51 protein-coding genes and 4 tRNA genes (2 of these 55 cut by a window edge) are annotated in these 56448 nt (G+C 63.9%); 22 read left to right on the plus strand and 33 right to left on the minus strand.

The genetic code is table 11. The annotated features are described in order from the left end of the window. The 10 genes from B5F90_RS04780 to B5F90_RS04825 form a co-directional block, all read right to left on the minus strand. Positions 1 to 827 carry the 5' portion of a (Fe-S)-binding protein gene (locus B5F90_RS04780; protein WP_087361661.1) on the minus strand. It extends 955 nt beyond the left edge of the window, so 827 of the gene's 1782 nt are visible here — the first part of the coding sequence; its start codon is at positions 825 to 827; its stop codon lies beyond the left edge, outside the window. A 58-nt stretch (positions 828 to 885) separates the two neighbouring features. After that, positions 886 to 1221 carry a 4Fe-4S dicluster domain-containing protein gene (locus tag B5F90_RS04785; protein ID WP_087361662.1) on the minus strand — a complete coding sequence of 112 codons (336 nt, stop codon included), beginning with the start codon at positions 1219 to 1221 and terminating at the stop codon, positions 886 to 888. Positions 1222 to 1226: 5 nt separating this feature from the next. Further along, positions 1227 to 2234 carry an FAD-dependent oxidoreductase gene (locus tag B5F90_RS04790; protein ID WP_087361663.1) on the minus strand — a complete coding sequence of 336 codons (1008 nt, stop codon included), beginning with the start codon at positions 2232 to 2234 and terminating at the stop codon, positions 1227 to 1229. Between the two features lie 189 nt (positions 2235 to 2423). Continuing rightward, positions 2424 to 3518 carry a heterodisulfide reductase-related iron-sulfur binding cluster gene (locus B5F90_RS04795; RefSeq protein ID WP_087361664.1) on the minus strand — a complete coding sequence of 365 codons (1095 nt, stop codon included), beginning with the start codon at positions 3516 to 3518 and terminating at the stop codon, positions 2424 to 2426. Positions 3519 to 3520: 2 nt separating this feature from the next. Next, a complete protein-coding gene (locus tag B5F90_RS04800; protein ID WP_087361665.1) occupies positions 3521 to 4219 on the minus strand; it encodes a 4Fe-4S dicluster domain-containing protein in 699 nt (232 codons plus the stop codon). A gap of 583 nt (positions 4220 to 4802) precedes the next feature. After that, positions 4803 to 5297: a dihydrofolate reductase gene (locus B5F90_RS04805; protein ID WP_087361666.1), complete on the minus strand. Its 495-nt coding sequence runs from the start codon at positions 5295 to 5297 to the stop codon at positions 4803 to 4805. A 106-nt stretch (positions 5298 to 5403) separates the two neighbouring features. After that, entirely contained in the window at positions 5404 to 6297 is an 894-nt protein-coding gene (gene thyA / locus B5F90_RS04810) for a thymidylate synthase (RefSeq protein WP_087361667.1), read from the minus strand. Further along, positions 6294 to 7046 (minus strand): UDP-2,3-diacylglucosamine diphosphatase, encoded by a 753-nt coding sequence (locus tag B5F90_RS04815; protein WP_087361668.1) that lies wholly within the window; start codon positions 7044 to 7046, stop codon positions 6294 to 6296. The genes thyA and B5F90_RS04815 overlap by 4 nt, the downstream gene beginning before the upstream one ends. Before the next feature lie 71 nt (positions 7047 to 7117). Next, entirely contained in the window at positions 7118 to 8257 is a 1140-nt protein-coding gene (locus B5F90_RS04820) for a TlpA disulfide reductase family protein (protein ID WP_087361669.1), read from the minus strand. A 125-nt stretch (positions 8258 to 8382) separates the two neighbouring features. Further along, positions 8383 to 9060 carry a DUF4290 domain-containing protein gene (locus B5F90_RS04825; protein WP_087361720.1) on the minus strand — a complete coding sequence of 226 codons (678 nt, stop codon included), beginning with the start codon at positions 9058 to 9060 and terminating at the stop codon, positions 8383 to 8385. A gap of 191 nt (positions 9061 to 9251) precedes the next feature. Between B5F90_RS04825 and B5F90_RS04830 the strand changes: the two genes are divergently transcribed. After that, positions 9252 to 10409, plus strand: coding sequence for a sigma-54 dependent transcriptional regulator (locus B5F90_RS04830; RefSeq protein WP_087361670.1), 1158 nt, complete (start codon positions 9252 to 9254; stop codon positions 10407 to 10409). A gap of 150 nt (positions 10410 to 10559) precedes the next feature. On the opposite strand, the gene B5F90_RS04835 is transcribed toward B5F90_RS04830, so the two are convergent. Beyond that, positions 10560 to 11216 carry an HAD-IA family hydrolase gene (locus B5F90_RS04835; protein WP_087361671.1) on the minus strand — a complete coding sequence of 219 codons (657 nt, stop codon included), beginning with the start codon at positions 11214 to 11216 and terminating at the stop codon, positions 10560 to 10562. Further along, entirely contained in the window at positions 11213 to 12652 is a 1440-nt protein-coding gene (locus tag B5F90_RS04840) for a Na+/H+ antiporter NhaC family protein (protein ID WP_087361672.1), read from the minus strand. Before B5F90_RS04840 ends, B5F90_RS04835 begins: the two co-directional genes overlap by 4 nt. Before the next feature lie 573 nt (positions 12653 to 13225). Between B5F90_RS04840 and B5F90_RS04845 the strand changes: the two genes are divergently transcribed. The 3 genes from B5F90_RS04845 (at position 13226) to cydB (ending at position 16277) form a co-directional block, all read left to right on the plus strand. After that, positions 13226 to 13435, plus strand: a complete 210-nt coding sequence (locus B5F90_RS04845; RefSeq protein WP_087361721.1) for a DUF4492 domain-containing protein — start codon at positions 13226 to 13228, stop codon at positions 13433 to 13435. Positions 13436 to 13450: 15 nt separating this feature from the next. Beyond that, positions 13451 to 15013 (plus strand): cytochrome ubiquinol oxidase subunit I, encoded by a 1563-nt coding sequence (locus B5F90_RS04850; RefSeq protein ID WP_087361673.1) that lies wholly within the window; start codon positions 13451 to 13453, stop codon positions 15011 to 15013. A gap of 121 nt (positions 15014 to 15134) precedes the next feature. After that, entirely contained in the window at positions 15135 to 16277 is a 1143-nt protein-coding gene (gene cydB / locus B5F90_RS04855) for a cytochrome d ubiquinol oxidase subunit II (protein ID WP_087361674.1), read from the plus strand. A 271-nt stretch (positions 16278 to 16548) separates the two neighbouring features. Here cydB and B5F90_RS04860 read toward each other — a convergent pair whose 3' ends face one another. After that, entirely contained in the window at positions 16549 to 17418 is an 870-nt protein-coding gene (locus B5F90_RS04860; RefSeq protein ID WP_087361675.1) for an SDR family oxidoreductase, read from the minus strand. A 312-nt stretch (positions 17419 to 17730) separates the two neighbouring features. On the opposite strand from B5F90_RS04860, the gene B5F90_RS04865 reads away from it, so the two are divergent. Next, entirely contained in the window at positions 17731 to 20094 is a 2364-nt protein-coding gene (locus B5F90_RS04865; RefSeq protein WP_087361676.1) for a GH92 family glycosyl hydrolase, read from the plus strand. An 84-nt stretch (positions 20095 to 20178) separates the two neighbouring features. Here B5F90_RS04865 and B5F90_RS04870 read toward each other — a convergent pair whose 3' ends face one another. Next, positions 20179 to 21162: an AraC family transcriptional regulator gene (locus B5F90_RS04870; RefSeq protein ID WP_087361677.1), complete on the minus strand. Its 984-nt coding sequence runs from the start codon at positions 21160 to 21162 to the stop codon at positions 20179 to 20181. A gap of 164 nt (positions 21163 to 21326) precedes the next feature. Between B5F90_RS04870 and B5F90_RS04875 the strand changes: the two genes are divergently transcribed. The 5 genes from B5F90_RS04875 to B5F90_RS04895 all read left to right on the plus strand — a co-directional run bounded on the left by B5F90_RS04875 (position 21327) and on the right by B5F90_RS04895 (position 28148). Beyond that, complete coding sequence (locus B5F90_RS04875) at positions 21327 to 22340, plus strand: efflux RND transporter periplasmic adaptor subunit (protein WP_087361678.1); 1014 nt, start codon at positions 21327 to 21329, stop codon at positions 22338 to 22340. Next, entirely contained in the window at positions 22337 to 25387 is a 3051-nt protein-coding gene (locus tag B5F90_RS04880; RefSeq protein WP_087361679.1) for an efflux RND transporter permease subunit, read from the plus strand. The genes B5F90_RS04875 and B5F90_RS04880 overlap by 4 nt, the downstream gene beginning before the upstream one ends. Positions 25388 to 25389: 2 nt before the next feature. Further along, positions 25390 to 26682: a TolC family protein gene (locus B5F90_RS04885; RefSeq protein ID WP_087361722.1), complete on the plus strand. Its 1293-nt coding sequence runs from the start codon at positions 25390 to 25392 to the stop codon at positions 26680 to 26682. A 392-nt stretch (positions 26683 to 27074) separates the two neighbouring features. Beyond that, a complete protein-coding gene (locus B5F90_RS04890; RefSeq protein WP_204229526.1) occupies positions 27075 to 27551 on the plus strand; it encodes a sigma-70 family RNA polymerase sigma factor in 477 nt (158 codons plus the stop codon). An 18-nt stretch (positions 27552 to 27569) separates the two neighbouring features. Beyond that, the gene (locus B5F90_RS04895) at positions 27570 to 28148 is read left to right on the plus strand and encodes a hypothetical protein (protein WP_087361681.1); all 579 of its coding nucleotides are present in this window, start codon (positions 27570 to 27572) and stop codon (positions 28146 to 28148) included. 268 nt (positions 28149 to 28416) lie between these two features. Here B5F90_RS04895 and B5F90_RS04900 read toward each other — a convergent pair. Next, positions 28417 to 28504: transfer RNA gene (locus B5F90_RS04900), tRNA-Ser, on the minus strand. A gap of 190 nt (positions 28505 to 28694) precedes the next feature. Between B5F90_RS04900 and B5F90_RS04905 the strand changes: the two genes are divergently transcribed. Continuing rightward, positions 28695 to 30098, plus strand: a complete 1404-nt coding sequence (locus tag B5F90_RS04905) for a hypothetical protein (RefSeq protein ID WP_087361682.1) — start codon at positions 28695 to 28697, stop codon at positions 30096 to 30098. 32 nt (positions 30099 to 30130) lie between these two features. Next, positions 30131 to 30541 (plus strand): secondary thiamine-phosphate synthase enzyme YjbQ, encoded by a 411-nt coding sequence (locus B5F90_RS04910; protein WP_087361683.1) that lies wholly within the window; start codon positions 30131 to 30133, stop codon positions 30539 to 30541. A 104-nt stretch (positions 30542 to 30645) separates the two neighbouring features. On the opposite strand, the gene trxA is transcribed toward B5F90_RS04910, so the two are convergent. After that, positions 30646 to 31011 carry a thioredoxin gene (gene trxA / locus B5F90_RS04915; protein WP_343213193.1) on the minus strand — a complete coding sequence of 122 codons (366 nt, stop codon included), beginning with the start codon at positions 31009 to 31011 and terminating at the stop codon, positions 30646 to 30648. A gap of 498 nt (positions 31012 to 31509) precedes the next feature. Between trxA and B5F90_RS04920 the strand changes: the two genes are divergently transcribed. Next, positions 31510 to 31980 carry a YqaA family protein gene (locus B5F90_RS04920; protein WP_199792082.1) on the plus strand — a complete coding sequence of 157 codons (471 nt, stop codon included), beginning with the start codon at positions 31510 to 31512 and terminating at the stop codon, positions 31978 to 31980. 156 nt (positions 31981 to 32136) lie between these two features. Here B5F90_RS04920 and B5F90_RS04925 read toward each other — a convergent pair whose 3' ends face one another. The 8 genes from B5F90_RS04925 to B5F90_RS04960 all read right to left on the minus strand — a co-directional run bounded on the left by B5F90_RS04925 (position 32137) and on the right by B5F90_RS04960 (position 38848). Further along, positions 32137 to 32967 (minus strand): PepSY-like domain-containing protein, encoded by an 831-nt coding sequence (locus B5F90_RS04925; protein ID WP_239307743.1) that lies wholly within the window; start codon positions 32965 to 32967, stop codon positions 32137 to 32139. A gap of 62 nt (positions 32968 to 33029) precedes the next feature. Continuing rightward, positions 33030 to 33473 (minus strand): PepSY-like domain-containing protein, encoded by a 444-nt coding sequence (locus B5F90_RS04930; protein ID WP_087361686.1) that lies wholly within the window; start codon positions 33471 to 33473, stop codon positions 33030 to 33032. 195 nt (positions 33474 to 33668) lie between these two features. Next, complete coding sequence (locus B5F90_RS04935) at positions 33669 to 34946, minus strand: HAMP domain-containing sensor histidine kinase (RefSeq protein ID WP_087361687.1); 1278 nt, start codon at positions 34944 to 34946, stop codon at positions 33669 to 33671. Further along, positions 34943 to 35620, minus strand: coding sequence for a response regulator transcription factor (locus B5F90_RS04940; protein WP_087361688.1), 678 nt, complete (start codon positions 35618 to 35620; stop codon positions 34943 to 34945). Before B5F90_RS04940 ends, B5F90_RS04935 begins: the two co-directional genes overlap by 4 nt. A 127-nt stretch (positions 35621 to 35747) precedes the next feature. Beyond that, complete coding sequence (locus B5F90_RS04945) at positions 35748 to 36752, minus strand: beta-ketoacyl-ACP synthase III (RefSeq protein ID WP_087361689.1); 1005 nt, start codon at positions 36750 to 36752, stop codon at positions 35748 to 35750. A 19-nt stretch (positions 36753 to 36771) separates the two neighbouring features. Beyond that, entirely contained in the window at positions 36772 to 37728 is a 957-nt protein-coding gene (locus tag B5F90_RS04950) for a phosphate acyltransferase (RefSeq protein ID WP_087361690.1), read from the minus strand. Positions 37729 to 37948: 220 nt separating this feature from the next. Continuing rightward, on the minus strand, positions 37949 to 38134 hold the full coding sequence (gene rpmF, locus B5F90_RS04955; protein ID WP_019131261.1) for a 50S ribosomal protein L32: 186 nt from the start codon (positions 38132 to 38134) through the stop codon (positions 37949 to 37951). 51 nt (positions 38135 to 38185) lie between these two features. After that, complete coding sequence (locus tag B5F90_RS04960) at positions 38186 to 38848, minus strand: DUF177 domain-containing protein (RefSeq protein WP_343213194.1); 663 nt, start codon at positions 38846 to 38848, stop codon at positions 38186 to 38188. Positions 38849 to 39262: 414 nt separating this feature from the next. On the opposite strand from B5F90_RS04960, the gene B5F90_RS04965 reads away from it, so the two are divergent. Continuing rightward, positions 39263 to 39676 (plus strand): hypothetical protein, encoded by a 414-nt coding sequence (locus B5F90_RS04965; protein WP_087361692.1) that lies wholly within the window; start codon positions 39263 to 39265, stop codon positions 39674 to 39676. A gap of 560 nt (positions 39677 to 40236) precedes the next feature. Here the strand turns inward: B5F90_RS04965 and gap are convergent. From gap to B5F90_RS04985, 4 genes are all read right to left on the minus strand, one after another. After that, positions 40237 to 41253: a type I glyceraldehyde-3-phosphate dehydrogenase gene (gene gap, locus B5F90_RS04970; RefSeq protein ID WP_087361693.1), complete on the minus strand. Its 1017-nt coding sequence runs from the start codon at positions 41251 to 41253 to the stop codon at positions 40237 to 40239. 373 nt (positions 41254 to 41626) lie between these two features. Then, entirely contained in the window at positions 41627 to 42382 is a 756-nt protein-coding gene (locus B5F90_RS04975) for an ATP-binding cassette domain-containing protein (RefSeq protein ID WP_087361694.1), read from the minus strand. After that, positions 42379 to 43122 carry an ABC transporter permease gene (locus B5F90_RS04980; protein ID WP_087361695.1) on the minus strand — a complete coding sequence of 248 codons (744 nt, stop codon included), beginning with the start codon at positions 43120 to 43122 and terminating at the stop codon, positions 42379 to 42381. Before B5F90_RS04980 ends, B5F90_RS04975 begins: the two co-directional genes overlap by 4 nt. 225 nt (positions 43123 to 43347) lie before the next feature. Then, complete coding sequence (locus B5F90_RS04985) at positions 43348 to 43755, minus strand: DUF4834 family protein (RefSeq protein WP_087361724.1); 408 nt, start codon at positions 43753 to 43755, stop codon at positions 43348 to 43350. Positions 43756 to 43975: 220 nt separating this feature from the next. Between B5F90_RS04985 and purB the strand changes: the two genes are divergently transcribed. The 3 genes from purB (at position 43976) to B5F90_RS05000 (ending at position 48768) form a co-directional block, all read left to right on the plus strand. Next, positions 43976 to 45322: an adenylosuccinate lyase gene (purB, locus tag B5F90_RS04990; RefSeq protein ID WP_087361696.1), complete on the plus strand. Its 1347-nt coding sequence runs from the start codon at positions 43976 to 43978 to the stop codon at positions 45320 to 45322. A gap of 872 nt (positions 45323 to 46194) precedes the next feature. Further along, positions 46195 to 47814, plus strand: coding sequence for a hypothetical protein (locus B5F90_RS04995; protein ID WP_087361697.1), 1620 nt, complete (start codon positions 46195 to 46197; stop codon positions 47812 to 47814). Between the two features lie 276 nt (positions 47815 to 48090). Then, on the plus strand, positions 48091 to 48768 hold the full coding sequence (locus B5F90_RS05000) for a nitroreductase family protein (protein ID WP_087361698.1): 678 nt from the start codon (positions 48091 to 48093) through the stop codon (positions 48766 to 48768). 635 nt (positions 48769 to 49403) lie between these two features. On the opposite strand, the gene B5F90_RS05005 is transcribed toward B5F90_RS05000, so the two are convergent. From B5F90_RS05005 to B5F90_RS05015, 3 genes are all read right to left on the minus strand, one after another. Beyond that, positions 49404 to 49481, minus strand: a tRNA-Val gene (locus B5F90_RS05005). A gap of 98 nt (positions 49482 to 49579) precedes the next feature. Further along, positions 49580 to 49654: transfer RNA gene (locus B5F90_RS05010), tRNA-Val, on the minus strand. 119 nt (positions 49655 to 49773) lie between these two features. Further along, a tRNA-Asn gene (locus B5F90_RS05015) sits at positions 49774 to 49850 on the minus strand. Positions 49851 to 49973: 123 nt separating this feature from the next. On the opposite strand from B5F90_RS05015, the gene B5F90_RS05020 reads away from it, so the two are divergent. The 4 genes from B5F90_RS05020 to B5F90_RS11120 are packed head-to-tail and all read left to right on the plus strand — an operon-like array spanning position 49974 to position 53993. Next, complete coding sequence (locus B5F90_RS05020; protein WP_087361699.1) at positions 49974 to 51056, plus strand: DUF1573 domain-containing protein; 1083 nt, start codon at positions 49974 to 49976, stop codon at positions 51054 to 51056. Between the two features lie 23 nt (positions 51057 to 51079). Further along, positions 51080 to 51964, plus strand: a complete 885-nt coding sequence (locus B5F90_RS05025; protein WP_087361700.1) for a sulfide/dihydroorotate dehydrogenase-like FAD/NAD-binding protein — start codon at positions 51080 to 51082, stop codon at positions 51962 to 51964. Between the two features lie 29 nt (positions 51965 to 51993). Next, positions 51994 to 53424 (plus strand): NADPH-dependent glutamate synthase, encoded by a 1431-nt coding sequence (gene gltA / locus B5F90_RS05030; protein ID WP_087361701.1) that lies wholly within the window; start codon positions 51994 to 51996, stop codon positions 53422 to 53424. Then, positions 53421 to 53993, plus strand: coding sequence for a lipocalin family protein (locus B5F90_RS11120; protein WP_087361702.1), 573 nt, complete (start codon positions 53421 to 53423; stop codon positions 53991 to 53993). The genes gltA and B5F90_RS11120 overlap by 4 nt, the downstream gene beginning before the upstream one ends. 173 nt (positions 53994 to 54166) lie before the next feature. Here B5F90_RS11120 and B5F90_RS05040 read toward each other — a convergent pair whose 3' ends face one another. Then, the gene (locus B5F90_RS05040) at positions 54167 to 55198 is read right to left on the minus strand and encodes a glycosyltransferase family 9 protein (RefSeq protein ID WP_087361703.1); all 1032 of its coding nucleotides are present in this window, start codon (positions 55196 to 55198) and stop codon (positions 54167 to 54169) included. Then, entirely contained in the window at positions 55185 to 55787 is a 603-nt protein-coding gene (locus B5F90_RS05045; protein ID WP_087361704.1) for a DUF4254 domain-containing protein, read from the minus strand. The genes B5F90_RS05040 and B5F90_RS05045 overlap by 14 nt, the downstream gene beginning before the upstream one ends. 83 nt (positions 55788 to 55870) lie before the next feature. Between B5F90_RS05045 and B5F90_RS05050 the strand changes: the two genes are divergently transcribed. Beyond that, on the plus strand, positions 55871 to 56448 hold the 5' portion of the coding sequence (locus tag B5F90_RS05050) for a glucosaminidase domain-containing protein (protein ID WP_087361705.1). It continues 433 nt past the right edge of the window; only the first 578 of its 1011 coding nucleotides appear in the window; its start codon is at positions 55871 to 55873; the stop codon falls past the right edge of the window.

Raw genomic sequence — 56448 nt, forward strand, 5'->3', positions numbered from 1 at the left:
GAGCAGGCCTCGACCTGGAAGTGGTCGTAGGAGGACTCCTTCTCGGTCGAACGGAGGCGGTAGCGGCGCAGGAAGATGAGCGGAATCTCGGTAAAGATGTGCATGTAGCGCGAGAAGGGGAGCGCCACGAAGAAGATGCCGAGGCACGAGGAGTAGAACCACCAGGCCACCGATTCGAGCGTCATGAGCGTGAGCATCTCGACGTGGGCGGCCAGCCAGCTGCCCAGACCGCCCGTGAGGAAGCCACCGCCGCCGTAGATGGCGCAGGTGACGCTCTCGGCCACCAGCCGGGCCGGGAAGATGAACCACAGCGCCGAGAGGGCCACGCGGTCACCCAGAACATGGTGCGTCGTGCGGCGCATGCCCATGGCCTTCGAGTAGAAGCGCTTGCCCCAGGCCAGCGCCACACCCGAGAGGACGAAGAGCAGCAGCAGGTCCATCACGAAGTCGAAGAAGGGCTTGTGCTCGAGCCCCGTGGCGAAGTACTTGAAAAAGACGTGGCCCTGCAGCGGCACCCAGCGCAGCCCGAGGTACGAGAGTGTCTCAAGCCACCCGACCGCAATGAGGAGGAACCACCCGAAGGCGAGCGACATGTGCATGTAGCCCAGCAGGGGGTTCACCCGGAAGATGCGCCGGTGGAGCAGCGACTCGCTCACCACCTCGCCCAGAGCTTCCAGCGTCCGGCGTGTGGGGATTCCCTTCAGAATGAGCATCTTGTCGGCACGCGGCAGTCGGTAGAGCCACGTACCCCACTTCCAGAGCAGCACGGCGAACATCAGCGCCGCGCCCACGATGAAGGGGATGCAGAATGGTGCGTAGAATGTCATATCCAAAAACTCTCCATGCCGCCCCCGCGCCGGGGTGCGGCTCCGTAGGGCGCTCCGCTCAGAAGTCGCCCAGTTTGCGTTTAATCAGCAGGACCACGCCCCGCGTATTGATGCCGCGCGGGCAGACCAGCCGGCATTTGCCGCAGAGCATGCACTTGTTCATCTCCTCGTAGGCGCCCTGGTACTCGCCGCGCCGCACGAGGGTGTGGACCTTGCGGAAATTGAACTGCGTCAGGTTGCCGGCCGTGCAGATGGCCGTGCAGGCCCCGCAGCCGATGCAGGTCTGCAGCTCGGGCATCTCGCGCAGAATCTCGTCGCTCTTGCGCAGGTTGTTGCGGTCGAGGTCGATGGCGCGGGGCTTCGAAATCGTATATCCGAAATTGATGGTTGCCATAAGCGTCAGGCTCTGAGGTATTCCATGGCGGCATCGGCTGCCACCGTGCCTTCGTTGAGGGTCTCGCCGATGTTCTTGGGGGCCGTGATGCAGCCCGCATAGAAGATGCCCTCGACGTTGCTGCGGGCGTTGCCCAGGAACATGTCGCGGGGCTCCATGAAGCCGCTCGGGGCGCGCTTCAGACCGGCCTGCTCGGCGAAGGGGGCGTTCGAGTCGTTGGCCCGCATGCCGATGAGCAGCACCAGCATGTCGACGCTCATGCGCAGCGGACGCCCCGTGAGCGTATCCTCGGCCTTGATTTGAATCCGGTTGTCGATGGTCGGGCTCGCCTCCGAGATGCGGCCGCGCACGAAGTGGATGTTGTAGCGCTGCTGCGCCTCGCGGTACATCTCCTCGTAGCCGGGGCCGAACATGCGGATATCCATGTAGAAGTTGAAGACGTCGGCCTCGGGGAAGAGGCGCTTCATCTCGATGGCCTGCTTGACGCCCGTGATGCAGCAGACGCGCGAGCAGTGCTGCTGGCACACCTTCTCGTCGCGCGAACCGACGCAGTGCAGGAAGGCAATCCGCTTCGGGCGCGAACCGTCGGCGCAGGCCACGCGCCCCTCGGCGAACATCCGCTCGAGGTCGGCCGAGGTGATGACGTTGTCGTAGATGCCGTAGCCGTACTCCTCCTTGACCGTGGCGTCAAAGAGCGTGAAGCCCGAGGCGACCACCACCGAGTCGCACGGCAGCGTGCGGCCGTCGGCGAGCGTGACGCTCTGCCGCGTAAAGCCGCTCACCTCGGTCGAGGTCATCACCTCGATGCCGCGCTCCTGAACGCGGCGGCGCAGCTCGGAGAGCACCTCCGAGGCGGGGGTGAAGGTGGGGAAAAGAACATACCAGCCGCGCAGCTTGCCGCCCAGCTCGGCCTCCTTCTCGATGATGAGGGGCTCGGCGCCCTGCTCCGAAAGACGGAGCGCCGCCTGCATGCCGGCCACGCCTCCTCCTATGACGATTACTCTTCTGTTCATGTATTGCGTTGTCGTGTCTTGTCTCTCTGTTCGTCTGCCGCCGACCGCCGGGGCAGCTCCCGCGGCAGTTGCGGTGGCAGTTGCGGCAGTCGCTCATTCCTTGCCTGAGCCCCGGAATCCGCCCGGCGGCCGAGGGTGCGCCCCGCTGTGCCCCGTTCGGCACGGAAAGGGCCCGGTCCGCGGCGCGGATTACTCGCGGATGTCGTAGACCGTGTCGCTCGGGCGGCAGTTGACCACCGCCGATTCGGGCTTGCCGATGAACTTGCCGTTGCGGCCCAGATACTTCGCCGCAGGGTCGTACTCGACCCCCATCTTGTCGAGCAGCGGCTCGACGTCGACCTGGTGCATCTGCATGCCCAGCTCCCAGGGGTCGTATCCCAGCACCAGACCGGCCATCTCCTCGTAGGTCAGCACAGGGATGCCGTGGCCGTTCTCGCCGTAGGTCGTGCCCTCCATCTCGGCAATGGCATACTGCCACTTGTCGAGGAACATGGCGCAGCCCGGACAGTTGGCCACAATGAAGTCGGGCTTGTAGGGGGCCATGCTCTCGAGCTTCTTGTGCGAGTTGGCAATCGAGTAACCGCGGTTGGCCTGCACCAGGTAGTTGCGGAAGCCGAAGCCGCAGCAGTGGCGCCGCTCGGGGTAGTCGACGCACTCGCCGCCCCACGCCTCGACCATGCCGGCCAGCACGTAGGGGAACTCCGAACCGCCGATGCCCGACTTGGGGAAAATCTTGGCGTAGTGGCAGCCGATGTGCTCAACCACGCGCAGCGGCTCGCCCGTCACGGCGTTGACGAGCCGACGCTTGGCACGGGCGGCAATCTCGTTGCGGAAGTGGAAGACGATGTCCGACGTGTGGGCCAGGCTCTTCGGCTTGCGGAACTCGCGCCCCGTGGCCTTGAGCAGATACTCGCGCGTGCGCTCCTCGGTTTCGGGAAACTCGTTCCAGGTGGCCAGCACCTCGGTGTAGACGCCGAAGGAGGTGATGCACGACGAAATGAAGTTCTCGTAGCCCGCCTCGGTCATCAGCGCGAACTGCCGCGCCACCACCGTCATGATGGTCTCCAGCGGCACGATGTCCGAGTGGTAGCCGATGCCCGTGCACGAGGAGTGCAGCGGGTCGTCGAGCACGTCGCGTCCCAAATCGTTGTGCAGGATGTCGAGAAAGGCCTTCTCGCTGCCCGGGAAGAAGTTCTGCCGGATGCAGCTGCGGGCGTAGTAGTAGCGGTCGTCCGCGATTTCCTTCTGGTACTCGTTCCAGCTTTTGCGTCGTATCGTCGTCATTGTCAGTCGTGTTCGTTGCTGTTGTAGCGGAAAACATCCATCATGTAGTTCTGGTCGGCACCCTCCTCATAGCCCATCTCTCGGGCCTTGCGGTCCGAGAAGCGCTCGATGCGGTCGAAGAACTCGCTGCCGCCGCTCACCTCGAAGATGCGGTGCAGCTCGTCGAGCGAGCCGGCGTCGAGGCGGCGCAGCGCACCGGCGCCGTGGCGCATGTAGACGGGCGTGAAGCGGCCGAAGACCTCCTTGTCGTTGTCGAAAATCCACTTCCAGACGGTACCCTGCTCGGGGTGCAGCTCGGGCTTGACCATCCGCGGCACGATGCAGTAGCCCGTGCGGAGGATGTTGTCGCCGATGATGCGCTTGAGGGCCAGCTGCTGGCGCCCCTTCTCGCTCTCGACGAAGAAGCCCAGCTTCTGCGAGAGGCTCCGCAGCGCCTGGATGACATAGCCCGGCGTATTGCCGCGCGGGCAGCGGGGGCGGCACGACATGCACTCGCCGCAGTACCAGATGGTATCGCTCTTGAGCAGCGCCTCGATGGCCTCGTCGTCGCGCGACTGGACGGTGGCGACAATCTGGCGCGGGTCGTAGTTGTAGAACTCGGCCGCCGGGCAGACACCCGTGCAGACGCCGCAGTTCATGCAGGCGTTGAGCCCCTCGCGGAAGCGCACGTCCTCGCAGAGCATATCGAAGTATTTTCCCATAATCGCGTCGGTTCGACTCCCTGCACCGCCCGACTGGCCGGGATTTCCGGCGCCGCACCGTCCGGGGGAGCGCCATGCACGGCGTTGACCGGAGCGGAAAGGGGGATGCAGGGGGAGATGTTTTCGAATGCAAAGGTAGGGATTCGCCCCCGGACGTGCGGTAGTATAAATACCTAATTTCGAAGCGGGGCGCGGGCCGTTCCGGAGGGACGCAGCCGGAGTTGTTCCGGAAGGGGCGCAGCTGCGGTCGGGACAAAAGAAGGCGGAGGGAGAGGCGGAAGGCAGAGGACGGGAGACGGGAAACGGGAAACGAGAAACGGGGAAGCAGGAGACGGGGAGCGGGAAAACAGGAAAACGGTTCCGGAGAGTCGGGCCGGAACGGATGGGACCGTCGGAGCCGGAACAACAAACCCCGAAGCGAAGAGCTTCGGGGAGAAAGTTGGATGGAGTGCCGCAGAGGGCCGCTGCACCCCTTGGAACGGATGCACCAGAGGCGGTCGGGAGAGCGGGTCGGGGAAGTCGGTCGGAAGAGTTGGCCGGGAGAGCCACCTCAGCCTCTACCGCCCTGCTGAACATACCCCCCCTACTGCCGTCCGGGGCGGCGGCGCTCCCAGCGTTCGAAGACGAAGGGATGGGGATACTCCCGCCCCGAGGGGTGGGCCTCCGACGAGGCGAGGTGCCACTCCGACGCATCCCACTCCGGGAAGGAGGTGTCGCCCTCGTAGGGGTGGCAGACCCGCGTCAGGTAGAGGCGGTCGGCCAGCGGCAGGGCCTGCTCGTAAATCTGGGCGCCGCCGATGATGAAGAGCTCCTCGTCGTCGGGAAAGAGGGCCAGCGCCTCGTCGAGCGAGCGGGCGACGCGGCAGCCGGGGAACTCCCCGCCGCTGCGCGAAAGCACCACGTTGGTGCGGTTGGGCAGCGGACGCCCGAGCGACTCGTAGGTCTTGCGTCCCATGATGACGGGGTGTCCCGTCGTGAGGGCCTTGAAGCGCTTCAGGTCCTCGGATATGTGCCACAGCAGGGCGTTGCGGTCGCCGATGGTGCCGTTTTCGGCCACAGCCACGATGATTGATACCATTTTTTCTTCGAATTGGGTTTCTGTTCCGCATTTCGGGTCCGGCACCGGGCCGGACCGCCTCCTTCGCCGGGGGTGCGCCGCGGAATGCGCCCCGGGGCCACTCCGCTCAGAACGACATCGGCGCCTTGATGGCGGGCCAGGGGTCGTAGCCCTCGAGCATGAAGTCCTCGTAGCGGAAGTCAAAGAGCGACTTCACGTCGGGGTTGAGCCGCATGGTCGGCAGCGGCCGCGGCGTGCGCGAGAGCTGCTCCTCGACCTGCTCCATGTGGTTCAGATAGAGGTGCGTGTCGCCCAGCGTATGGATGAACTCGCCGGGCTGCAGGCCGCACACCTGCGCCGTCATCATCGTCAGCAGGGCATACGAGGCGATGTTGAAGGGGACGCCGAGGAAGGTATCGGCGCTGCGCTGGTAGAGCTGGCACGAAAGCCGTCCCTCGGCCACGTAGAACTGGAAGAGAACGTGGCAGGGCGGCAGGGCCATCTGCTCGACCTCGGCCACGTTCCAGGCCGAGACCACGATGCGCCGCGATTCGGGATTGCGGCGTATCAGCTCCACGGCGCCGGCAATCTGGTCAATCACCCCGCCGTCGGGCCGGGGCCAGCTGCGCCACTGGTAGCCGTAGACGTGGTTCAGGTCGCCGTAGCAGTACCCTTCGAGGGGCGACGGCTCGCCCGCCGCCGCAAGGAACTCCTCGCGGCCGAGCGGCTCGGCACCCTGCCGGGCGCACAGCTCGCCGTAGTAGCGGTAGGCGTCGTTGTCCCAGATATGGACGCCGTTGCGGACCAGATAGCGGATGTTCGTGTCGCCCGAGAGAAACCAGAGCAGTTCGTGGATGACCCCCTTGAGGAAGACCCTCTTGGTGGTCAGCAGCGGAAAGTCCTCCGCAAGGTCGAAACGCATCTGGTGCCCGAAGACGCTCTGCGTCCCCGTGCCCGTACGGTCGCCCCGCACGACACCCTCCGTGCGGATGCGGCGCAGCAAATCGAGGTATTGTTTCATAGGTCGGGTGTGAAGTGTTCCAATCGAAGGTTGCCCGCCTCGTCGAGCCGGGCGTAGACCGGGCCGCGCTCCCAGCACCCCAGGTGCACCGTATGGAGCGACCCTTCGCGGTAGTCGCGCGCCACGTGCATGTGGCCGAAGACGAAGTGGTCGACCGCGTCCCGATTGCGGGCGGCGTAGCGGCGGGCGTACTCCACCAGCGGGTCGGTCAGCGAGACGGGGGGCGGTCCCTGACGGATGTGCTTGCGGCGCGAATGGGCGCTCCAGGCGTGGCCGAAGCGCATCGCCCAGTCGGGATGCACGCCCCACGAGAAGAGCCACCGCAGCAGACGCGAGCGGAAGACGGCGTTGAGCAGCCGGAGTGCGGGACGCTCGCCGATGTTCATGTTGTCGCCGTGGGCCAGGAAGAGGCGCTGCCCGCAGAGCGTCACGACGCGGGGCGCGGTGTAGACCTCCACGCCGCATTCGCGCGCAAGGTAGTCGCGCATCCACTGGTCGTGGTTGCCCGTGAAGAAGAGGACCCGGATGCCGCGGTCGGTCATCGCCGCCAACCGTCCGAGCGTACGGACGAAGCCCCGGGGCACCACCTCGCGGTACTCGAACCAGAAGTCGAAGATGTCGCCCAGCAGCACCACCGCCTCGGCATCGGCCGAAACGGCGTCAAGCCAGGCGACGAACTGCCGCTCGACCCGGCGGGCGACCTCGGGGCCGCCTCCGCCCAGATGGACATCGGATGTGAAGTAGACCATGCGAAGAGGTAGGTGTTGCGGCCTGACTGCGGCCGGAGCGGCAGCGCCCCGGCTGACCGGGGCGCAGGCTCTTACTGGAGAAGCTCGTCGATTTTCCGGGCCAGCGCCTCGCCGTCGAGGTCGCGGGCCACGATTTCGCCTTCACGGCTGATGAGGTAGCTCGACGGCAGACGCTGCACGTTGTAGAGCTTGAGCGCCGACGAGGCGCCGCCCTGCAGGTCGCTCACCGAAATCCACGGGAGCTGCTGCTCCTGCACGGCCGTAATCCAGAGCGGCTTCGAGGTGTCGATGGCCACCTGGTAGATTTCAAACGGAGCCTTCTGCCGGGCATACTTCGCGTAGAGCTCCTTCAGTTCGGCATTGCGCGCATTGGCGTTGCCCAGTTCGGCCGACCAGAAGTCGACGAGCACCACCTTGCCCTCGAGCGACGAGAGGCGCACCTTCTTGCCGTAGATGTCGCTCAGCTCCAGGTCGGGATAGCCCGTGACGGTAATCTGCGAGGCGAGATTGAGCCGCGCATCCATCCGGCCGATTTCGGCCAGCAGCACCGGCAGGTAGGGCGAATCGGGATAGCTCTTCTCGAGCGCCTCGGCCACCGTGCGGTAGTAGACCACGTCGCTGTCGCCGTTGAAGAGGTTGGCGTCGCCCGGCAGACGCTGGTAGAGCGCAAAGAGGGCCGCCAGCGACGACTTGTGCTCGATGATGAAGCGCAGCTGCTCGCGGCGGATGCGGTAATACTCCTCGGTGTAGGCCTTCACCAGCTCGTCGTGGCGCTCGCCCGCGGGCTGCTGGGCCACCTGCTGGGCAATGTCGTCGAGCCGCTGCACGCCGGCCACGTAGCTCTGGTAGAACTGGCGCAGCAGCTCCGATTCGGCCGAGCCCTCGACCGTATAGTTGCGGGCCACGCTGCCCACCGAGCTGAGCGTCAGGCGGTCGCCTGCGGCCAGCAGCAGCGGGATGCGCACGCCGTCGTAGACCACGTTGTAGAGCGACGGCGTGGCGGTCGCCTCGCGGACCTCGAAACGGTAGTTGCCCTCCTTGTCGAGCTGGGCCGAGTCGATGATGCGCTCCGAAAGCGGCGTCACCTGTTCGAGGTAGATGTTGCGGGCTTCGTTGCCCACGATGCGTCCCGAAATCCGCACCTTCGACGACTGGCAGGCGCAGAGCGTCGATGCTGCGGCCAGCGCCGCGAAAATAACTTTTCCGTTCATCTATTTTTTGCTTCTTGTTTACGAACCGTACCGCACGCCCGACGTACGACCGCAGCGGGTCGTCCGACGCGGACGCAGTCGGATATGTTTACAAAGATAGGCAATTCCGGATAAAAAACGACGAATCACTTCTGGAAATTGTGCCGCGCGCCGTTGTTTTTCGAGAAATTGCGCGCATGCTGCTGATTGCGGTTTTTCTGCTGCCGCTGCTGCGGACCGCCCTTCTGGGGACGTGCCGTAAAGTGCTGTTTGTAGTCGCTTCGGAGATTGTTCAGTGCAACTTCGTCGATTTCGATGCCACCACCGGACATCTGCTTGATGTCCTTTACAATCACCTCGTTGTTGGGGTGCTCCTGGTTGTATTCGAAGCTCTTGGCACGCATGTAGCGGGCCAGGTTGTCCACCGTGCGGGCCACGCTCTGACGGTCCTCGACCCCCTCCAGGCTCTGCAGCATCCGCTCGACATACTTGCCGTAGTGCTTGTAGGCGATGCGGCTCTGCGTGTAGGGCATGCGGTGCGGCATGACCGTGAGCTCCTGGCGCGAGGGACGCGGATAGGGAGAGTCCACATCCAGCTGAAAATCAGACATGATGAACAGGTGGTCCCAGAGCTTGTGCGTGAAATCGGCCGTATCGCGCAGCAGCGGGTTCAGATTGCCCATCACGGCGATGACGGCCCGCGCCTGGCGGTTGCGCTCGTAGCGGTCCTCAATCTCCATCAGGGAGTCTATCATTTCGTGGATGTGGCGGCCGTACTCGGGCAGAAAGAGCTTGCGCCGCATGTAGTTGTAATTCTTTTTCATAACGTAATGGTCGCCCGTGCGCTGTTCCGTTCGGTCCCCCGGCTGCACCGGAAGGTCCCGCGCAATGGTCTCGTTCAGAATGCTTTCACCCGCTCCGGCGTTCATCCGGACACAGAGCCCGAACTTGCTCAAACACCGCGGAAAGCAATAACTTTGCGACAAAAATAACAAAAAATCAATAAAAACAAGAGATGGTAAAGGTTTTAATTTTGGACCATTCAAAAAGCGTGCGAAACATCCTGCGCGAGCGGCTCGAATACGAGGGCTACTCGGCCGAGGCGGTCGACGACGAGGCGGCCGCCTCGCGTCTTTGCGAGCGAATACCCTTCGATGTCATCCTCTCCGACACCGGCTGCCGGGTTCCCGATGCGGGCATCCCCTTCATCGCCCTCTCGGGCGACGCCTCCATCGACTCGGCCGTCAAGGCCGTCCGCAGCGGCGCGCGCGACTTCGTGACCAAACCCATCGACATGAACCGCCTGCTGGAGTCCATCCGCCGCACGGTCGCCGAGCCCGATGCGGCCGGGAGTGCGCCGGCGACGGAGAGCCCGGCCGCCGCTCCGGCCCGCACGGCGGCACGGGCGCGCCGCGCACAGACGGCACAGCCCGAAATCATCGGGCAGTCGTCGCAAATCCGCCGGGTGCGGGAGCTGATTGAGAAGGTGGCCCCCTGCGAGGCACGCGTGCTGGTCACGGGCGAGAACGGCACGGGCAAGGAGCTCGTCGCCCGCTGGCTCCACGCACGGAGCCGCCGCGCGACGGCCCCCTTCGTCGAGGTGAACTGCGCGGCCATCCCCTCCGAACTGATTGAGAGCGAGCTCTTCGGCCACGAGCGGGGAGCCTTCACCTCGGCCGTCAAGCAGCGCAAGGGGAAGTTCGAGCTGGCCAACGGCGGCACGCTCTTCATGGACGAAATCGGCGACATGTCGCTCGCAGCGCAGGCCAAGGTGCTGCGGGCGCTGCAGGAGAACAAAATCTGCCGCATCGGCGGCGACAAGGATGTGGCGGTCGACGTGCGCGTCATCGCGGCGACGAACAAGGACCTGCGCGAGGAGATTCGCAAGGGGAACTTCCGCGAGGACCTCTACCACCGCATCGGGGTCATCGTCATCCGGGTTCCGCCGCTGCGCGAACACCCCGAAGACATCCCGGCGCTGGTCGACCACTTCATCCACACGGTCTGCGCCGAGGACGGCACCGCCCCCAAAGAGGTGACCCCCGAGGCGATGCAGTTGCTGCAGGAGATGCCCTGGACGGGCAACATCCGCGAGCTGCGCAACGTGGTCGAGCGGCTGCTGATTCTCTCGGGCGACCGCATCACACCGGCCGACGTCCATCTCTACTGCTGACGGCGCGTCCCGAGGGCGGCGGCAGCGGGAAGCGAACGCAGGAAGCGGAACACAGAGCGTAGAATGCGGCAACGAAATAAAAGAGGCGGCGGGAGAGAGGGTTTCGGCACCTCTCCCCCGCCGCTTCTCAAAGGCGGAACGTCGGGTCGGCTATGCGTCGAGCAGCGCGAGCAGCTCCTCCGGGCGGTCGATGATGCGCCAGGGGTTGCAGGCCTCCAGCTCGGCACGTCCGCGGAAGCCCCACGTCACCCCCACCGAACGGAGGCGGGCCGCAGCGGCGGTCTGCATGTCGACGGCCGAGTCGCCGACGTAGAGCACCCGCTCGCGGGCGACGCCCGTTGCCGCGAGAATCTCATCGACCACCGCCGGGTCGGGCTTCAGCGGCACGTCGGGGCGCTGTCCGAAGACGGGCGCGAAGGGGTGCTCGGGGAAGAAGAGGCGGATGAGCTTCTCGGTCCCCTCCTGGAACTTGTTCGAGGCGACGGCCATCCGGATGCCCCGGCGCGTCAGCTCGGCCACCACGGCGGGGATGCCGTCGTAGGGCTTGGTGTAGGTGTCGATGTGCTCCGTGTAGTAGCGCACGAAGTCGGCGCGTGCGAGCGCCACGTTCTCGGGCGTGCGCAGCTCTTCGGGCAGGGCGCGCTCCACCAGACGCAGGATGCCGTTGCCCACGAAGTGGCAGTACTCTTCGTAGGAGTGCTGCGGCAGCCCGCGCAGGGCCAGCATGGCATTGCAGCTGACGGCCAGGTCGCCGATTGTGTTGAGCAGCGTGCCGTCAAGGTCGAAAATCACCAGTTCGGTCTTCATTTCACGTGTTTGATTTTCCACCCCAGGGCCGCCACCAGGAGCGACATGAGGGGTGATGCGATGTTGAATATGCAATAGGGCAGATAGGCGAAGGTCGAGACGCCCAACACGGTGGCCTGCGTCATGCCGCACGAGTTCCACGGCACGAGCACCGAGCAGACCGTCGCCGAGTCCTCCACCGAGCGGCTCAGCAACCGCTCCTCGAGCCCCCGTTCGGCGTAGAGGTCGCGGAAGAGGCGCCCCGAGAGGATAATCGAGATGTACTGGTCGGCCGTGCAGAGGTTGAAGAAGAGCCCCGCGCCGACGGTCGAGGCGACGGCCGAGAAGGGGCGCCGCACCACGCGCAGGAAGAGCTGCGTCAGCGAGCGCAGCATGCCGCTGCCGGTCATCACGCCGCCGAAGCACATGGCGCAGATAATCAGCCACACGGTGTTGAGCATGCCGGCCATGCCGCGCGTGGCCACCAGCGCGTTGAGCTGCGCGTTGCCCGTGTCGATGGCCGTCGGACCGAAGCAGGTCATCAGCACCCCCTTGAAGCCCGAGAGGAAGTCCAGCGAGCCGACACCCGCCACCGAGGCCACCAGTCCGCGCTGTGTGAGCAGCATCGCCACGCAGGCGAAGACCACCGAGGCGAAGAGCGTCACGATGGCCGGCAGCTTGCGGACGATGAGCAGCCCCGTTGCCAGCGGCACCAGCAGCAGCCAGGGCGTGATGCGGAACGTCGAGCGGAGCGTCTCCGAATAGAGCTCGGCGTGGGTCGCGTCGCCGTGCGTGAGGGTCAGTCCTGCCACCGTGAAGACCGCAAGCGCCACGACGAACGAGGGCATGGTCGTATAGAGCATGTAGCGGATGTGGGTGAAAATCGGCACGCCGACCGTCGACGAGGCGAGCACCGTGGTGTCGGAGAGCAGCGAAATCTTGTCGCCGAAGTAGGCGCCCGAGATGATGGTGCCGGCCACCCATCCGTCGGGAAAGCCCATCGCCCGGCCGATGCCCATCAGCGCCACGCCGATGGTGGCAATCGTGGTCCACGAGCTGCCGGTCATCAGCGAGACGCCCGCGCAGATGAGGCACGAGGCGACCAGGAAGAACGACGGGTGGAGAATCTCCAGACCGTAATATATAAGGGTGGGGACCACGCCGCTGACCATCCACGTGCCGGCAATCGCACCGATGAGCAGCAGGATGATGATGGCCGAGGCCGAAGCCCGGATGTTGTCGATGATGGCCTCCTCGAGCACGCTCCAGCGGCAGCGGTAGACCCCGATGGAGAGCATCACGCAGACCGACGTGGCCGAGAACAGGGCAATCTGGCTGCCGCCGTTGATGGAGTCGCCGCCGAAGCAGCGGATGACCACGTAGAGCAGCACGGCGAGCACCGCAAGCGGCAGCGCCGAGAGCCAGGCCGAGGGCATTTTGGGGGTGGAATCGTTCATTTCGTCTCTTTCTCGTTAACCTGATTGAATCTCTGTAACCTTTAACCGGGCACAAAAGTAGTAAAAAAGCGGCAAAAGTCGGCGCATCGGCCCCGTCGAAGTCCCCCGTGCGTGCAGCCGCCCGGGGCCTTCCCATTACCGGGACGGACAACCGGGACAGATGACCAGAGCAGATGACCGGGGCGAACGACCGGGGCAAATGACCGGGGCAGACGACCGGAACGGATGACCGGAGCGAATGACCGGGGCGGATGACCGGGGCGGACGACCGAGGCGGACGACCGAGGCGGACGACCGAGGCAGATGCCGGAACGGACGACCGGGGCGCAGCCGGCGGTACCGAAATTTTTTACCGCCCCTCCGCCCCGCCCCGCGCAAGGTGCACAAGCGGCCGCAGCGGGCCTCTGCGGCCGTTTCCGGGGCCGGAGGCACCGGCTGCCGAGGGTGTCGATTCGCCCCGTCGGCGCGATTTTTTCGGCCGGATGCTTCCGTATTTCGTTTTTTCTGCTTAGTTTTGGAAAACAAACCTCCGGACAGCGCCCCGTGCGGACGCCCCGGGAACGCTGCAAAACGATGGTCGCCACGCTCCGCAAAATATTCCGCTTCTACTACGACGGATTCCGCGCCATGACGCTCGGACGCACCCTCTGGGCCATCATCCTCATCAAGCTCTTCATCATGTTCGCCATCCTGAAGGTCTTCTTCTTTCCCGACCTGCTGGCCGGCAAGAGCCCCGAGGAGCGCAGCAGCTACGTACTCGAACAACTCACACCCGAAAACTGAAACACTCTGCACACCATGTCGGACATTCTGCAAACAGTCGATTGGTCGCGCGCGCAATTCGCCCTGACGGCCATCTACCACTGGCTCTTCGTTCCGCTCACGCTCGGACTCGGCGTCATCATCGCCATCATGGAGAGCATCTACTACCGTACCGGCGACGACTTCTGGAAACGGACGACCCGTTTCTGGATGCGTCTGTTCGGCGTCAACTTCGCCATCGGCGTGGCCACGGGACTCATCCTCGAGTTCGAGTTCGGCACCAACTGGTCGAACTACTCCCACTTCGTGGGCGACATCTTCGGCGCCCCGCTGGCCATCGAGGGCATCATGGCCTTCTTCCTCGAGAGCACCTTCATCGCCGTGATGTACTTCGGCTGGGGGAAGGTCAGCCGCGGATTCCACCTCACGGCCACGTGGCTCACGGCCATCGGCGCCAACCTCTCGGCGTGGTGGATTCTGGTGGCCAACTCGTGGATGCAGTACCCCACGGGCTGCACCTTCAACCCCGAGACCGTGCGCAACGAGATGACCTCGTTCTGGGAGGTCGCCTTCTCGCCCGTGGCGGTCAACAAGTTCTCGCACACGGTCACCTCCTCCTTCACGCTGGCGGCCCTCTTCGTGGTGGGCGTAAGCGCCTGGTACCTGCTCAAGCGGCGTGAACGCCAGATGGCAACCCGGAGCATCGCCGTCGCCTCGCTCTTCGGCCTCGTCGCCTCGCTGGTGACCGCCTACTCGGGCGACCGCTCGGGCGCCATCGTCGCACGGCTGCAGCCGATGAAACTGGCCGCCATGGAGGCGCTCTACGACGGATGCGAGGGGGCCCCGCTGACGGCCGTCGGCATCCTGCGCCCCGAATCGCAGCGCACGTCGGACGACGATGCCTTCTACTTCAAGGTCGACATCCCGAAGATGCTCTCCATCATGAGCTTCCGCGATGCCGAGGCCTACGTGGCGGGCATCAACGACCTGCTCCGGGGCAATCCCGAGCAGGGAATCCTCCCGGCCGAGGAGAAAATCGCCCGCGGACGGGTGGCCATCGACGAACTGGCCCGCTTCCGCGACGCCCGCCAGAGCGGCGACCAGGAGACCGTGGACCAAATCACCCGCAAGTTCGACCCCTCGACGCCCGAGGGCCGCGAGTTCCTCGGCGAATACTTCGCCTACTTCGGCTACGGCTACCTCCAGTCGCCCGAGCAGCTCGTGCCCAACATTCCGCTGCTCTTCTACTCGTTCCGCGTGATGGTGGGCGCCGGATGCCTCTTCATCCTGATGCTGGCCCTCGTGTGGTGGTACAACCGCCGCGACAAGCTGGCCGAGAAGCGCTGGCTGCTCCGTCTGGCAATTCTCTGCATACCGCTCGCCTACCTCGCCTCGCAGGCCGGCTGGGTGGTTGCCGAGGTGGGACGCCAGCCCTGGGTCATCCAGGACCTGATGCCCGTGGGCGTCGGCGTATCGAAGCTCCCGGGAGAGTCGGTGGCCACCACCTTCTTCATCTTCCTGGCGCTCTTCACGGCGCTGCTCATCGCCGAGCTGAGCATCCTCTTCCGTCAAATCAAGGCGGGACCCGGCAAGGAGTAACCCTCCGCACACCCGCCCGACAGGCGCAGCGGCCGGACAACCACGCCTGCACGCTGCACCCCGGAGGGCGGAACCGAACAAACCAAACAACGACCCCGAAACATGTCATAAGGACAACACTATGGACACGCTGACCTTTCTGCAACACTACTGGTGGTTTATCATCTCCCTGCTGGGCGCCCTGCTGGTCTTCCTGCTCTTCGTGCAGGGCGGACAGGCGCTGCTCTACCGCCTCGGCCGCACCGAGGAGGAGCGCACGCTGCTGGTCAATACACTCGGACGCAAGTGGGAGTTCACCTTCACGACGCTCGTCACCTTCGGCGGCGCCTTCTTCGCCTCCTTCCCGCTCTTCTACTCCACGTCGTTCGGCGGAGCGACCTACGTATGGATGGCCATCCTGCTCGTCTTCGTCATCCAGGCCGTAGCCTACGAGTACCGCCGCAAGCCGGGCAACGTCTTCGGCGAGCGGACCTTCGAGGCCTTCCTGGTCATCAACGGCATCGCCGGCCCCTTCCTGCTGGGCGCCGCCGTCGGCACCCTCTTCACGGGAGCCGACTTCACGGTCGACCGCTTCAACATGGCCAATGCAAGCGGCGATGCCATCATCTCGCAGTGGGCCACCCCCTGGCACGGCCTCGAGGCGCTGGGCGACCACCGCAACATCCTGCTGGGTGTGGCCGTCGTCTTCCTCGCCGGCACGCTCGCCTGCCAGTACCTGCTCAATGCCGTCGGCGAGCAGCGCATCACCGAGCGGGCGCGCCGCATGATGCGGCCGCTGTCGCTGCTCTTCCTGGCGGCATTCCTCTCCTTCCTCGGGGCGCTGCTCGTCTCGACGGGCTGGAGCTACGATGCGTCGGGAGTCGTTGCGGCGGAGCCCTACAAGTACCTGCACAACCTCCTGCAGATGCCGCTGGTCAGCGTCGTGATGCTCATCGGCGTGGTGCTCGTGCTGGCAAGCATCCTGCTCGGCTGGCGCGGCTCGCGCAAGGCCATCTGGCTGGGAGGTAGCGGCACGGTGCTCACCGTGCTGGCGCTGCTGCTCTGCGCCGGGTGGAACAACACGGCCTACTACCCCTCGCTGGTCGACATGCAGTCGTCGCTGACGATTGCCAACTCGTCGTCGAGCGAGTTCACGCTGCGCGTGATGGCCTACGTCTCGCTGCTCATCCCCTTCGTGCTGGCCTATATCTGGTACGCATGGCGTTCGCTGAACCGACGTCCGGTCACCAGCGAGGAGCTGCGCGACGAGGAGCACTCCTACTGATACGTCTGGATACGTCGCCCCGAGAGGCGGCCATCTCCTCCCTTCGGCGGGCCCTTGCGGGTCCGCCGTTTTTTTGCGGCGCAGACACGGAACGGACACGGTGCGGACATGGTGCGCCGCGGCACGGGTGCGGCACGGGCGCGGCATGGTACAGGCGTGCGGCGCGGTACGGGCGCGCGGCACGGGGAGGAGAGACACGCACAAAAAAAGCCGGAATCCCGAACAGGGGATTCCGGCCTTTTTCATCCTCCGGCGGAGGTCCTCAGAAGGGCTACTCCTCCTTGTGACCGAAGGGGTACTGGTTGTCGTGCACGTCGTCGAAACGCATGCCCTTTTCGTAGGTCTTCATCGCACGGCGGCTCATACCCATCGACGAGAAACCGCCGTCGTGGTAGAGGTTCTGCATCGTCACCTTGCGCGTGAGGTCCGAGAAGAGCGTCAGCACGTAGTTGGCGCAATCCTCCGCCGTGGCGTTGCCCAGCGGCGACATGCTCTCGGCAAACGACATCAGGTCGCCCAGACCCAGCACGCCGCTGCCGGCCGTGGTCTGCGTGGGCGACTGCGAGACGGTGTTGATGCGCACGTGTTTCTCACGGCCGTAGATGTAGCCGAAGCTGCGGGCAATCGACTCGAGCAGCGCCTTGGCGTCGGCCATGTCGTTGTAGCCGTAGAGCGTACGCTGCGCAGCGATGTAGGAGAGGGCCACAATCGAACCCCACTCGTTGATGGCGTCCTTCTTGCGGGCCACCTGGATGGCCTTGTGGAACGAGATGGCCGAGATGTCGAGCGTCTTGGCCAGATAGTCGTAGTCCAGGTCGTCGTACGTGCGTCCCTTGCGGACGTTGGGCGACATGCCGATGGAGTGGAGCATGAAGTCGAACTTGCCGCCGAAGTGCTCCATGGTCTTGTCGATGAGATTCTCCAGGTCGGCCACGCTCGTCGCGTCGGCGGGAACCACAATCGTATTGCATTTCTCGGCCAGCTTGCCGATAGTACCCATGCGAATCGATACGGCAGTATTCGTAAGAACGATTTCGGCGCCCTCCTCCACGGCGCGTTCAGCCACTTTCCAAGCAATCGACTGCTCGTTGAGCGCGCCGAAAATCAAGCCTTTCTTACCTTTGAGTAATTGATATGCCATTGTTGTTTCGGTTAAGATTTCGGGGGCAAAGGTAACAAAATTTTCCGAACTCCTCCAAATGAACACTTTTAGGGGCTTCGGGGAGAGCGAACCGCGGCCGCAGAGGCGCTGAAGGGGCTCAGCGAGGCTGAAACGGAGGGCGGATTTTTCCGTGCCGGAATATTTTCGTACCTTTACGCCCCGGCCGGCCGAACGGTCCGTCCGCAGGGGGCACACGCAGGGCCGGAGGGCCTCCCGTTCGGAGGATGCGGAGCGTCGCCGGCCGCCCCCGAAACAAGCCGAAACAAAAACCAAAAAACGAACGAATACCCCATGAAAAGACTGCTGCTCCTTGCCGCGCTCGCGCTGACGGCGGCATCGTGCGGAGGGGAGAAACCCCGACCTGCCGACTACGTGAACCCCAACCTGGGTTCGGTCCACAGCCGCTGGTTCTTCTACACGCCGGCGGCCGAGCCCTTCGGACTGGCCAAGCTCGGCCCCACGACCAACGGCTCCTACACCAGCCCCAGCGGCTGGGAGGCCAACGGATACGAAGACATCCACACCTCGATTGAGGGCTTCCCCTGCCTGCACGAGTTCCAGGTGGCCGGCGTGCTGCTGATGCCCACCGTGGGCGAAATCCAAACTCTGCCGGGCACGCTCGAGCAGCCCGACAGCGGCTACCGCTCGCGCTTCGACAAGGCCGACGAGCTGGCCCGCCCGGGCTACTACCGCGTCCGGCTGAAGGATTACGGCGTGGAGGCCGAGCTGACGGCCACCACGCGCGTGGGCTTCCAGCGCTACACCTTCCCCGAGTCGGAGGCGTCGAACATCCTCTTCGACATCGGCAGCTGGCTGGGCGAGAGCGGCCCGGTGCGCGACGCCTGGCTGCGGATTGTCGACCCGCAGACGGTCGAGGGATACACCATCGCCGAGCCCACCTATGCCCAGAAATACCAGCCCGGCGCCACCATCGGCACCTACTTCCACGCCCGGCTGAGCAAGCCGGCCGCCTCGTGGAAGACCTTCTTCCGGGGCGGTGAGCCCGTCGAGGGCGACGAGGTGCGCGGTCCCGGCGCCGGAGCGGCCCTCACCTTCCGAACCGGCGAGGGCGAACGCATCGAGGTGAAGGTCGGCCTCTCGTACACCTCCGTCGAGAATGCCCGCCTCAACCTCGAGAGCGAGGCCTCGACGCTCGACTTCGACGGCGCGCGCCGCTCGGCCGAAGCCAAGTGGGACGAATACCTGGGCCGCATCGAGGTCGAGGGTGGCAGCGAGGAGGACCGCGTGAAGTTCTACACGGGGCTCTACCACGCGCTGCTGGGCCGCGGCTGCGCCAGCGACGTGAACGGCGCCTATCCGCGCAACGACGGCACGGTGGGTCAGATTCCGCTGGACGCCGAGGGGCGCCCGCTCCACAAGCTCTACAACACCGACGCCGTATGGGGCGCCTACTGGAACCTCGAACAGCTCTGGGCGCTCGCCTACCCCGAATACTACAGCGACTACATCCGCAGCCACCTGCGCGTCTACGAAGATGCCGGCTGGCTGGGCGACGGTCTGGCCTGCAGCAAGTATGTCTCGGGCGTGGGGACCAACATGGTGAGCATCCTCATGGCCGGAGCCTACCAGTGCGGCATCCGCGACTTCGACATCGAGAAGGGCTACGAGGCGGCGCTGAAGAACGAACTGCAGTGGGAGGGCCGCGTCGAAGGGGCCGGCAAGACCGACGTGGGTGCCTTCGTCCGCCGGGGCTACTCGCCCTACGTGCCGAGCAACAACGGCATCAACGACGAACTGCAGCTCGACGGCTCGCCCTTCGGCGCCTCGCACACGCTCGAATACAGCTTCAGCGCCTACGCCGTGGCACAGTGGGCCAAGGCGCTCGGCCGCGAGGAGGACTACCGCAAGCTGATGTGGCTCTCGCGCGGATGGGAGCGGCTCTACGACCCCTCGACGGGGCTGATTCGCCCCCGCACGACCGACGGCGAGTTCATCGACAACTTCAACCCGCTCGAATCGTGGCGCGGCTTCCAGGAGGGCAACGCCGTGCAGTACACCTTCTTCGTGCCGCACGACCCCGAGGGGCTCATCGCCAAGGTGGGCAGCGAAGCCTTCTGCAACCGGCTCGACTCGATTTTCACCGAGGCGCGCAAGAGCGTCTTCGGCGGCGGCAAGGTGGTCAACGCCTTCTCGGGACTCGAGAGCCCCTACAACCACGGCAACCAGCCGAGCCTCCACATCTCGTGGCTCTTCAACTTCGCCGGCAAACCCTACCTCACGCAGAAGTGGACGCGTCTGATTTGCGACGAGTTCTACGGCACGACGGGCGAGCACGGCTACGGCTACGGCCAGGACGAGGACCAGGGGCAGTTAGGCGCCTGGTACGTGATGGCCGCCATGGGCCTCTTCGACGTACAGGGAGGCACCTGCACCCGCCCCACCTTCCAGCTGGGCAGCCCGCAATTCGACCGCATCGTCATCCGCAGCGGCTCGGGCAAGCGCTTCACCATCAAGACCGAGGGCAACACCCCCGAGGCCTACTACATCCAGTCGGCCGAGCTCAACGGAGAGCCGCTCGACGCATGCTGGTTCTACCGCGACCGGATGACCGACGGCGGCACGCTGCGCCTGCACATGGGCACCGAGCCCAACCCGCAGTGGGGCGCCGCAACCGCACCCGCCTGCACGAAATAGCGGGGTGCGCCGTCGGTGAGCGCACCTCATGAGAAAGCCCCGGGACCTCTGTCCCGGGGCTTTCTCGTATCCGTCTGACGCCGCTCACCGGCGGCCGCGCGGCGAACGGCGGCGTGCCGCAGTCGCAGGCGCAGGCGCGGCATCCGCCGCCCCGCCGCCCATGCGGTAGGCCGAGGGGGTCTGCCCCGTATGGTTCTTGAAGTACTTGCCGAAGAAGGACTGGTTGGAGAAATTGAGGCAGTAGGCAATCTCCTGGATGCTCATCGTCGAGTAGCGCAGCATGTTCTTCGCCTCGAGAATCACGTAGTCGTCAATCCAGTTGATGGCCGTATGGCCGGTCGTCTGGCGGATGAGCGTGGTGAGGTACTTGGGCGAGAGGTTGAGCTGCGCGGCATAGAAGCCGACGCTCCGCTCGCGCATGTAGTGCTGGCGGAGCAGCGTCATGAAGCGCTGGAAGTACTCCTCGCGGCGGCTGCGCGGCGAGGGCGACAGCTCGCGCACCTGCTCCAGATGACGCGCAATGAGGCGGCACATCTTGTAGATGAGCACCCGAATCGCCGAACGGATAATCTCCGTCGAATAGAGGTCTCCCGCCTCGGGAACCCCCTCGTCCGATATCTCGGAGATGCTGCGCGCTACGCACTCCCACTCGCCCGGCTCGAGCTGCAGCAGCGGATAGCGCTCCAGCTGGAGAAAGAGGTTCGAAAGGAGCTTGATGTCGACATCGATGCGGCGGATGAACTCCTCCTCGCAGGCCGCCACGTAAATCTCGGCGTCGGGGGTCGATTCGACGTGGAGAATCGAACCCGGGAGATGAACGAAGAAGGAGTTCTCGCCCAGCTCGTAGCGGGTCAGGTTCGAGAGGAGCGAAATCGAACCTTTGGAACAGAAGACCACGGCAAAGGCGTCGATACGCACCGGATAGCGGAAGAGGTCCATCGGAACCTCGTCCCCCGTATTCACGCGCGACGTAATCAGGCAACCATCGTAATAGAAGTCACCGGGCCGTCGCCCGCACATCTCGAGCAGCGGCTCAAGCGAGAAGCTGCGGATTTCCTTTTCGTTCATTGCTATCTCCCTTTTTCCGGCAAATATAAGAATTTTGACGGTAATTTTTCGCCAAAAGGTACGAAATCGAACCTTTCGACGAATTACAACAACGCAAAGAACTTTCCGATTCGCCGGCAAAGAGGCAATTTTGCAGCAGGAAACCGAAGAAAACAGACAATACGATGAAACGAATCTACATGTTGGCCGCCCTGCTGCTTGCGACGGGGTGTGCATCGAAACAGGAGCGCCGCACCGTCGCCCCGATGCGGGTCGAGACGCTCGTCGTGGCGCCCTCGTCCGAGACGGAGAGCTCCCGCTACGTGGGCACCATCGAGGAGGAGCGCTCCGTGGCGCTGAGCTTCCCGCTTGCCGGGACGCTTGCCCGCATCGAGGTCGACGAAGGGGAATACGTCACGCGCGGCGCCGTGGTGGCCGAGCTGGACCCGACGTCGGCCCGTCAGAGCTACGCCGCCGCCGAGGCGACGTTCGAACAGGCGCGCGACGCCTGCGAACGTCTGCGGAAGCTCCACGAGGCCAACAGCCTGCCCGAAATCCAGTGGGTCGAGGCTCAGACCCGGCTGCAGCAGGCATCGTCGACCTTTGAGCTGGCCCGCAAGAATCTGGAGGACTGCACCCTCCGCGCACCCTTTGCGGGGGTGGTCGGCAAGCGGCAGGCCGAGGCGGGCGAGACCCTTCTGCCGGGTGTTCCCGTAGTGACGCTGCTGGATATCGCCTCCGTCAAGGTCCGCTTCGCCGTTCCCGAGCAGGAGATTGCCTCGCTCGACGCACGGCGGCGCATCGACGTGAGCGTTGCGGCACTCGGCGACCAGACGTTCCGGGCCGGCGCGCCGAGGCGCAGCATCGAGGCCAACCCCGCCGCCCACACCTACGAGGTGACAGCGCCGCTCGGCAACGCCGACCGCCGGCTGCTGCCCGGCATGGTCTGCCGCGTCACCACTTCGCCGGCCGATGCCGCCGAGGAGCTCGTCGTGCCGCTGCAGGCGGTCCGCGAGGCGGGCGACGGCAGCCGCTTCGTATGGAAGGTGGCCGGCGATTCGGTGCTCCGCACACCGGTCCGCACAGGCCGCTTTGCGGGCAACGCCGTGGTCATCGAGGAGGGGCTCTCGGCCGGTGACCGCATCGTGACCGAGGGGATGCAGAAGATAGGTGAAGGCAGCAAAATCGTATGGGAATGAAAGGTTCAAACAACTTCGTGGCATGGGCGATGCGCAACTTCCGCATCACCTTCCTGCTCGTCGGGTGCCTCTTCCTGTTCGGCATCTTCGGGCTTGTCCACATTCCGAAACAGGAGTTTCCGGAGTACACCATCCGCCAGGGTGTAGTGGTGGGCCTCTATCCGGGCGCCACCAGCGAAGAGGTCGAGGAGCAGCTGGCCCGCCCGCTCGAGCAGTTCCTGATGACCTACAAGGAGGTCAAGCGGGCGAAGACCACCTCCACCTCGCAGAACGGCATGTGCTACGTCATGGTCGAGCTGGAGGATGACGTCCACGACAAGGACGAGGTCTGGTCGAAAATCAAGCACGGCCTCAACACCCTCAAGGCACAACTGCCGCGGGGCGTGGTGGCGCTCGTGGCCAACGACGACTTCGGCGACACCTCGGCGCTGCTCATCACGCTCGAATCCGACACGCGCAGCTACCGCGAACTGAAGGAGTACCTCGACAAGCTGAGCGACCGGCTGCGCCGCATCGAGTCGGTCTCGAACCTCCGCCCCTACGGCCTCCAGTCGGAGCAGATATCCATCTACGTCGACCACGACCGGCTGGCCGCCTACGGCATCGGCGAGCAGGTGCTCACGGCGGCGCTCGCCTCGCAGGGGCTGACCCCCATGGGCGGCAGCGTCAGCAACCCGACGACCGAGACCCCTATCCACCTCGCCCCGACGCTGCGCAGCGAGGAGGAGATTGCCAACCAGGTCATCTGGAGCGACCCCCAGGGCAACGTGCTCCGCGTACGCGATGTGGCGCGCGTCGAGCGTGGATACGACGACCCCGACAGCTACATCCTCAACAACGGCCACCGCTGCGTGCTGCTCTCGATGGAGATGCGCGACGGGTTCAATATCGTGGAGTACGGGCGCGAGGTCGACCAGGTGCTCCACGCGTTCACCGAGGAGGTGCTTCCGTCGGACGTCCACGTGGCGCGCATCGCCGACCAGGCGAAGGTCGTCGGCGACTCCGTCTCGTCGTTCCTGCGCGACCTGTTCGTCGCCATGGCCATCATCATCGTGGTGATGATGTTCCTCTTCCCGTGGCGCTCGGCCGTCGTGGCAGCCATCACTATCCCCCTCTCGACCTTCATCTCCGTGGGGCTGATGTACGCCTGCGGCATCCCGCTCAACACGGTGACGCTCGCCGCGCTGATTGTCGTGCTGGGCATGATTGTCGACAACTCGATTGTGGTCATCGACGGCTACCTCGACTACCTCGGACGGGGCTATTCGCGCTGGTATTCGGCCGTCGAGAGCGCCCGCGAGTTCTTCCCCTCGCTGCTGCTGGCCACCCTCTGCATCTGCGTCATCTTCTACCCCATCCTCTTCACCATGAAGGGCATCATGGGCGACTTCATCACCTACTTCCCGTGGACGATTACCATCAACCTGATGGTATCGCTGCTGCTGGCCATGGTGGTGATTCCCTTCCTCGAGGTGCTCATCATCCCCCGTGCGCCCCGGCAAGACCCCTCGCACCGCAGCTTCACCGACCGCGTGCAGCGCTTCTACCGGCGCATTCTGGTGGGGACCTTCCGCCACGGATGGCTCACCATCTCGCTCGGCATCGCCTCGGTGGCGGTCGCCCTGCTGCTCGCCACCAAGCTGCGGCTGAGGATGTTCCCCTATGCCGACCGTGACCAGTTCGCCGTGGAAATCTACCTGCGCGACGGAACCCCGCTCGAACGGACGGCCGCCGTGGCCGACTCGGTCTACGAGGCGCTCCGCGTCGACCCGCGCGTACGCTCCGTCACCTCGTTCATCGGCTGCTCGTCGCCCCGCTTCCAGATGAGCTACGCGCCGCAGATTGCCGGCAAGAACTACGCCCAGTTTATCGTCAACACCACCTCCGTCGAGGATACCGAGGCGCTGCTCGACCAGTATGCCGATACCTGGGCCGACCGCTTCCCCGACGCCTACGTCAAGTTCAAGCAGCTGGACTACCAGAACGTCCCCTCGCTCGAGTTCCGCTTCTACGGCGACGACCTCGACTCGCTGCGCACGGCCGCCGACCGGCTGATGGCCCGCATGCGGGAGATGCCCGAGCTGGTTTGGGTCCACTCCGACTACGAGGAGCCCCGCGCTGTGGTCGACGTGCGGCTCGACCCCGTCACAGCGTCGCAGCTCGGCATCACGCGCACCACGGCGGCGCTCAACCTGGCGCTCGCTTCGGGCGACGTGACCGTCGGCTCGGTCTGGGAGGGCGACTACCAACTGCCCGTCGTGCTCAAGAACGACGAACGACAGGGCGAACGCTCGCTCTCCGACGTGGAGAACACATACATCAACTCGGCCGTCCCCTCGCTGAGCGTGCCGCTGCGCCAGATTGCCCAGGTCGAGCCCGCATGGAGCCAGAGCCGCATCGTACACCGTAACGGCATGCGCTGCATGTCGGTGGTGGCCGACGTGCGGCGCGGAGCCAATGCGCTGCAGATGCGCGCCGAGATTGACCGCACACTGCAGCAGGAAATCACCCTGCCGCAGGGGGTTACGACCGAGACGGGCGGCGAATACGAGTTCGACGCGGAGACGCTGCCCGACATCTTCTCGGGACTGGCCATCTCGCTGGTGATTATCTTCTTCTTCATCCTCATCAACTTCCGCAAGTTCGGCATCACGCTGGTGGTCATGCTCTCGATGAGTCTCTGCCTGTTCGGTGCGATGGTCGGACTCTGGCTCTCGAACTTCACCATCGGCCTGACCTCGGTGCTGGGCTTCATCACCCTGCTGGGCATGATTGTCCGCAACGTGATTCTGATGTACCAGCACGCCGAGGAGAAGCGCCTCTGCTGCCACTGGACGGGACGTCTTGCCGCCTACGACGCCGGCAAGCGCCGCATGGTGCCGATTTTCCTCACCACCGCCACCACAGCCGTGGGCGTGGTGCCGATGATGCTGGGCGGCAGCACCTTCTGGGCACCCGTCGGGGTGACGATTTTCGCCGGAGGCATCGGCTCGCTCATACTGGTGGTGACGATTCTGCCGGTTCTCTACTCCAAAATCTACAAATGACGATGAGACGCACACTTGCAACACTGCTTCTGCTGCTCTTCGGCGGAAGCCTTGCGGCCGGAGCCCAGACCCTCACGCTCGAGGAGTGCCGGGCCGCCGCCGTGGAACATAACCGCACGCTGGCCAACGCGCGGCTCGACCTCGAGGCCGCCACACAGAGCCGGCGCGAGGCCTTCACCAACTACTTCCCGCAGATTTCGGCTTCGGGCGGAGTCTTCCAGGCCCAGCACGGGCTCATCCAGGCCAGCCTCGACGTGACCATCCCCCAGATGGGAAGCATCCCGATGCCCCTGTCGCTGGTCAAGCGCGGCATCGTGGGGGGCATCTCGGCCGTACAGCCCCTCTTCGCCGGTCTGAAGATTGTCAACGGCAACCGCCTGGCCCGTCTGGGCGAGGAGGTGGGCGCCCTGCAGCTGCAGATGAGCGAGGCGGAGGTGCGCGAACGCACCGACACCTACTTCTGGCAGATTGTCTCGCTGCGCGAAAACCTCTCGACGCTCGATGCCGTCGAGCGGCAGCTCGACGAGATTCACCGCCAGGTCGAACTCTCGGTCGAGGCGGGGCTCGTCACCTCGAACGACCTGCTGCGCGTCGAATTGCGGCAGCAGGAGGTCGCCTCGAACCGGCTGAAGGTCGAAAACGGGCTGAAGGTCTCGAAGATGCTGCTGGCGCAGTACGTGGGTGCCGACTGGCGGCAGTTCGACATCGCCTGCACCGACACGGAGCCGGAGGCCCCGGCGGCGTGGTACGTCGACGTGGAGGAGGCGCTTGACCGGCGGGCCGAGTACCAGCTGGCCGAGAAGAATGTCGAGGCGCGGCGCTACGAGAAGCGCATGGAGCGCGGCAAGCGACTGCCGACCGTAGGCGTGGGGGCCGGGTACCTCTATTATAACGTCATGGACCAGAACGTCGACGACGGCGTGGTCTTCGCCCAGGTTTCGGTGCCGATTTCGGAGTGGTGGGGCGGTGCCCACGCCCTGAAGCGGGCCCGGCTGCGCGAGCAGCAGGCCGAGAACGACCGCATGGAGGCACGCGAGCTGCTCGCCGTCGAAATCGAGAAGACGTGGAGCGACCTGCAGGAGGCCTACGCCCAGATTGCGCTGGCCGAGCGCTCCATCGCCTCGGCCACCGAGAACCTGCGGCAGAACCGCGAGTTCTACCGTGCGGGCACCTCGTCGCTCACCGAGCTGCTCGACGCCGAGACGCTCTACACCCAGAGCCGCGACAAGCTGACCGAGGCCCGCGCCTCCTACCGCACGGCCGTCGCCCGCTATCTGCGTGTCACGGGACGCTGACCGTGGCGGCACATGCCTTCAGACGTCCCGCCGGAGACGATACCGGTCGGCACGACATACAAACGCCCCGGAGGAGTGAACCCCTCCGGGGCGTTTCCGTAGATGGAGGCGAGCGGCCTGTTGCGAAGCGAGTTTACGGCCCGCGGCTGGCGGCCGTCCGACAAGGAGCGGTTGGCGCCGTGGTTTTTGCCGCCGCAGCCCGCTCGGTCCCTATTATGAATTATGAAAAGTCGGCCCCCGATTTGATTCACCGGAGTTATCCGCTAACTTTCACCCCCGAATGCGGCACCGCGCCCGAATTTCGGACGGCAACAAATCTTTTTTTCAAAAAAATCGCACCTGCCGTATAGTTTTTCGGGCGGTTGTTTGTCTAACAGGTAAACGAAATGAAGATGGAGACAAAAGAACAACGATTCTCCCAACTGGTCAAGGAGCATGAACAGACCATCTATGCGGTCTGCTACATGTTCTCCCGCGATGCCGAAGATGTGGACGACCTGCATCAGGAGATACTTCTGCGGCTGTGGCAGGGATACGACGGTTTCGAGGGTCGCAGCGATATAAGGACATGGATTTACCGCGTGGCGCTGAACTACTGCATCAACTTCAGCAACAAGCGCAAGCGCGAGCGGACAAGAGGTACGACGGCGCGGGAGGCTGCCACCTCCGACGGCGACCTCGAAAAACGCATGCAGATGAAACAGCTCTATGAGCGCATCAACAAGTTGGGACTTGTCGACCGAAGCGTCATCCTGCTGTGGCTCGAAGGCCTGAGCTACGAGGAGATAGGCGCAATCCTAGGCATCTCGGTCAAGAATGTCTCCTTCAAGCTGGTACGCATCAAGGAGCGACTCAAAAAAAATGACTGACGACTAAACAACATGACTATGGAACGCAACATGGGACAAGAGCTCGAAGCTCTGAAAGCCGACTATAACGCCCTCAAGGCACAGATGCAGCAGCAGGAGCAGCTGAACGAACGTTTTTTCCAGGCGGCGCGCCGCCGTCCGGCGCAGGCCCTGAGCCGGGGGATTCGCAATCGTCTGATGCTCGATGTGCTGACCCTGCCCACCATCTGGGTCATCTGCATCGCCACCCACTGGCCGCCGCTCTTCGGCGTGCTGGTATCGCTGTGGACAATGATAGATTTCGCAGCCACACTCTGGATTAACCGCAAGCTGGGCATGGAGCATCTGCTCGACGGCGATACGCGGACGGTCACCCGCACCATCACCTCCTATCGCCGCTTCTACCGCCGGGCCCTGGCCATCAGCCTCCTTCCGTGCATCGCGATGATTACCTATATCTTCATCGAGCTTCTCGCGCGCGTCGGAGAGTCGGCAAACCGCAACCTGATTATCGCAATCGGCATTGCCTACACGCTCGCTGCCATCATCATCACCTGGCTGCAGTACCGCCGCCACACCAAGGCCTGCGACGAACTGCTCGACGAGTTCGAGGAGTAGCGCACGTCGGGCCGAAGCGGACAGGTCACCCGCCCCCTTTCCCGGGAAGAGGGCGGGCGTCCGGAGCCGTGCAAGACGCGGCCCCCGAAAAGGAACGCACGTCGGGCCGGCGCCATTTTCTCAAGGAAAGGAGGAGGCGGAACAGGCGGCGGCCCCTGCTACGCGACCGTATCCGGCGGGAAAAGTGCGCTGACGGGACGCCAAACCATCAGACGCACAGACAAAACAAAATGAGGATGTTACCCGTCGTAACATCCTCATTGTTTTGCGGAGAGAAGGGGATTCGAACCCCTGAAACCCTTTAGGGGTTTACTCGCTTTCCAGGCGGGCCAGTTCAACCACTCCTGCATCTCTCCAAAGGTCGTATGCCATCCTGCGATAGCGCCGACAAAGATAGAAAGATTCTCGGGAATAACCTATAATCGGAAGCCGTTTTATTGCAAAATCGCAAAAAATCGTATCTTTGGTGTCGTTTTTTCAACACCGGATTGTCCCAAACCACTTTTAACAATACCTTCTGTCATGAAACACACACGATTTTTCGGCATGTTTTCCCTCCTCGCAGCGCTTGCCGTACTCGGCGCAGGCTGCTCCTCGGACGACACGGGCAGCGACACGCCCCCCAGCATCGGCACCGGAACCGACGACGGTCTGATTTCGGAGCAGACCCGTCAGGAAATCGAGAGCTACTTTTCGGCCTGCCTCGCCGGCGACGAGGGCGACTATACCTCTCAGATTGCCATCAACGCCGCCAAAGTGAGCGGCAACACCGACCTGGTATGGGAGGCCTGGAAGAGCGCCAACAACAACTTCGACGAGGAGAAGCTCATCGACCTTACCTCGCTGGGCACCAAGCGCTCGGGAAGCTGGCTGCTGCCCGCATCGCTCGAAGCCAGCGCCACGATGAACTACTACTGGGGCTCGAAGAGCAACAAGCCGGCCGCCGGATATCCCCTCTTCCTCTACCTCCACGGCTCGGGCGACAAGAACACCGAGTGGGAGACGGGCTGGTCGCTCTGCCAGTCGTTCCAGGATTCGCCCTCGGTCTACTTCATTCCGCAGATTCCCAACGTGGGTGACTACTACCGCTGGTGGCAGAAGGCCAAGCAGTATGCCTGGGAGAAGCTGCTGCGTCTGGCCTTCGTCTCGGATATCATCAACCCCGACCGCATCTACTTCTTCGGCATCTCCGAGGGCGGCTACGGCAGCCAGCGCCTCGCGTCGTTCTACGCCGACTACCTGGCCGGCGCGGGACCGATGGCAGGCGGCGAGCCGCTGAAGAACGCCCCGGCCGAGAACTGCGCCAACACGGCCTTCTCGCTGCGCACGGGCGCCAACGACACCGGATTCTACCGCAACACGCTGACGGGCTACACCAAGGAGGCCTTCGATGAACTGGAGGCTGCTCACCCGGGATACTACACCCACAACATCGAGCTGATTCCCAATGCAAGCCACGCCATCGACTACACGCTCACCACGCCCTGGCTCAAGGAGTATGAGCGCAACTCCTACCCGCACTACTTCTGCTGGGAGGACTTCGAGATGGACGGACAGTACCGCACGGGCTTCTACAACCTCCGCGTGCTGGAGCGCTCGAACAGCGACTTCTCGACGCGCACCTGCTACGAGATGAACATCACGGGCAACAACATCACGCTGCAGGTCGACGAGGTGCGCTACACGACCACCGAGATTGACCCCAAGTGGGGCATCGAGATGCGCTTCGACAAGAGCAAGACCCCGGCCACGAAGGGCAAGGTGGTGCTCTACCTCTGCAACGAACTGGTCGACCTCTCGAAGAGCGTGACGCTGACGGTCAACGGCAAGAAGGTCTACTCGGGCGTTCCCGAAATCCGTCTGGAGAACATGGTGAACAGCTGCGCCGAGTTCTTCGACCCGCGCCGCATCTATCCGGCCGCCATCGAGGTGGACCTCTCGAAGCTCTGACGCATCCGAACGCCTCAACACCCCTCGGAGCGATGATACGCCAGGTTGAATTCACGCTGCGGCCGCGGCGGCGGGGCATGCACCTCGTCACCGACGAGATTGCCGCACAGCTCGGAGAGCTGCCCGAGACGGGGCTGCTGCACCTCTTTCTGCAGCACACCTCGGCGGCCCTGACGCTCAACGAGAATGCCGACCCCGACGTGCGGAGCGACCTCGACGCCGTGTTCGACCATCTGGTGCGCGAGCGCGAGCCCTACTACACCCATACGCTCGAGGGGGACGACGACATGCCGGCCCACGCCAAGTCGACGCTTGCGGGAGTGTCGCTCACGATTCCCGTCACGCGCCACCGGCTCAACCTCGGAACGTGGCAGGGCGTCTACCTCTGCGAATTCCGCAACGGGGCCCGCGGCCGCCACATCGTCGCAACGCTCATCGGCTGACCGGCCTCGGTTCCACACACGAAAAAGGGATGCAACCTGCGGGGTGCATCCCTTTTTTCATGCGCGGCGTTCATGCGCTGCCCGCCCAAACGGCGGCTGCCGGCCTACTTGCCGCCAAGCAGCAGCTGGTCGATGAGCCGGCGCAGCTCGGCACGCGGCATGGCGCCCTGCGCCAGCTGCGGCTTCCCGTCGCGGGGGATGAAGAGCAGCGTCGGAATGCTGCGCACGCCGAAGAGCGCCGCCAGCTCCTGCTGCTCGTCGACGTCGACCTTGTAGATGTCGACCCGGCCGGCATACTCCTCGCCGAGCTCCTCGATAATCGGGGCCAGCATCTTGCAGGGACCGCACCACGAGGCGTAGAAGTCAACCAGTGCGGGTTTGTCGCCCTCGAATTTCCAACTGCCGGGATTGCGTTCGAAATCGTAGATTTTCGTGCGGAAATCGTCCCCCGTCAAATGTGTTACTGCCATAGTTTTCCGTTCGTTTTGAGGATTGCCGGCCTGCGTTGCCGCAGCGGCCAGAAGCGAGCCGGCAACCATCGTGATTCGTATTAATGTTCCTAATTTCATAATTCGGGTTGTGTGCGAATTATAACGGTGTTCCGTTTCGTTTTATTGTGCGGCGGCCGAACGGGCGGCACCCCACAGGCAGAGGGTATGCAAAGAGCGTGCGAGGAGCAGCGCGACCGCCCACCGAAAGGCTCCGCATGCGCCCCCTTGCCGCCAACTCTGCCGACCCTTCGCCGGTAGCGCTCCAGTCCGGGACCTGAACCCGACCGGGCCCGAAACGGACCCGAACCTGAATCGACCCGGACCTGAACCCGACCAGCTACAACCCGACCGAACCCGAACCGGACAACAACGACGTGCTCCGGATGCCGCACTCCGCCGAAAAAGCGCTATCTTTGCCGGACCGGAGGCGTCGCACCGCCCAACGGGCGGCCGGCTCCGGCACAAGGACAACGACCGATGGAGGCTTTTCTGGATACACTCACACAACTGCTCGCCGACTGGGGCTACTGGGGGCTGCTGCTCTCAGCCTTCGTCGCCGGAAGCATCCTGCCCTTCAGCTCCGAAGCGGTGCTCATCATCCTCGTGCGGATGGGGCTCGACCCGCTCTGGTGTCTGGCCGCCGCGGCGGTGGGCAACACGCTGGGCGGCATGAGCTGCTACTGGATTGGTACGCTGGGGCGCAGCGAATGGATTGAGCGTCTGGGCGTGAGCGAAAAGCAGCTCGACAAGGCGCGCCGGATACTCGCGGGGCGCGGGGCGCTGATGGGCTTCTTCGGCTTCCTGCCCTACGTGGGCGAGGCGATTGCCATCGTGCTGGGACTCATGCATGCCAACCTCTGGCTCACGACCGGTTCGATGTTCGTGGGCAAGCTGCTGCGCTACGTCGTCATTCTGGCCTCGTTCCAGGGAGTCGCCTCCCTCTTCTGAGCGGCGGGCGGCAGTTCCTCGTCACATCCTCTTCACGCATTGAAGGAGGCAGGGTCAGTCCCTGCCTCCTTCAATCCATCCGATACCGGAGTGGGGGTCATGCGCCCCTCGCAGCCGAGGCTGCGCCGCGCGCGCTCCTCCCCTGCGGCCCGAACGTCAGAGCATCGTGCCGTCGGCTGCGATGCGGAGCTTCACCTCGCGGTCGCCGCGCTCGAGCTCCAGCTCGTAGTAGTCGCCCGTCGGAGCCTCGTAGTAGGCGATGTCGTCGAGCTCGTAGGAGGCGTACTCGGACTGCTGCCAGGCCTGAAGCACGGCGTCGGGGAGCTCGCTGCGGCGCACCTCGGTCTGGGTGTGGAGCCATGCGTTGGCGCTGTCGAAGACCACCTCGCGGGCCGTGCGGCCGTCGATGATGTCGACCTCGAGCATGCCGCGCTCACGCTCGGCCTCGAGGATGCGCGCCCCGGGATAACGCTGCTCGATGAAGGAGGTCACCTCGGCGGGAAGCTGCTGCGGCAGCAGGTTGTCGTTGTAATGGTCGCCGTCGTCGGCCACGGCATTGAGCAGCACGCCGTCCTCCGAGTAGTGGAGCTCCATCTCGGCCTCACGCTGCTCCACCTCGATGACGTAGAGCGTCTCGAGCCGGGTACGGGTCACCTTCTCCACCTCCTCGATGCGCCACGTTGCGTACTCGCTCGCCTCGAAGGAGGCCTTCACCGCCTCGGGAAGCGCCTGATAGGGAATATCGGTATCGGTCATGTGCCAGCCGCCGCTGTGGTCGAACCACGCCGAGTTGGCTACGCCGCTCTCGCGGAAGTCGGCCACCATGTAGCCGCTCCGGCCGCTCCAGCGTACGTCGGTCGCGTTGGGGTACATCGCGTGGAATGCCGTCTCTACCTGTGCCGGCACCTGCACCGCATCGTCTTTCTTGTCGCAGCCCACCAGCGCAACGGCCGAGGCAAGCGTCATCAAAATCCATCCAAGTTTCATAAGTGCAATCGTTTTTTGTTTTCGGTTGTTGATTTGTTGTTTGGTGTGTTACAGGGGTGGCATCAGTCGTCGATGCCGATAAGGCGGTAGTCGCGATCGAAGGTCAGGTCAAGACCTCCGTCGAGCTTCACCTCGCAGGTGCGGCGGTCGCGCTCAATCTGTATGATTTTCTGTCCGGGGTGGGACGAGGCCACGTAGTCGCGAATCGACGGGGGGATAATCCCGGCCGGGACCTCGGCGTACTTGCACGAGACCTCCCGCCACGAGCCGTCCCGCGCGAACTCCACCTTGCGGCCGTCGATGAAGACCACCTCGTAGGTGGTGTCCCACCACTCGGAGTCGACCTTCGCATAGGAGAGGCGCGTATCGGCGAAGTGGGCGGTGATGAATTGCCGCGCCGCGGCGGGGAGCTTCTCATAGGCAATGGGACGGTCGTCGCCCGCCAGAGCGGGGGTCGCTCCCGCGAGGAGGAGCACCAGAGCCAAAAGGGATGCCAGTTTTTTCATATCGTCGGAATCTGTTTTACGGAGTTTGTCACTGAATCACGATGCAAAGTTGGGAAGCAAACCTGAAATGAATTTGAAATTGCGAACAACCTGTCGTTTTTTTCGAAAAAAAAGTACAGAACGGCCAAAAAAATGCCCCGGCAACGGTTCATTCATCCGTTGCCGGGGCAAAGTTTCCGAAACAGGGGCCGCCGGCTACTGCGGGAAATCGACGGTAAAGGTGTGGCGCCCGCCGACGAAGGCGTAGGAGCAATGGAGCCCGTAGAGCCGGCAGACGGCATCGACAATCGAGAGGCCGAGCCCGGTCGAACCCTCCTTCTTCGTTCCCTGGTAGAAGCGTTCGAAGATGTGCTCGCCGTCGAGCGGTCCGCCCGTCGCCGTGTTGGCCACACGCAGGCTGCGGCGCGTGAGGGTAACCTCCACCTCGCCCCCCTCGCCGCCGTGGACGCAGGCGTTCTTGAGCAGGTTGTTCACCACGCTGGCCGCCAGCGAGGGGTTCATCCGGAAGTGCAGCGCACCCTCCTCGCGGAGCTCGATGCGGATGCGGCGCGCGGCATAGAGCTCGCCGAAATCGGCCGCCGCACGGCGCGCCAGAGCGTTGAAGTCGACCTGTTCGCACTCGGGGAACTGCCCGCCCTCGATTTTCGAGAGCAGCAGCAGCGAGCGGTTGAGCCGCACCAGATAGTCGAGCGTCTGCTGCACCTTGAAGATTTCGCCCATCTGCTCCTCGCTCAGCTCGGTCGTGTCGACCAGCATCTCGAGCCGGTTGCGGCAGACGGCCAGCGGCGTCTGCATCTCGTGCGAGGCGTTGCCGATGAACTGCTTCTGGCGGTCGAAGAGGTACTCGGCGCGCGCCGCATTGCGGATGGCCGCCTCGTTGAGCCGGCGGAACTCGGGAACACGCGTGTCGTTGTCCAGCGGTTCGTTGGCGCGGCCTACCGTATAGCTGTCGAGCCAACGCAACAGGGCGTACAGCGGGCGCAGAATCCGATGGAGCACCAGCACGTTGACCAGCAGAATGGTCAGCAGGAGCAGCAGGTAGAGCCACACCATGCACCAGAGAATCGTCTCCAGCAGGTCATCCTTCTCGAACGAGGGGGTGAGGACCGTCAGCTCGAAGAGCCGCCCGTCACGGTCCTCGAAGATGGTCCGCAGCACGCGGGCCGGCTCGCTCTCCTCCATCTCGGGGATGTAGATTTCCTCGTCGCTGTAGGCCACACTGGGGTGCGAGTCGGCATAGTCAGACGTCACCTCGCGCAGGTAGTAGCTGTTGTTGCTGCCCGAACTCGACGAGGGGAGCTCGCGGCCGGCAAGCGAACGCGTGATGAGCATCTCGGAGTAGAACTCCAGCGAATCGTCGACCTCGTCGTTGATTTCGTCGACCATCGCGAAGTAAAAGAGCGAGGCCCACGCCGCCAGCAGCAGCGTGAGCACCCACGAGATGTGGAGGATGATGCGGTTGATGAGCTTCATCGCGTGACGAGTTTATAGCCGAAGCCGTAGATGGACTTCAGTTCGATATCGGCCCCGGCGTCGGCCAGCTTGCGGCGCAGGTTCTTCATCTGGGCGTAGACGAAGTCGAAGTTGTCGCTCTGGTCGATGTGGTCGCCCCAGACCGCCTCGGCCAGCGTCGCCTTGTTGACCATGCGCCCCGGACGGCTCATGAAGTAGTGGAGGATGTCGTACTCCTTGCGCACCAGCTCCACCTCGCGGCCCGCCACCTCGACCCGCTGCCGGTCGGGGAAGAGGCGCACGTTGCCGGCGTCGAGGCTCTCCAGACCGTCGCGCTGGTGGCGGCGGATGACGCTCCGGATGCGGGCCGAGAGCTCGGCCAGGTGGAACGGCTTGGCCAGGTAGTCGTCGGCCCCGAGCTCGAGCCCCTCGACCTTGTCGTCGAGCGAATCGCGCGCCGAGATGATAATCACCCCCGCACTCTTGCGCAACTCCTTGAGCCGCTCGAGCAGCCGCAGGCCGCTGCCGCCCGGCAGCATGATGTCGAGCAGGATGCAGTCGTAGTCGTAGTCCTCCAGCTTGGCCAGCGCCGAGGCGTAGTCGGCAGCCTCCTCCACCACGTAACGCTCGCCGCGGAGCGTCCGCACCATAATCTCACGCAACGAGGGTTCATCCTCGACAATCAGCAGTTTCATCGTATTCCCAGTTTATTCTTCTGCAAAGATAGCGCTGAATTCCGAACGGGAACTGAAACGTCCCGCCGAAAACGACGCAGGAGCCCCGTTTCCGGAGCTCCTGCATTCAAATCGATTGGGTCGTGGCTCAGGCCTTCGAACCGTCGTAGGCCCACTTCACGTAGATGGCGCCCCAGGTGTATCCGCCGCCGAAGGCCGACAGGATGAGGTTGTCGCCCGGACGCAGCTCCTTCTCGTAGTCGTACAGACAGGTCGGAATCGTTGCGGCCGTGGTGTTGCCGTTGCGGTCGATGTTAATCATGCACTTGTCCTTGGTGATGCCCATGCGGCGCGCCGTGGCGTCGATGATGCGCAGGTTGGCCTGGTGAGGCACCAGGTAGCGGATGTCGTCGCCCGTCAGGTTGTAGCGCTCCATCATCTCAACCGAGACGTCGGCCATCTTCGAAACGGCAGCCTTGAAGACGGCGTGGCCGTCCCACGTAATCGTGTGCCAGTTGTTCTGCACCGTCTCAATCGAGGCCGGATAGCGCGAACCGCCCGCCTTCATGTAGAGCTGCAGCTCGCCCGAGCCGTCCGAGTGGAGAATCTCGTCGATGACGCCCAGCCCCTCCGTATTGGGCTCGAGCAGCACGGCACCCGCACCGTCACCGAAAATCGGGCAGGTCGAGCGGTCCGTATAGTCGACAATCGACGACATCTTGTCGGCGCCGACAACCACCACCTTCTTGCACGAGCCCGTCTCGATGAACTTGGCTCCGGTGGTCAGTGCGAAGAGGAAACCGCTGCACGCAGCCGACACGTCGTAGGCAAAGGCGTTCTTGCAGCCCGCCTGGTCGGCGATGAGGTTGCCCGTCGAGGGGAAGAACATGTCGGGGGTCACCGTGGCGCAAATCACCAGGTCGATGTCCATCGGGTCAACGCCGGTCTTGTCCAGCAGGTTGATGATGGCGCGCGCACCCATGTAGGAGGTGCCCACGCCCTCGCCCTTGAGGATGTGGCGCGTCTTGACGCCGATATGCGACATAATCCACTCGTCGGAGGTGTCGACCATCTTACTCAATTCTTCATTCGTCAGGATGTAATCCGGCAGGTACTGGCCGACACCCGTAATCGCAGCTGTTATCTTTGCCATCGATAATTTTCTTTAATGGTTAGTTGTTAAACGCACTCTTCAGCTTGCCCGTCAAATCCGCCTCGGCGCACCGTACGGTCGAGAGTATCATGTTCTTGATTGCCAACGGCGTCGAGCATCCGTGGCCGATGATGACCGGAGCGTTGACACCCAGCACGGGCGTGCCGCCCACCATCTCGTAGTTCATCGAGTTCCAGAAGGGGTTGTCCACACCCAGAGCCTTGTTGATTCGATAGAGCCCTTCGGCCATCTTCAGCACCGTATTGCCCACGAAACCGTCGCAGACAATCACGTCGGCAACCTTGCCCGTGAAGATGTACGAAGCCTCGATGTTGCCCACGAAGCGGAACTTGCCCGCCTCGCCCTCGGCCTTCATCAGCTCGTGGGTGGCCTTCGTCTGGGCGTTGCCCTTGGCCTCCTCCTCGCCGATGTTGAGCACCGCCACGCGCGGCGACTCGATGCCCAGCACGGCCTCGGCGTAAATCGAGCCAATGACGCCGTACTGCGCCAGCACTTCGGGTTTGCAGTCCACGTTGAGCCCCACGTCGAGCAGCAGCGTCGGACGGCCCGAGATGGTCGGAACGACCGACGAGATGGTCGGACGGATGACCCCTTCAATCGGCTTGACGGCATACATCGAGCCGACCATCATCGCGCCCGTGCTGCCTGCGCTGGCGAAGCCCTGAATCGCGCCCTTGGCCAGGTAGCCGAAGCCCACCGTGATGCTCGAATCGGTCTTCGTCTGGAAGGCCTTCGCCGGATGGTCGCCCATCTCGATAACCTCGGTGGTGGGTACGATGTCGAACTTCTCGGCCGGGCATCCCTCGGCCGCCAGGACGGCCAGAATCCGTTCGCGGTCGCCGAACAGCACGATGCGGCAATCCGCGCCGAGCTCTCCGAGGGCCATGACGGCTCCCTTGACCGCAGCCTCGGGGGCGAAATCGCCGCCCATGGCATCTACACCAATCTTTAACATAGTTCCCAAGATTTGGTTGAACTTCATTGTTTGCGGGAGCTCCCGACGCCCGGCGCCGCGTCTCCCCGAAGAATCCTCACAGGACGCAACGCGCACCACCGCGACCCGACTGCAAAAAACCGGTCCGCGACGGAGACACGCCCACCCCGTACCGTTCCGACGGGGCGTTTATCTTGCGAAAAAAGAGGGCATTGTCCGCAATGCACTCTTTTTCCGCCGCCTATTCAGCGGCCTTCTTCTCGATAGCCAGCTTTCCGCGATAGAAACCGCACTCGGGGCAAACCCGGTGGTAGAGCACGGCTGCACCGCAGTTCGAGCAGGTAACCACCGTAGGAACTACGGCCTTGTAGTGAGTTCTTCTCTTATCACGTCGCGTCGACGAGATTTTGTGTTTAGGATGTGCCATTTTACTGTATGAATTATAAGTTTAACGTATCCTTTTTCTTTTCTGCTTCTTTCACAGTTTCTTCTCTTCATCCCCGTCGGCCAGGGCCTCCTCGCACTCCTCCGCCTCGGATGTGAGCTCCTCGGCCAGAGCCTCCTCCTGCGCCTCCAACTCCTCGCGCTCCATGCGCTCCTTGAGCGAGGCCAGCTTGGCCCATTCGCCCTCGGGAGGCGCCTGCTGCTCGGCTTCGGCCTCCAGCGCGGCGAACTCCTCGCCCGAGACAATCCTGAAGCGGGCCATCATCTCGGGGTTGCACTTTCCTTCGGGATGCACCCGCTGGTAGGGCAGCGCAAGGACGATGCTCTCGTAGATGTACTGCGTAAGGTCCACCTCGCCCTCCGAGGGGGAGAGCCAGAGCACCTCGCCGTCGTACTCCTGCACCTCGTCCGAGAACTTCACGGCAAGGTGGCCGCGATAGTCGATTGGAATCTCGCAATCCTCCAGGCAACGGTCGCAGGCAACCACTACGCTTCCGGCAATGGCGATATCGAGGTCGAGCAGCTGCTCCAGGCGGGTCATCACGACCTCGACCCGGCAGTGTCCGTCCTTGATTTCGGAGTTTTCGTAGGCCGCAAAGAGCCCGCCGTCCACCTCGAAATGGAACGTGTATTGCCCCGGTTTCAACCCTTTGTAGGCAATCACGAACCTTTTCGTATCGTCCATTCGAACCTCCATCTGAGCGTATTTAGTGCGCAAAGTTACTAAAAATTCAGAGAATTGCAAAGATTTTGATGGAGTTTTGCATTGCGGGGCTGCCGACGCCGGGGGACGGATGCCGCCCGCAAAGGGGCGGCGGATGGAGCAAAACGGCCCGCCGTCCCTTTCCGGCAGCCTCGGCAGGGTTTCCGGTGGGACTCCGATAGAGCTCCGATGGGATTCCGGTGGGGCTCCGGTGGTCGGAGGGTGGAAGCAGGATGGGGCTTTGGCGCTCCCGGGCCGGAGTTTGGCGGGACAGCGGACGGCCGGAACGCTGGGACAGCGGACGGCCGGGAAGCCGGGAAGCCGGAACACCGGGCAAAAATCTTATGCGAGCAGGAATTTTTGCGTTTGCCTTTTCGTATCTTTGTTCCCGGAATAAGAACTGCAAGGATGGCAACGGAAAAAGGGTATCGAATCGAGGTGAGCAGCCCCTACGAGGAGTGGTGGCGCTACAACGTGGAACTCATGTGCGGCTGTTTCGGCCCGGCGGGCAACCGCATCGGATTCACGACGGCCGAGTCGCGCGTAGCCGACGTGGGGAGCAACCTCACGACGCCCCCCTCCGGCATAACGCCCGACCGCCGGGCGGTGCTCGAGGCCCCGGTCTGCGACCATCTGCTGCTCTACATCTACATCATCCCCCACACGCTGCCCGCAAGCAACGACATCGAGGCCACGAAGCCCTTTCCGCTCGACCTGCTCATCGAGTGCAACGGGAAGCGACTGCTGAAGGAGCGCCGCACCATCAATCAGTGGTCGGGAGCCTCCATCGAGCTGAAGGTCTCGGCCGCCGGAGTGGAGTAACCATACGGAGAGGGCATCGGCCCCTGCCGGGCTATAACGGGCCACGCCGGGTCTGTCGGTTCGGGGCTTTTGCGCCGCACGCTACCCTTCCGGGCAGAGCAAGCCCCCATTCGTCCGCTGCGCCCCGGCTAACCATTCCGTCCCGCCTCTCCACATTCAGCGCGGTGCCGTATCCAACGCATCCATCCCACCCATCCCAAAAACACCCTGCCCACACCTGCCGAAACGGACACAAAAAAGGAGACGCCGCATCGCAGCGACTCCGCTCACCATCGGCCCGAAAACTCGTCCGCACCGGCCGGAACGGGCACAAAAAAGGAGACGCCGCATCCGCCGCGCTCCACACATCCCATCCACAGCCAGGGAACTCCGCTCCTGCCAAACCCGTCTGCCCCCCTGCACCGGCACAAAAAAAGAAACCCGGCATCCGCCTCCCCTCTCCACCCACTCCCGCCAACGCCCTCCAACAACCTCCGAAGCCACCTATGCCCTTCCGCGCAGGCACAAAAAAAGGAGGCTCCGGTTCTCCGGAGCCTCCCGATTATCGAATCGGAGTTCGATTACTTGTTGTAGGCCTTCATGACCGAGATGAGGTCGAGCACCTTGTTCGAGTAACCCCACTCGTTGTCGTACCACGAAACGACCTTCACGAAGGTGTCGGTCAGAGCGATACCGGCAGCCTTGTCGAAAATCGAGGTGCGGGGGTCGCCCAGGAAGTCGGACGATACGACTGCATCCTCCGTGTAGCCCAGAACACCCTTCAGCTCGCCTTCCGAAGCCTCCTTCATGGCGGCGCAAATCTCCTCGTACTTGGCCGGCTTAGCCAGGTTGACCGTCAGGTCGACAACCGATACGTCGAGGGTCGGAACACGCATCGACATACCCGTCAGCTTGCCGTTCAGCGAAGGAATAACCTTACCTACGGCCTTGGCGGCACCCGTCGACGAGGGGATGATGTTGCCCGAAGCGGCACGACCGCCACGCCAGTCCTTCATCGAGGGACCGTCTACGGTCTTCTGCGTTGCCGTGGTCGAGTGAACGGTGGTCATAAGACCGTCCGTGATACCGAACTTATCGTTGAGCACCTTGGCGATGGGAGCCAGGCAGTTCGTGGTGCAGGAAGCGTTCGAAACAATCTTCTGGCCTGCGTACGTGTCGGTGTTCACACCGCATACGAACATCGGGGTAGCGTCCTTCGAGGGAGCCGACATTACGACGTACTTGGCACCGGCTGCAAGGTGAGCCTTGGCCTTCTCCTCGGTCAGGAACAGACCGGTCGACTCTACTACGTACTCGGCACCTACCTCGTTCCACTTCAGGTTTGCGGGGTCCTTCTCTGCGGTGACGCGGATGGCGTGGCCGTTGACAATCAGCAGGCTCTTCTCGACGTCAGCCTCGATGGTGCCCTTGAACTGGCCGTGCATCGTATCGTACTTGAGCATGTAAGCCAGGTAGTCTACCGGGCAGAGGTCGTTGATGCCGACAATCTCATACTTGTCGGTCTGCGTGCAGGCAGCACGGAAAACCATACGACCGATACGACCGAAGCCGTTGATACCAATCTTAATCTGAGACATAGTTTTTTGATTTATTGGTTAATAACTGAAAACATCCTTTATTTTCCGAGCGCAAAATTACACACTTTGGCAAAATTACGCAAATAAAAATCATTTTTTTTGGTCCCTCGGCCGGCGGCCGGTCGCCTGCGGGGAGCACCTCAACCGGCTATCGGCCGCACACGCGACCTCCGGCAGCCGGCAATCGGTCCCACAACCGCCCTCCGGCAACCGACAACCGGCTTCACTTGCACTCTCCGGCAGCCGGCTGTCACCCCGCAACGGCCGCTGCGGACCGTCCCGGCGGGGCCAGCGAGCGGACAGACGCCCGCGGGGAGCGCATCCACGCCTCAACGGGACGCACGCTCTCCCCCTCCCCGTTTCGCGGCCCGCCTCAGCGTGCCGCCTCCTTGGCCCGCTTGGCCATGGCCGAGGCGAAGACGAAGTCGTTGAGTTCGCGGTTGTCGGCCTGGAGAATCTCATCCTTGGTCCCCTCCCACCACTTGCGTCCTTCGTGGATGTATACAATTTTCTCGCCGATTTCCATCACCGAGTTCATGTCGTGCGTATTGATGATGGTGGTGATGTTGTATTCGCGCGTGATTTCGTGAATCAGGTTGTCGATGACAATCGAGGTCTGGGGGTCGAGGCCCGAGTTGGGCTCGTCGCAAAAGAGGTAGCGGGGGTTGAGCACGATGGCGCGGGCGATGGCCACGCGTTTGATCATGCCGCCCGAGAGCTCGGCCGGGTAGAGGCGGTTGGCATCCTCGAGCCGCACGCGCTGCAGGCAGAAGTTCACCCGCTCGAGCTTCTCGCGCTCGGACTGCTCGGTGAAGAGGTCGAGCGGCAGCTTGACGTTCTCCTCGACCGTCGAGGAGTCGAGCAGCGCCCCGCCCTGGAAAATCATGCCGATGTCCTTGCGGATGCGCTTGCGCTCGCGGAAGCCCAGCTGCGTGAAGTTCACGTCGTCGTACCACACGGAGCCCGAATCGACCTCGTGCAGCCCCACCAGGCTCTTGAGCAGCACGGTCTTGCCCGAGCCGCTGCGCCCGATGATGAGGTTGGTGCGGCCCGTCTCGAACTCGACCGTGATGTCGTCGAGCACCGTCCGGCCGTCGAACGTCTTGGTGATGTGGTCGGCGCGTATCATATCAGCAGAATCTGCGTAAGAATCAGGTTAAATATCATGATGACCACCGAGCTCACGACCACGGCGCGCGTCGAGGCGGCGCCCACCTCGAGCGAGTTGCCCTTGGCGTAGTAACCGTAGAAGGCCGAGACGGAGGTGATGATGTAGGCGAAGACGGCCGTCTTGATGAGCGAGTAGACAATCGAGTAGGGCTTGAAGTCGAGCAGCAGGCCCTCGATGTAGTCGTCGGGAATCATGATGCCCGTCGCCCAGGCAATCATCCATCCGCCCGCCACGCCGATACCGATGCTCAGAATCGTCAGGAAGGGGAAGAAGAGGACCGCCGCCACGATTTTGGGCAGGATGAGGTACGAGGCCGAGTTGACGCCCATGATTTCCAGCGCGTCAATCTGTTCGGTGATGCGCATCGTGCCGATTTCCGAAGCGATGCTCGACCCCACCTTGCCCGAGAGGATGAGCGCCACGACCGTCGACGAGAATTCGAGAATCATCGTCTCGCGCGTGGCATAGCCGATGAGCGACTGCGGAATGAAGGGCGAGTCGAGGTTGATGCACATCTGCAGCGTGATGACCGCGCCGATGAAGACCGAGATGATGGCCGTCAGACCGATGGAGTTCAACCCCAGCGCCTCCATTTCGTAGATGATGCGCCGGCGGTAGATGGCGGCCTTCTCCGGGCGGGAGAAGACCTTGCCCATCAGCTGGAAGTAGCGGCCTATATATTCGAAGAGCTGCAACAAGGGGCTATCGATTTTGAATGAATGAATCCGATGGCGCAAAGGTACGAAATTATCGGGCAAGTGCCCAACAAATCCGGCCGAAGATTTGCCTCGGGAGGCGCAATCGCCGCCGCACGGACCCAGCCGGCGGCTTCGCAACGGAGCGTTGCTCCAGTCCTCCGCCCCGCAGCAGGGCGGAGGTCAGCCCCGGCGCGCCGAAGCTTCGTACGCCGCCTACGCGACTGCCTATGCGCGCGGCCCCTTCGTCTCCTCGAACTCCACGTAGTCGCCCACGTCCTCGGAGACCCGCTTCTCGGGCGTTTCGCTCGTGCGGTAGACCTTCACCTCGCCCTCCTGCTGCCGGCTGCTCCCCTCGGTACGGGCTCCGCGCCCGCTGCCGTAACCGGCGCCGAAGCCGCCCGCACCGAACTGCTCCTCCATCTGACGCTGCACCCGGCGGATGCGCCATCTGAAGAGAAGCGACACCAGGAAGACAAGCACCAGAAAGCCCAGCACGAGGTAGAGCACAAAGAGGGCGATGCCCTTCAGAAGGGCGGGCGCCGTGAGTGCCAGCACCACGACAATGAGCGTGAAAATCGGGTTGCGCCGCACGAATTCGGCCAGCGCGTCTATGATTGCGGTCAGAAATCCCATCGTTTCGAAATATAAGTTCTTCAACCCTACAAAGGTAGGAAAATTATGCGTAATTCAATTAAATGTCGTAAATTTGGTGCCGGAAATCGGGCTGCGCCGCCCGCAGGCCGGCACCTCCGTACAAGCGGCCGTGCATCGGCTTCCTCAGGCGGCGGCCGCCGCCCCGCGGCCCGGACGCCCGAAACGACATCGCCGAAAACCCAAAAAACAACAGATACCCATGCTCAACAAACTCACTGCCATTTCGCCCATCGACGGCCGCTACCGTAATGTAACGGAAAAACTGGCCGATTATTTTTCGGAGCAGGCACTCATCCGGTACCGCATCCGCGTCGAGGTGGAGTACTTCATCGCGCTGTGCGAGCTTCCGCTGCCGCAGCTTGCGGAGATTGACCACACAAAGTTCGACGCGCTGCGCGCCCTCTACCGCGACTTCTCGCCGGCCGACGCCGAGCGCGTGAAGGAGATTGAGGCGGTCACCAACCACGACGTCAAGGCCGTCGAGTACATCCTCAAGGAGAAGATGGATGCGCTGGGTCTGGAGCGCTACAAGGAGTTCGTCCACTTCGGCCTCACCTCGCAGGACATCAACAATACGGCTATTCCCCTCTCGCTCAAGGAGGCGCTCGCCGGGGTCTACTACCCCGCCATCGAGGAGGTGCGCGACAAGCTCGCCGCCATGGCCCAGGAGTGGCACGCCGTGCCGATGCTGGCCCGCACCCACGGACAGCCCGCCTCGCCGACGACGCTGGGCAAGGAGTTCATGGTCTACGTCGAGCGGCTCGAGAAGCAGCTCGCCATGCTGCACGACATCGCCGTGCCGGCCAAGTTCGGCGGCGCGACGGGCAACTTCAACGCCCACCATGCGGCCTACCCCGACTACGACTGGGTCGCCTTCGCCAACCGCTTCGTGGGCGAGAAGCTCGGGCTGAGCCGCTCGCAGTACACCACCCAGATTGAGCACTACGACAACCTGGCGGCCATCTTCGACAATCTCAAGCGCATCGACACCATCCTGACGGACCTCTGCCGCGACATGTGGATGTATATCTCGGAGGAGTACTTCAAGCAGCAGATTAAGGCCGGCGAGGTGGGTTCGAGCGCCATGCCCCACAAGGTCAACCCCATCGACTTCGAGAACGCCGAGGGCAACTTCGGCATCGCCGGAGCCATCTACGCCCACCTCTCGGGCAAGCTCCCCGTCTCGCGTCTGCAGCGCGACCTGACCGACTCGACCGTGCTGCGCAACATCGGCGTGCCGATGGGCCACACCATCATCGCCCTGCGTTCGCTCATGAAGGGTCTCAACAAGGTCATCCTCAACCGCGAGGCGCTCGAGCGCGACCTGGAGAACAACTGGGCGGTCGTAGCCGAGGGCATCCAGACCATTCTGCGCCGCGAAGGCTACCCGAAGCCCTACGAGGCGCTCAAGGCCCTCACGCGCACCAACACCCACATCACGCGGGAGTCGATTGCCGCCTTCATCGACGCACTCGACGTGCGCGAGGAGGTCAAGCGCGAACTGCGTGCCCTCACACCGATGACCTACACGGGCGTATTCCATTAGCCCAGAGGCGCGGCCAGGAGCGGAGGGTTCCGCAATAGGCGCCGCAGACCGAATGATGAAGCGAAGAGCCGCCGACGGAACCGATTCCGCCGGCGGCTCTCTTTTGGCATGCGCTTTGCCCCTTACCGAAGCAACTGCGGAGCAGCAACCGCAGCGAGGTTTCTTCATTTATTTAAGTTTGGGTTAGTAGTTTTCAGAAGGGAAACCTTCGGGGACGGCAGGCAGTCGCGACGACTCCCTGCCGCCTTTTTTTATCGGGCGGCGGCTTGTCGGGCGGCGGCCCGCAGGAACCGGCCTCAACGGCGCATCGCCGCCGGACACGCGCCGGCTCCGGATACCCCCGCTCCGCCCGGAAACGGCAGCTGCCGGAAGACCGTCCCGAAAAAAGCACCCGGACACGAGGCCGGGAACACACCCGGCAAACCGGTCTGAAAAGCACAGCCGACAACACGGCCCCGGGAAAAGTCCTTCAGTCCATTGCTCCGCGGGGCGCATTCGTCGTCCACAAGGGCGCATTCGCACCCGCAGCCCCCTCCGCACCCGGAAAAGGCGGCGCACGCATCGGGTTTTGCACGCGATTTGCACCCACTCTTCACGACTGCGGCTTAAGCAACCGCAGCGAGGTTTCTTCATTTATTAAGTTTGGGTTAGTAGTTTTCAGAAGGGAAACCTTCGGGGACGGCAGGCAGTCGTGAAGACTCCCTGCCGCCTTTTTTCGTGCCGACAGGTGCCGACAGGTGCCGAACGGCCCTGGAGGCGGCTGGCGGGCCGAAACAGAAAAACCGCACCCGAAAAATTTGCTTTTTCATTGTAAAACAGCTACCTTGCTTTTGTTAACCAACAACCCAAAACCCAATTAACCCCTCATCACCATGAAAAAAATCCTCTTTTCGCTCCTGGGCAGAGCCCTGCTGCTGGTGTCGCTGACCGCATTGGCTTCGTGCAACGACGACAAGACCGAACCGTCGGGCGGAACCCCCTCCGTCGCCATCGGCGAAATCACCCCTCAGAGCGACCGGCTCACCTTCGCGCTCACGCTCCGCGATGCCGAGAAGGCCTTCTACCTCTGTCTTCCCGCAACCGAATCGGCACCTTCGGCCGAGACGCTCGCGGCTCAGGGCATCCCCGTGAGCCAGTCCCAGACGGTGACCGTCGACGGGCTCCTGCCTGAAACCGCCTATACCATCTCGGCCGTCGCCATGCAGGGCGACCGCCTCGGTTCGGTCGCCACAGCCTCGGCCACGACGGCGCCCTCCGACGCGGAGCCCGCCGTGAAGCTGACGCCCGGCGAGGCGACGACCACGAGCCTCTCCTTCTCGCTCGAGATGCAGGATTGCGCCCGCGCCGCCTACCTGCTCATCGCCAACCCCAAGCAGGGGCAGACGCCCGACGCCGAGGAGATTCTCCGGAGCGGCACGACGGTCGAGAGCGACGGCACGCACACGGTCAACGAGCTCACCCCCGCCACCACGTACCTCATTGCGGCCGTCGGCGAAAAGGATTCGAAACGCTCCGAGGTGGTCACCATCGAGATGACCACGGGGTTCGATGCCTCGGCTCCCGCCACCTTCGACCGTCAGGTAGCCGGCTTCTACTACGGCGTACCGGCCGGCTACAACTACGCCGAGTACTACGTCGTCCTCTCCGAAGGCGAGGCGACCGAACAGGAGGGCATCTACACCACTACCGGTGCAGGCCGTACGCTGAGCATCGACCTCTACTACTTCGAACCGCTCTCGGGCGACCCCGCAATCACGCAGGGCACCTACAAATATGCCACGAGCAAGAGCCTGCGCACCTTCGACCCCGAGAAGACCCGCGGCACCGTCAATGACGGCAAGGGCGGCATCCGCCAAATCGAGTTCAAGGAGGGTACGATTGACGTCCGCCTCTCGGGCAGCACCTACACCATCACCGCCTCGCTGGTCACCACCGACGGCGAGGAGTTCACGGGCAGCTACACCGGTCCGCTGACGCTCGAAAACCGCGAGGAGGAGCAGGAGCAGAACCTCCCGCCGCTCGAGAAGGAGCTCACCGGCATGTCGTTCGTGCGCGCCATCGCCAAGTACTACAACAACGACGAGACGACCGACCAGTGCACCGTCGAACTCTACGACGTCGAACCCGGCGGTTCGGACGGCTACTACTACCTGCTCGACGCCGGCCACAAGCTCTCGGTGGACTTCCTGGTCGCCACGGGTGACGACGCACAGATTGTCGAGGGAACCTACACCGTCGCCGACACCAACGCGGCGCTGACGCTCATACCGGGCTACGAGGAGAGCTTCCTGGACTCGACCATGCCGCTGGGTACCTATTGCGAAGAGTACTCCGAAGAGCGGGTCTCGACCTATGGCTTCGCCAGCTCGGGAACGGTCACCGTGACCCGCACGGGCGACACCTACAGTTTCGACGTCAAGCTCAAGACGAGCAAGGGCTACCGCATCGAGGGCACCTACGAGGGTGCGATTGAGATGTACGACAAGCGCTGACCCCGCGGCTGAAAGGCCGTAGCCGCCCCCGGAGGGGCACGCCGCCTCCGGTCGTAGCGCACGGCACGACAGCCTCCCGCCGGGTATAAACGCCGCACGGCGGCTCCGCAACAGGCGGGGCCGCCGTTTTTCCGTGCGGCCCGGTCATGCAGTCCGGGGCAGCGGCGGAAGAGAAGAGACAGGGGGTGCGGCATGCGTAACAGGAAGCGACAGCTGCATCGGGTCCGGAAATAATTCCGTACCTTTGCAACCGAAGACAACCAATACACGAAGACCATGGCAGACAACTATCTGGGCCGCAAGATGGAGGAGTACTTCGCACGGCAGAACGGCGGCACGGCCGCCCGCAGACCAGTGGTGACGCTCGGCCGCCTGCTGCTGAAGAACCGCAGCCACCGGGGCTATGACTCCGGCTTTCTGGTTCGCGAGGACCAGCTGCGCCGCATCATCGAGGTCAACACCCGCATCCCCTCGGCCCGCAACCAGCAGGTGCTGCGCTTCCGTCCCGTGCTGAGCGACGAGGCGCCGCGCGTGCTGCCGCACATCCGTCTGGGCGGTGCGCTGCCCGAACTCCACCTGCCGCTGCCCGGCACGGAGCCCAACGCCTTCATCATCTGCTGCTCGACGCAGGCCGAGAGCCGCTACGTCGACATCGACCTGGGCATCTCGGCCCAGAGCATGCTGCTGCAGGCCGTCGAGCTGGGGCTCAACGGCATCTGCATCGGGGCCTTCGACCGGGAGGCGATTCGCCGCGAGTTCGCTCTTGAGTGGGAGCCGCTGCTCATTCTGGCCATCGGGCGGGGCATCGAGCACATCGAGCTGACCCCCATCGACTCCGACGGCGACCGCCGCTACTACCGCCGCGACGGGGTGCACTACGTTCCCAAGCTCACGCTCGAGGCGCTGCTCATCGACCCGCACCGCACCGAGGCCGCCGAAGAGCACGAAGAGTAAGCGGCGTAGAAGAGAGCGAGGGACGAGCGATACCGAAGATGCTGGAGCCGCGGAAGGAGCAAAGCATGCAGCAGGCGGCAAGGGAAGATGGACGGAGTCGGCTGTCCGCAGCGGCGCGCACACGATAACACGATAACGGCAGCGGTGCGCCCGGAGCTCCGCCGTGGCACCCAAGAACATCAAGGCGAGACGCGCAAGATAACCGTAGCAACGCGCCCGGACGCCCGCCGTGGCGCACCCGGAGACCCGCCCGCCGCCTCGTTCCGCACCAACCGACCCGCACTGGCCGGCCCGGCCCAATCCGCCTCGTCCCGACCCGGCCCGCACCGACCGACCCAGCCGGCACCGACCACACCGACCCGCACCGACCACCTCGTCCCGCACCGTCCACCTCGACCGGCCCGACCCGCACTGACCACACCGACCCGCACTGACCACCTCGACCCGCACCGACCGCCTCGACCCGCACCGTCCACCTCGACCGGCCCGACCCGCACCAACCACACCGACCCGTACCGACCCGCACCGACCCGCACCGACCACCTCGTCCCGCACCGACCACCTCGTCCCGCACCGACCGACCCGACCCGAAAACAAAAAAAGACGTTTGAGAAATCTCAAACGTCTTCGTTCGTTGGTGGGAGCTGAGGGATTCGAACCCCCGACCCTCTGCTTGTAAGGCAGACGCTCTGAACCAGCTGAGCTAAGCTCCCGAAAGGCTTTCCACAAAGGGAAAGCGGCGAAATATGTGGACGACCTCATCACAAGGTCGATAAAAAAACCACCCTCATGCGACGGATGGTGTTTTTCGTGGGAGCTGAGGGATTCGAACCCCCGACCCTCTGCTTGTAAGGCAGACGCTCTGAACCAGCTGAGCTAAGCTCCCCTAAGAATGGCTTGGGACTGCAAAGGCATCTCTTTCCGAAGCGGAAGAACTCTCCCGGTATCTCCGTTTCGCCACCCATGCAGGCGTTTGTGAAAGAACCCTACGCAACCCTCGCGCATTGGCGCCTGAACAAGGACTTGAACCTAGGACCCCATGATTAACAGTCATGTGCTCTAACCAACTGAGCTATTCAGGCATTTCGAAACGTTGTTTCTTCGTTTCGGTGTGCAAATATAGAGCGAATTTTCTTTCCTGCAAAATTTTTTATGATTTTTTTTGCAAAAAACATATCTTTGCAAACGGACCAAAACGCCCGGAAATGGCACTCAGGAGATTTACACTGCTTATACTCTTTGCGTTATGCTCGGCGCTGGCCTCGGCTCAGTCGCAGCTTGCATTTTCGCCCGCCGAGTGGGACTTCGGCACCATCCGCGAGGCCGACGGACCGGTGAGCCACACCTTCACGGGGGAGAACACCGGCCGACAGCCGCTCGTCATCCTCGACGTGGTGACCTCGTGCGGCTGTACGGTGCCCGAATTCTCGCGCCAGCCGATTCTCCCCGGCGCCAAGGTCTCCGTTGGCGTACGCTTCGACCCGGCGAACCGTCCCGGCACCTTCTCGAAGGAGCTGAGCGTCTACTCGACCGAGCGCCGGAAGGTGGCCGTGCTCCGCATCCGGGGCACCGTGCTGCCGCGCGAACGGAGCGTCGAGGAGCGCTATCCGCTCGATGCCGGCAGCGGCATCCGCCTCAACACGGGGCTCTGCGCCTTCGCCTATGTCTATCAGGGGCGGCGCGTGGAGTCGACCGTCAGCATCGTCAACACCGCGCCGAAGAGCGTGACGCTCGAGCTGGTGCCCGAGGAGCGGAGCGGCCTGCTGAGCGTCGAGGCTCCGCAGCGGCTCGCCCCGGGCGAAGAGGGGGTAATCACCCTTGCATACACCATTCCGTCGGCGCAGCCCCGCTACGGCACGCTGCGCGACGTGCTGGGCATCCGCATCGACGGCCGCACCTCGCGCATCCCGCTCGTGGTGCATGGCATCGGCGTGGACCTGCCCCAAAAATATGCCCCGGGCAAGACCGGGCCGCGGGCGCAGCTCGAGAAGAACACGCTCAAGTTCGACGTCGTACGCCACGGCAGCGGCCCCGTGCGGCGGCCGGTCATGCTTACGAACGGAGGCGACGCCCCGCTCGTGGTGCGCTGCGTCGAGTCGGAGCAGGGCTTCACCTGGCAGCTCCGCCCCGGAGAGCGCATCGCCCCGGGCGAGAGCCTCCGCACGGAGGTCACCTTCGACCCCGCCGGAGCGGATTACGGCGTACGGGTGGGCCACCTCATGCTCATCACCAACGACCCTGTGCGGCCGATGCGCAAGCTGCGCGTGACGGCCATCATCCAGGAGTGACACAAACCCATACTTTATAGATAATGTATCCCATTCTTGAAAAGAGCGAACTGGCGGAGCACATCTTCCGCATGAAAATCCAGGCTCCGCGCATCGCACACGCGGCGCTGCCCGGACAGTTCGTCATTGTCCGCACCGACGAGTTCGGCGAACGCATCCCGCTTACCATCGCCGGCTACGATGCCGCCGAGGGGAGCGTCACCCTCGTGATTCAGGCCATCGGCGCCTCGACGCGCAAAATCTGCGAGCACAACGCCGGCGACTCGCTCGTCGACGTGGCCGGACCGCTGGGACGCCCCTCGGAGTTCGTCCACCTCTCCCCCGAGGAGCTGCGCGGACGACGCTACCTCTTCGTGGCGGGCGGCGTCGGCACGGCGCCGGTCTACCCCCAGGTCAAGTGGCTGCACGAGCACGGCGCCCTGACCGACGTCATCATCGGCGCCAAGACGGCGCGGATGCTCATCTACACGGAGGCCATGCGCTCCGTGGCGACGAACCTCTTCATCGCCACCGACGACGGCTCGGAGGGCTTCCACGGCATGGTCACCCAGCAGTTGGAGGAGCTCATCGAGAAGCAGGGACGCCAATACGACGAGTGCGTGGCCATCGGGCCGATGATTATGATGAAGTTCGTCGCCCTGGCCACCCGCAAATACAACCTGAAGACCACCGTGTCGCTCAACACGCTGATGGTCGACGGCACGGGCATGTGCGGCGCCTGCCGCGTGACGGTGGGCGGACACACGCGCTTCACCTGCGTCGACGGGCCCGAGTTCGACGGCCACGAGGTGGACTTCGACGAGGCCATGCGCCGTCAGGGCATGTACCGCAGCGAGGAGGCGCGCGCCGCCGCCATCCTCGCCGAGCGCGAAGCGGGCCACAAGTGCCGCATCGGACTCGACAAGTAGTGCGCCGCAACGTCTAAAGAGAGAACCACATGGCCAACAACCGAATACCCCGCGTACCCGTACGCGAACAGGACCCGCAGGTGCGGGCCACCAATTTCGACGAGGTCTGCTACGGCTACAACGCCGAGGAGGCGATGCTCGAGGCGTCGCGCTGCCTGCACTGCCGCAATCCGCGCTGCGTGACGGCCTGCCCCGTCAACATCGACATTCCCGACTTCATCGCCGCGCTGCACGCCGGCGAATTCCGCCGTGCGGCCGACATCATCGCCCGCGACAGCTCGCTGCCCTCCATCTGCGGCCGCGTATGCCCTCAGGAGACGCAGTGCGAGGGCTCCTGCATCCTGGGCATCAAGTCCGAGCCGGTAGCCATCGGCAAACTCGAGCGCTTCGTCGGCGACTGGAAGCTTGACCACGCCGACGAGGAGCCGCTCCGCACGCCGCAGCGCAACGGCCACCGCGTGGCCGTCATCGGCAGCGGCCCGGCAGGCCTGGCCTGCGCCAGCGACCTGGCCAAGGCGGGCTACGAGGTGAAAATCTTCGAGGCGCTCCACAAGGCGGGCGGCGTGCTGGTGTACGGCATTCCGGAGTTCCGTCTGCCGAAGGAGCGCATCGTGGCGCGCGAAATCGCCGAGGTGAAGCGCCTGGGCGTCGAAATCGAGACCGACGTGATTATGGGCCGCACGCTCACCATCGACTCGCTGCTCGGCGAGGAGGGCTACGACGCCGTCTTCATCGGCTCGGGGGCCGGCCTGCCCCGCTTCATGGGCATTCCGGGCGAGAATCTCAACGGCGTGGTCTCGGCCAACGAGTTCCTCACGCGCACCAATCTGATGAAGGCCTACAGCGAGCAGTACGACACGCCGATTTACGTGGGCAGGCGCGTGGTGGTCGTGGGCGGCGGCAACGTGGCGATGGATGCCGTGCGCACGGCCAAACGTCTGGGCGCCGAGGCGACCATCGTCTACCGCCGTTCGGAGAAGGAGCTGCCGGCCCGCAGCGAGGAGGTGCACCACGCCCGCGAGGAGGGCATCCTCTTCCGCATGCTGACCAACCCGGTCGAGGTGCTTGCCGACGAGAAGGGCTGGGTGCGCGGCGTGCGCTGCGTGGAGATGGAGCTGGGCGAGCCCGACGAGAGCGGACGCCGCTCGCCGGTCGTGAAGCCCGGGTCGGAGTTCGACATTGCGTGCGACGTGGTGGTCATGGCGCTGGGCACCTCGCCCAACCCGCTGCTGGCCGCCACCACCGCCGGGCTGGAGACCACGCGCCGGGGCTGCATCGCGGCCGACGAGCAGGGTGCCACCTCGCGCGAAGGGGTCTTTGCCGGAGGTGATGCCGTGACGGGCGCCGCCACGGTCATCCTCGCCATGGGCGCCGGACGCAAGGCGGCGAAGGCTATCGACGCATACATCAGGGGCCGCGAGGCAAAACAGGAGCCGGCAACCCAAACGGCACGGCAATGAAACGGATGAAACGGATGCTTGCCGCAACGGGCCTGCTGCTCCTCACGACGGCATGCGGCTCGGGAACCACCACCCGTCTTTCGGGCACCATCGCCGAGGTCGGCGACCGCCGCATCGTCGTTCAGCCGGCGACGGGCGAAGAGCCGCGCACCTTCACGACCGACCTTGACGCCGCGGATGCCGCACGGGCGCTGCTCCCCGGAGCCCCCGTTGCCGTAGAGTATCACGGCAGCTACTGCGACGGCATCGAGGCCACGCGCATCGAGACCGACACCACCTACATGGAGGCTGTCGGACGGTGGACCGTGCCCGACCCGATTGCCCCCGATTCGGTGATGGGCATCGAACTGCAGTGCGGAGGAGAAGCCCGCTCGCTCCGCATGGCGACGCTTAGCTACCGCGGCTGGACGCTCACCGGCGAGCGGGGCCGGATTCTGCTTCTGGGCGAGAGCATCGGCAACGGGCAGACAATCCCCTTCTCCGAAAAGGGGCTCATCGCCCGCAGTGCCGACGGACGGCTCACGCTCGTGGTCGATGGGAGCAACCTGCGCTACGTCAAGGAGGAGTAACCCTCCCGGCGGCAGCCACGAAAAAACGCCTTCCGGTCTGGCCGGAAGGCGTTTTTCTGTATCAGGATTGCGGCAGCTTCGCTCGCGGTACAAGCTCAGCCGCCGGTGTCATCATTGAGAGGGGAGAGCAGCCACCGGAGGCTCGGTTGCGTTTGTTTGCAGGACGGCCCCGCCTACTCGCCGGTGCGGTCCAGCATCGTGTCGACCCGCCGGGCAATCATCTGCGGCGTGATGGCCCGCAGGCAGCGGTAGTCACCCCACTTGCAGGGCTTCTTGCCGAAGACCGAGCAGGGACGGCAGGCGAGATTGGCCTGCAGCACCCCTTCGGGCGGGGTGCCGTAGCCGAGGAACCCGAGCGAGGGGTGCGTGGCGCCCCAGACCGAGACCACGGGCGTGGCGGTGAGCGCCGCCAGGTGCATGACCAGCGAATCCATCGAGACAACGCAGTCGAGGTTGGCAATCAGGTCGCGCTCCTCGGCCAGACGCACCCGGCCCCAGAGCGCCGTGACGTTAGGATAGGCCCGCTCCATCTCGGCGGCGAACTCCGCCTCGGCGCCTCCGCCGCTGTGGATGAAGAGCCGCTCGCAGCGCGCCGCAAGCAGCCCCACCGCCTCGCGGGCCAAATCCTCGGGATATGTCTTGCCGCGCTGTGCCGAGAAGGGGGCGAAGCCGAGCCATACGCCCCGCTTTTCGCCCATGGGGTTGGGACGCGGCTGCCGCACGGCGGGCGTCGGGTCCGGGAAGTCGAAGCCCAGGCGCCGAATCACGTCGCAGTAGCGCAGAACGGTGTGGCGAAGCGGCGCGGCGCAGCTCTCGCCGCCGCTCTTCATGCGCATCCATTTGGCCAGGCGCCCCTTGCGGATGTGGGCCACGCGCACGCCGTGCAGCCACATCGAGAGGCGGAAGGCCTTCGAACGCAGCACGCCGTGGACATCGGCCACGGCATCGACCCCCAGGCTCCGCGCACGGGCGGCCAGGCGCCACATGCCCCGCAGCGAGTGCTCGGCCCCCTTGGTGTCGACATCCAGGAAGTCGACGTCGAGCCCCTCGAAGAAGGGGCGGAAGAGGGGCCGCGTCGCCACGGTCACCTTCACGTCGGGACAGGCCGACTGGAAGGCCCGCAGCGCATGGGGCAGCATCGCCACGTCGCCCATGGCCGAGGTGCGCAGCACCAGCAGGTGGCCCGGCCGCTCACTTCTTGCCATAGAGCACGGGGTTGAGCGCCGGGTCGTTGTACATCTTCATCTGCTTGTAGGTCTTCATGTACTTGCGGCCCGCCTCGATATCCTCCAGCAGCTCCTCGATGGCCTTCGAGAGGTCCTTCTGCTGCGTGAGCAGCACGTCGAGCTTGCGGCGGCACGCCTCGCGGTGCGCCTCGTCGACATCCGTGCGCTCGGTCTCGCGCTCCATGTGGTAAATCTTCAGCGCCAGAATCGAGAGGCGGTCGATGGCCCACGCCGGCGTCTCGGTGTTGAGCCGTGCGTCGGGCAGCAGCTTGACGTCGCGGTACTTCTCCAGGAAATAGGAGTCAATGTACTCCACCATGTCGGTGCGCTCCTGGTTCGAGCGGTCGATGCGGCGCTTGAGCGCCAGCGCCTCCACCGGGTCGATGTCCGGGTTGCGGATGATGTCCTCGAGGTGCCACTGCACCGTGTCAATCCAGTTTTTGTGGTAGAGCAGATGGTCGAGCGTCGCAGGCTCGTAGGGGTTCGAAATCGGATGGTCCACATCGTCGTGGAGGTGGTAGTCGGCAATGGCCCGGTTGAAAATCCGGTTGGCGTTCTCGGTAAACATAACGGTTGGTTGCGTATTGTTGGGTTTGAATTGTTAATTTCGGCGGAAAGTCCTATCTTTGTCTTCAAAGTTTAACAAAGATAATGAATATTTCCAGAAAAGCAATACTTGCGCTCATCATCCTCCTTGCGGCTGCACCCCTTGCGGCCCAGCAGCGCGCCACGCGCCAGACGCTCGAGGAGTATGTCGACCGCTACAAGAGCATCGCCGTCGAACACATGGAGCGTTACGGAATCCCCGCCAGCATCACCATGGCGCAGGGCATCCTCGAATCCGACTCGGGCAACAGCTGGCTCTCGCTCCACTCGAACAACCACTTCGGCATCAAGTGCAAGCGCGACTGGAAGGGCGAAAAGGTCTACTACGACGACGATGCCAAGGGCGAATGCTTCCGCGCCTACCCCTCGGTCGAGGCGTCGTACCGCGACCACGCCGAATTCCTCGACACGCAGCCCCGCTACGACTCGCTCTTCGCCTATGCGCACGACGACTACCGCAGCTGGGCGCGGGGGCTCAAGGCCGCGGGCTACGCCACGGCGCCCGACTATGCGCAGCGGCTCATCCGCATCATCGAGGAGAACGAGCTCTACCTGCTCGACCGCACCGACGGTCTGCGGCTCTACGCCTCGCGCCACGGTGGCGCGAGCGACCCCGAGACCTG

Origin of the sequence: Alistipes sp. An31A, assembly GCF_002159425.1 — a bacterium.
In the GTDB taxonomy this organism is placed as follows: Bacteria; Bacteroidota; Bacteroidia; order Bacteroidales; family Rikenellaceae; genus Alistipes; species Alistipes excrementigallinarum.

Coding starts and splice junctions, on each gene's coding strand:
- B5F90_RS04785 (WP_087361662.1), bottom strand. CDS start 1,221: ATGGCAACCATCAATTTCGGATATACGATTTCGAAGCCCCGCGCCATC.
- B5F90_RS04790 (WP_087361663.1), bottom strand. CDS start 2,234: ATGAACAGAAGAGTAATCGTCATAGGAGGAGGCGTGGCCGGCATGCAG.
- B5F90_RS04795 (WP_087361664.1), bottom strand. CDS start 3,518: ATGACGACGATACGACGCAAAAGCTGGAACGAGTACCAGAAGGAAATC.
- B5F90_RS04800 (WP_087361665.1), bottom strand. CDS start 4,219: ATGGGAAAATACTTCGATATGCTCTGCGAGGACGTGCGCTTCCGCGAG.
- B5F90_RS04805 (WP_087361666.1), bottom strand. CDS start 5,297: ATGGTATCAATCATCGTGGCTGTGGCCGAAAACGGCACCATCGGCGAC.
- thyA (WP_087361667.1), bottom strand. CDS start 6,297: ATGAAACAATACCTCGATTTGCTGCGCCGCATCCGCACGGAGGGTGTC.
- B5F90_RS04815 (WP_087361668.1), bottom strand. CDS start 7,046: ATGGTCTACTTCACATCCGATGTCCATCTGGGCGGAGGCGGCCCCGAG.
- B5F90_RS04820 (WP_087361669.1), bottom strand. CDS start 8,257: ATGAACGGAAAAGTTATTTTCGCGGCGCTGGCCGCAGCATCGACGCTC.
- B5F90_RS04825 (WP_087361720.1), bottom strand. CDS start 9,060: ATGAAAAAGAATTACAACTACATGCGGCGCAAGCTCTTTCTGCCCGAG.
- B5F90_RS04830 (WP_087361670.1), top strand. CDS start 9,252: ATGGTAAAGGTTTTAATTTTGGACCATTCAAAAAGCGTGCGAAACATC.
- B5F90_RS04835 (WP_087361671.1), bottom strand. CDS start 11,216: ATGAAGACCGAACTGGTGATTTTCGACCTTGACGGCACGCTGCTCAAC.
- B5F90_RS04840 (WP_087361672.1), bottom strand. CDS start 12,652: ATGAACGATTCCACCCCCAAAATGCCCTCGGCCTGGCTCTCGGCGCTG.
- B5F90_RS04845 (WP_087361721.1), top strand. CDS start 13,226: ATGGTCGCCACGCTCCGCAAAATATTCCGCTTCTACTACGACGGATTC.
- B5F90_RS04850 (WP_087361673.1), top strand. CDS start 13,451: ATGTCGGACATTCTGCAAACAGTCGATTGGTCGCGCGCGCAATTCGCC.
- cydB (WP_087361674.1), top strand. CDS start 15,135: ATGGACACGCTGACCTTTCTGCAACACTACTGGTGGTTTATCATCTCC.
- B5F90_RS04860 (WP_087361675.1), bottom strand. CDS start 17,418: ATGGCATATCAATTACTCAAAGGTAAGAAAGGCTTGATTTTCGGCGCG.
- B5F90_RS04865 (WP_087361676.1), top strand. CDS start 17,731: ATGAAAAGACTGCTGCTCCTTGCCGCGCTCGCGCTGACGGCGGCATCG.
- B5F90_RS04870 (WP_087361677.1), bottom strand. CDS start 21,162: ATGAACGAAAAGGAAATCCGCAGCTTCTCGCTTGAGCCGCTGCTCGAG.
- B5F90_RS04875 (WP_087361678.1), top strand. CDS start 21,327: ATGAAACGAATCTACATGTTGGCCGCCCTGCTGCTTGCGACGGGGTGT.
- B5F90_RS04880 (WP_087361679.1), top strand. CDS start 22,337: ATGAAAGGTTCAAACAACTTCGTGGCATGGGCGATGCGCAACTTCCGC.
- B5F90_RS04885 (WP_087361722.1), top strand. CDS start 25,390: ATGAGACGCACACTTGCAACACTGCTTCTGCTGCTCTTCGGCGGAAGC.
- B5F90_RS04890 (WP_204229526.1), top strand. CDS start 27,075: ATGGAGACAAAAGAACAACGATTCTCCCAACTGGTCAAGGAGCATGAA.
- B5F90_RS04895 (WP_087361681.1), top strand. CDS start 27,570: ATGGAACGCAACATGGGACAAGAGCTCGAAGCTCTGAAAGCCGACTAT.
- B5F90_RS04905 (WP_087361682.1), top strand. CDS start 28,695: ATGTTTTCCCTCCTCGCAGCGCTTGCCGTACTCGGCGCAGGCTGCTCC.
- B5F90_RS04910 (WP_087361683.1), top strand. CDS start 30,131: ATGATACGCCAGGTTGAATTCACGCTGCGGCCGCGGCGGCGGGGCATG.
- trxA (WP_343213193.1), bottom strand. CDS start 31,011: ATGGCAGTAACACATTTGACGGGGGACGATTTCCGCACGAAAATCTAC.
- B5F90_RS04920 (WP_199792082.1), top strand. CDS start 31,510: ATGGAGGCTTTTCTGGATACACTCACACAACTGCTCGCCGACTGGGGC.
- B5F90_RS04925 (WP_239307743.1), bottom strand. CDS start 32,967: ATGAAACTTGGATGGATTTTGATGACGCTTGCCTCGGCCGTTGCGCTG.
- B5F90_RS04930 (WP_087361686.1), bottom strand. CDS start 33,473: ATGAAAAAACTGGCATCCCTTTTGGCTCTGGTGCTCCTCCTCGCGGGA.
- B5F90_RS04935 (WP_087361687.1), bottom strand. CDS start 34,946: ATGAAGCTCATCAACCGCATCATCCTCCACATCTCGTGGGTGCTCACG.
- B5F90_RS04940 (WP_087361688.1), bottom strand. CDS start 35,620: ATGAAACTGCTGATTGTCGAGGATGAACCCTCGTTGCGTGAGATTATG.
- B5F90_RS04945 (WP_087361689.1), bottom strand. CDS start 36,752: ATGGCAAAGATAACAGCTGCGATTACGGGTGTCGGCCAGTACCTGCCG.
- B5F90_RS04950 (WP_087361690.1), bottom strand. CDS start 37,728: ATGTTAAAGATTGGTGTAGATGCCATGGGCGGCGATTTCGCCCCCGAG.
- rpmF (WP_019131261.1), bottom strand. CDS start 38,134: ATGGCACATCCTAAACACAAAATCTCGTCGACGCGACGTGATAAGAGA.
- B5F90_RS04960 (WP_343213194.1), bottom strand. CDS start 38,848: ATGGAGGTTCGAATGGACGATACGAAAAGGTTCGTGATTGCCTACAAA.
- B5F90_RS04965 (WP_087361692.1), top strand. CDS start 39,263: ATGGCAACGGAAAAAGGGTATCGAATCGAGGTGAGCAGCCCCTACGAG.
- gap (WP_087361693.1), bottom strand. CDS start 41,253: ATGTCTCAGATTAAGATTGGTATCAACGGCTTCGGTCGTATCGGTCGT.
- B5F90_RS04975 (WP_087361694.1), bottom strand. CDS start 42,382: ATGATACGCGCCGACCACATCACCAAGACGTTCGACGGCCGGACGGTG.
- B5F90_RS04985 (WP_087361724.1), bottom strand. CDS start 43,755: ATGGGATTTCTGACCGCAATCATAGACGCGCTGGCCGAATTCGTGCGG.
- purB (WP_087361696.1), top strand. CDS start 43,976: ATGCTCAACAAACTCACTGCCATTTCGCCCATCGACGGCCGCTACCGT.
- B5F90_RS04995 (WP_087361697.1), top strand. CDS start 46,195: ATGAAAAAAATCCTCTTTTCGCTCCTGGGCAGAGCCCTGCTGCTGGTG.
- B5F90_RS05000 (WP_087361698.1), top strand. CDS start 48,091: ATGGCAGACAACTATCTGGGCCGCAAGATGGAGGAGTACTTCGCACGG.
- B5F90_RS05020 (WP_087361699.1), top strand. CDS start 49,974: ATGGCACTCAGGAGATTTACACTGCTTATACTCTTTGCGTTATGCTCG.
- B5F90_RS05025 (WP_087361700.1), top strand. CDS start 51,080: ATGTATCCCATTCTTGAAAAGAGCGAACTGGCGGAGCACATCTTCCGC.
- gltA (WP_087361701.1), top strand. CDS start 51,994: ATGGCCAACAACCGAATACCCCGCGTACCCGTACGCGAACAGGACCCG.
- B5F90_RS11120 (WP_087361702.1), top strand. CDS start 53,421: ATGAAACGGATGAAACGGATGCTTGCCGCAACGGGCCTGCTGCTCCTC.
- B5F90_RS05040 (WP_087361703.1), bottom strand. CDS start 55,198: ATGGCAAGAAGTGAGCGGCCGGGCCACCTGCTGGTGCTGCGCACCTCG.
- B5F90_RS05045 (WP_087361704.1), bottom strand. CDS start 55,787: ATGTTTACCGAGAACGCCAACCGGATTTTCAACCGGGCCATTGCCGAC.